The 53,967-nt window shown below is 59.7% G+C and carries 65 protein-coding genes, 1 pseudogene and 1 riboswitch (1 of these 67 only partly in view); of the genes and pseudogenes, 47 read left to right on the top strand and 19 right to left on the bottom strand.

Features of this window, described 5'->3' with window-relative positions; translation table 11 throughout:
- From rplC to rplQ, 26 genes are all read left to right on the top strand, one after another.
- On the top strand, positions 1–532 hold the 3' portion of the coding sequence (gene rplC / locus L904_RS08890; RefSeq protein WP_003507769.1) for a 50S ribosomal protein L3. 110 nt of this gene lie to the left of the window's left edge; only the last 532 of its 642 coding nucleotides appear in the window; its start codon lies beyond the left edge, outside the window; it ends in the stop codon at positions 530–532.
- A 12-nt stretch (positions 533–544) separates the two neighbouring features.
- Positions 545–1,165 carry a 50S ribosomal protein L4 gene (rplD, locus tag L904_RS08885; RefSeq protein ID WP_003495173.1) on the top strand — a complete coding sequence of 207 codons (621 nt, stop codon included), beginning with the start codon at positions 545–547 and terminating at the stop codon, positions 1,163–1,165.
- Positions 1,162–1,455 carry a 50S ribosomal protein L23 gene (locus tag L904_RS08880; RefSeq protein ID WP_003521003.1) on the top strand — a complete coding sequence of 98 codons (294 nt, stop codon included), beginning with the start codon at positions 1,162–1,164 and terminating at the stop codon, positions 1,453–1,455. The genes rplD and L904_RS08880 overlap by 4 nt, the downstream gene beginning before the upstream one ends.
- 43 nt (positions 1,456–1,498) lie before the next feature.
- The gene (gene rplB / locus L904_RS08875) at positions 1,499–2,335 is read left to right on the top strand and encodes a 50S ribosomal protein L2 (protein WP_003521004.1); all 837 of its coding nucleotides are present in this window, start codon (positions 1,499–1,501) and stop codon (positions 2,333–2,335) included.
- A gap of 15 nt (positions 2,336–2,350) precedes the next feature.
- Positions 2,351–2,629: a 30S ribosomal protein S19 gene (gene rpsS / locus L904_RS08870; RefSeq protein WP_003507772.1), complete on the top strand. Its 279-nt coding sequence runs from the start codon at positions 2,351–2,353 to the stop codon at positions 2,627–2,629.
- A 2-nt stretch (positions 2,630–2,631) separates the two neighbouring features.
- Positions 2,632–3,021 carry a 50S ribosomal protein L22 gene (gene rplV / locus L904_RS08865; RefSeq protein ID WP_003521005.1) on the top strand — a complete coding sequence of 130 codons (390 nt, stop codon included), beginning with the start codon at positions 2,632–2,634 and terminating at the stop codon, positions 3,019–3,021.
- Positions 3,021–3,752: a 30S ribosomal protein S3 gene (gene rpsC / locus L904_RS08860; protein WP_003495188.1), complete on the top strand. Its 732-nt coding sequence runs from the start codon at positions 3,021–3,023 to the stop codon at positions 3,750–3,752. The genes rplV and rpsC overlap by 1 nt, the downstream gene beginning before the upstream one ends.
- Before the next feature lie 38 nt (positions 3,753–3,790).
- Positions 3,791–4,204, top strand: coding sequence for a 50S ribosomal protein L16 (gene rplP / locus L904_RS08855; protein ID WP_003495190.1), 414 nt, complete (start codon positions 3,791–3,793; stop codon positions 4,202–4,204).
- 12 nt (positions 4,205–4,216) lie between these two features.
- Positions 4,217–4,417: a 50S ribosomal protein L29 gene (gene rpmC, locus L904_RS08850; RefSeq protein ID WP_003495193.1), complete on the top strand. Its 201-nt coding sequence runs from the start codon at positions 4,217–4,219 to the stop codon at positions 4,415–4,417.
- Between the two features lie 11 nt (positions 4,418–4,428).
- Positions 4,429–4,665, top strand: coding sequence for a 30S ribosomal protein S17 (gene rpsQ / locus L904_RS08845; protein ID WP_003495195.1), 237 nt, complete (start codon positions 4,429–4,431; stop codon positions 4,663–4,665).
- Positions 4,666–4,899: 234 nt separating this feature from the next.
- On the top strand, positions 4,900–5,268 hold the full coding sequence (gene rplN, locus L904_RS08840; RefSeq protein WP_003495199.1) for a 50S ribosomal protein L14: 369 nt from the start codon (positions 4,900–4,902) through the stop codon (positions 5,266–5,268).
- A 12-nt stretch (positions 5,269–5,280) separates the two neighbouring features.
- Complete coding sequence (gene rplX, locus L904_RS08835) at positions 5,281–5,589, top strand: 50S ribosomal protein L24 (RefSeq protein WP_003521006.1); 309 nt, start codon at positions 5,281–5,283, stop codon at positions 5,587–5,589.
- The gene (gene rplE, locus L904_RS08830) at positions 5,582–6,136 is read left to right on the top strand and encodes a 50S ribosomal protein L5 (RefSeq protein WP_003495201.1); all 555 of its coding nucleotides are present in this window, start codon (positions 5,582–5,584) and stop codon (positions 6,134–6,136) included. Before rplX ends, rplE begins: the two co-directional genes overlap by 8 nt.
- A 33-nt stretch (positions 6,137–6,169) precedes the next feature.
- Complete coding sequence (rpsN, locus tag L904_RS08825) at positions 6,170–6,475, top strand: 30S ribosomal protein S14 (protein WP_003507785.1); 306 nt, start codon at positions 6,170–6,172, stop codon at positions 6,473–6,475.
- A gap of 12 nt (positions 6,476–6,487) precedes the next feature.
- Positions 6,488–6,886 carry a 30S ribosomal protein S8 gene (rpsH, locus tag L904_RS08820; RefSeq protein ID WP_003521007.1) on the top strand — a complete coding sequence of 133 codons (399 nt, stop codon included), beginning with the start codon at positions 6,488–6,490 and terminating at the stop codon, positions 6,884–6,886.
- A 43-nt stretch (positions 6,887–6,929) separates the two neighbouring features.
- A complete protein-coding gene (gene rplF, locus L904_RS08815) occupies positions 6,930–7,463 on the top strand; it encodes a 50S ribosomal protein L6 (RefSeq protein WP_003495204.1) in 534 nt (177 codons plus the stop codon).
- A gap of 12 nt (positions 7,464–7,475) precedes the next feature.
- Positions 7,476–7,838, top strand: a complete 363-nt coding sequence (rplR, locus tag L904_RS08810) for a 50S ribosomal protein L18 (protein ID WP_003521008.1) — start codon at positions 7,476–7,478, stop codon at positions 7,836–7,838.
- 119 nt (positions 7,839–7,957) lie between these two features.
- Positions 7,958–8,527, top strand: a complete 570-nt coding sequence (gene rpsE, locus L904_RS08805; protein ID WP_004442585.1) for a 30S ribosomal protein S5 — start codon at positions 7,958–7,960, stop codon at positions 8,525–8,527.
- An 11-nt stretch (positions 8,528–8,538) separates the two neighbouring features.
- On the top strand, positions 8,539–8,745 hold the full coding sequence (gene rpmD, locus L904_RS08800; protein ID WP_020812287.1) for a 50S ribosomal protein L30: 207 nt from the start codon (positions 8,539–8,541) through the stop codon (positions 8,743–8,745).
- Between the two features lie 16 nt (positions 8,746–8,761).
- Positions 8,762–9,241 (top strand): 50S ribosomal protein L15, encoded by a 480-nt coding sequence (rplO, locus tag L904_RS08795; RefSeq protein ID WP_003521009.1) that lies wholly within the window; start codon positions 8,762–8,764, stop codon positions 9,239–9,241.
- Between the two features lie 328 nt (positions 9,242–9,569).
- Positions 9,570–10,910 (top strand): preprotein translocase subunit SecY, encoded by a 1,341-nt coding sequence (gene secY / locus L904_RS08790; RefSeq protein WP_003521010.1) that lies wholly within the window; start codon positions 9,570–9,572, stop codon positions 10,908–10,910.
- Positions 10,907–11,497: an adenylate kinase gene (locus L904_RS08785; protein ID WP_003521011.1), complete on the top strand. Its 591-nt coding sequence runs from the start codon at positions 10,907–10,909 to the stop codon at positions 11,495–11,497. Before secY ends, L904_RS08785 begins: the two co-directional genes overlap by 4 nt.
- 302 nt (positions 11,498–11,799) lie before the next feature.
- Positions 11,800–12,168, top strand: a complete 369-nt coding sequence (gene rpsM, locus L904_RS08780; protein WP_035263425.1) for a 30S ribosomal protein S13 — start codon at positions 11,800–11,802, stop codon at positions 12,166–12,168.
- 137 nt (positions 12,169–12,305) lie between these two features.
- The gene (gene rpsK / locus L904_RS08775; RefSeq protein ID WP_003521013.1) at positions 12,306–12,695 is read left to right on the top strand and encodes a 30S ribosomal protein S11; all 390 of its coding nucleotides are present in this window, start codon (positions 12,306–12,308) and stop codon (positions 12,693–12,695) included.
- A 195-nt stretch (positions 12,696–12,890) separates the two neighbouring features.
- On the top strand, positions 12,891–13,901 hold the full coding sequence (locus tag L904_RS08770; RefSeq protein ID WP_003495228.1) for a DNA-directed RNA polymerase subunit alpha: 1,011 nt from the start codon (positions 12,891–12,893) through the stop codon (positions 13,899–13,901).
- Between the two features lie 118 nt (positions 13,902–14,019).
- Positions 14,020–14,445: a 50S ribosomal protein L17 gene (gene rplQ / locus L904_RS08765; protein WP_003521014.1), complete on the top strand. Its 426-nt coding sequence runs from the start codon at positions 14,020–14,022 to the stop codon at positions 14,443–14,445.
- Between the two features lie 157 nt (positions 14,446–14,602).
- Here the strand turns inward: rplQ and L904_RS08760 are convergent, their stop codons facing one another.
- On the bottom strand, positions 14,603–15,121 hold the full coding sequence (locus L904_RS08760; RefSeq protein ID WP_020809725.1) for a hypothetical protein: 519 nt from the start codon (positions 15,119–15,121) through the stop codon (positions 14,603–14,605).
- Positions 15,122–15,126: 5 nt separating this feature from the next.
- On the bottom strand, positions 15,127–15,999 hold the full coding sequence (locus L904_RS08755) for a DUF817 domain-containing protein (RefSeq protein WP_020809724.1): 873 nt from the start codon (positions 15,997–15,999) through the stop codon (positions 15,127–15,129).
- A 55-nt stretch (positions 16,000–16,054) separates the two neighbouring features.
- Between L904_RS08755 and L904_RS08750 the strand changes: the two genes are divergently transcribed.
- Entirely contained in the window at positions 16,055–16,483 is a 429-nt protein-coding gene (locus L904_RS08750; protein ID WP_020809723.1) for a DUF2809 domain-containing protein, read from the top strand.
- Here the strand turns inward: L904_RS08750 and msrQ are convergent.
- Together msrQ and msrP are read right to left on the bottom strand one after the other, a co-directional pair.
- Positions 16,437–17,084 (bottom strand): protein-methionine-sulfoxide reductase heme-binding subunit MsrQ, encoded by a 648-nt coding sequence (gene msrQ / locus L904_RS08745; protein ID WP_020809722.1) that lies wholly within the window; start codon positions 17,082–17,084, stop codon positions 16,437–16,439. The genes L904_RS08750 and msrQ overlap by 47 nt on opposite strands.
- A 2-nt stretch (positions 17,085–17,086) precedes the next feature.
- Positions 17,087–18,028 carry a protein-methionine-sulfoxide reductase catalytic subunit MsrP gene (msrP, locus tag L904_RS08740; RefSeq protein ID WP_020809721.1) on the bottom strand — a complete coding sequence of 314 codons (942 nt, stop codon included), beginning with the start codon at positions 18,026–18,028 and terminating at the stop codon, positions 17,087–17,089.
- A gap of 312 nt (positions 18,029–18,340) precedes the next feature.
- Here msrP and ilvD point away from each other — a divergent pair, with 312 nt between their 5' ends.
- A complete protein-coding gene (gene ilvD, locus L904_RS08735; protein ID WP_003521018.1) occupies positions 18,341–20,176 on the top strand; it encodes a dihydroxy-acid dehydratase in 1,836 nt (611 codons plus the stop codon).
- A 59-nt stretch (positions 20,177–20,235) separates the two neighbouring features.
- Here ilvD and L904_RS08730 read toward each other — a convergent pair whose 3' ends face one another.
- Positions 20,236–20,778 (bottom strand): GNAT family N-acetyltransferase, encoded by a 543-nt coding sequence (locus L904_RS08730; RefSeq protein ID WP_183044092.1) that lies wholly within the window; start codon positions 20,776–20,778, stop codon positions 20,236–20,238.
- 158 nt (positions 20,779–20,936) lie between these two features.
- Here L904_RS08730 and L904_RS08725 point away from each other — a divergent pair.
- A pseudogene (locus L904_RS08725) lies at positions 20,937–21,937 on the top strand (serine hydrolase domain-containing protein).
- 21 nt (positions 21,938–21,958) lie between these two features.
- Here L904_RS08725 and L904_RS08720 read toward each other — a convergent pair.
- The 3 genes from L904_RS08720 to L904_RS08710 are packed head-to-tail and all read right to left on the bottom strand — an operon-like array spanning position 21,959 to position 23,273.
- The gene (locus L904_RS08720) at positions 21,959–22,393 is read right to left on the bottom strand and encodes a hypothetical protein (protein ID WP_020809718.1); all 435 of its coding nucleotides are present in this window, start codon (positions 22,391–22,393) and stop codon (positions 21,959–21,961) included.
- Positions 22,394–22,418: 25 nt separating this feature from the next.
- Positions 22,419–22,874, bottom strand: coding sequence for a MarR family winged helix-turn-helix transcriptional regulator (locus tag L904_RS08715; protein WP_020809717.1), 456 nt, complete (start codon positions 22,872–22,874; stop codon positions 22,419–22,421).
- Between the two features lie 48 nt (positions 22,875–22,922).
- Entirely contained in the window at positions 22,923–23,273 is a 351-nt protein-coding gene (locus L904_RS08710; protein WP_003520387.1) for a lysozyme inhibitor LprI family protein, read from the bottom strand.
- A gap of 173 nt (positions 23,274–23,446) precedes the next feature.
- Here L904_RS08710 and L904_RS08705 point away from each other — a divergent pair, with 173 nt between their 5' ends.
- Together L904_RS08705 and L904_RS08700 are read left to right on the top strand one after the other, a co-directional pair.
- Positions 23,447–24,853 carry a DegQ family serine endoprotease gene (locus tag L904_RS08705; RefSeq protein ID WP_020809716.1) on the top strand — a complete coding sequence of 469 codons (1,407 nt, stop codon included), beginning with the start codon at positions 23,447–23,449 and terminating at the stop codon, positions 24,851–24,853.
- Complete coding sequence (locus L904_RS08700; RefSeq protein ID WP_020809715.1) at positions 24,850–26,166, top strand: replication-associated recombination protein A; 1,317 nt, start codon at positions 24,850–24,852, stop codon at positions 26,164–26,166. Before L904_RS08705 ends, L904_RS08700 begins: the two co-directional genes overlap by 4 nt.
- Positions 26,167–26,279: 113 nt before the next feature.
- Here L904_RS08700 and L904_RS08695 read toward each other — a convergent pair whose 3' ends face one another.
- Positions 26,280–26,594, bottom strand: coding sequence for a DUF1883 domain-containing protein (locus L904_RS08695; RefSeq protein WP_003520391.1), 315 nt, complete (start codon positions 26,592–26,594; stop codon positions 26,280–26,282).
- 241 nt (positions 26,595–26,835) lie between these two features.
- On the opposite strand from L904_RS08695, the gene L904_RS08690 reads away from it, so the two are divergent.
- From L904_RS08690 to L904_RS08670, 5 genes are all read left to right on the top strand, one after another.
- Positions 26,836–28,650 (top strand): methyl-accepting chemotaxis protein, encoded by a 1,815-nt coding sequence (locus L904_RS08690; RefSeq protein ID WP_059760437.1) that lies wholly within the window; start codon positions 26,836–26,838, stop codon positions 28,648–28,650.
- Between the two features lie 237 nt (positions 28,651–28,887).
- Positions 28,888–30,186, top strand: coding sequence for an extensin family protein (locus L904_RS08685; RefSeq protein ID WP_035261316.1), 1,299 nt, complete (start codon positions 28,888–28,890; stop codon positions 30,184–30,186).
- 485 nt (positions 30,187–30,671) lie between these two features.
- Positions 30,672–31,493 carry a sulfite exporter TauE/SafE family protein gene (locus L904_RS08680; RefSeq protein WP_035261319.1) on the top strand — a complete coding sequence of 274 codons (822 nt, stop codon included), beginning with the start codon at positions 30,672–30,674 and terminating at the stop codon, positions 31,491–31,493.
- Positions 31,494–31,597: 104 nt separating this feature from the next.
- The gene (locus L904_RS08675) at positions 31,598–32,524 is read left to right on the top strand and encodes an ABC transporter ATP-binding protein (protein WP_035261323.1); all 927 of its coding nucleotides are present in this window, start codon (positions 31,598–31,600) and stop codon (positions 32,522–32,524) included.
- Complete coding sequence (locus L904_RS08670) at positions 32,521–33,282, top strand: ABC transporter permease (RefSeq protein ID WP_003520396.1); 762 nt, start codon at positions 32,521–32,523, stop codon at positions 33,280–33,282. Before L904_RS08675 ends, L904_RS08670 begins: the two co-directional genes overlap by 4 nt.
- Before the next feature lie 172 nt (positions 33,283–33,454).
- Here L904_RS08670 and L904_RS08665 read toward each other — a convergent pair whose 3' ends face one another.
- From L904_RS08665 to L904_RS08645, 5 genes are all read right to left on the bottom strand, one after another.
- Positions 33,455–34,240, bottom strand: coding sequence for an SDR family oxidoreductase (locus L904_RS08665; protein WP_035261326.1), 786 nt, complete (start codon positions 34,238–34,240; stop codon positions 33,455–33,457).
- Between the two features lie 24 nt (positions 34,241–34,264).
- A complete protein-coding gene (locus L904_RS08660) occupies positions 34,265–35,224 on the bottom strand; it encodes a sugar-binding transcriptional regulator (protein WP_035261328.1) in 960 nt (319 codons plus the stop codon).
- A gap of 20 nt (positions 35,225–35,244) precedes the next feature.
- Positions 35,245–36,714, bottom strand: coding sequence for an FGGY family carbohydrate kinase (locus tag L904_RS08655; protein WP_035261330.1), 1,470 nt, complete (start codon positions 36,712–36,714; stop codon positions 35,245–35,247).
- Positions 36,715–36,830: 116 nt separating this feature from the next.
- Positions 36,831–37,787, bottom strand: coding sequence for a transketolase family protein (locus tag L904_RS08650; protein ID WP_035261333.1), 957 nt, complete (start codon positions 37,785–37,787; stop codon positions 36,831–36,833).
- Positions 37,787–38,596, bottom strand: coding sequence for a transketolase (locus tag L904_RS08645; protein ID WP_035261335.1), 810 nt, complete (start codon positions 38,594–38,596; stop codon positions 37,787–37,789). The genes L904_RS08650 and L904_RS08645 overlap by 1 nt, the downstream gene beginning before the upstream one ends.
- Positions 38,597–39,036: 440 nt before the next feature.
- Between L904_RS08645 and L904_RS08640 the strand changes: the two genes are divergently transcribed.
- The 4 genes from L904_RS08640 to L904_RS08625 all read left to right on the top strand — a co-directional run bounded on the left by L904_RS08640 (position 39,037) and on the right by L904_RS08625 (position 43,481).
- Positions 39,037–40,017, top strand: a complete 981-nt coding sequence (locus tag L904_RS08640; protein WP_035261338.1) for an ABC transporter permease — start codon at positions 39,037–39,039, stop codon at positions 40,015–40,017.
- A gap of 134 nt (positions 40,018–40,151) precedes the next feature.
- A complete protein-coding gene (locus tag L904_RS08635; protein WP_035262239.1) occupies positions 40,152–41,081 on the top strand; it encodes a sugar ABC transporter substrate-binding protein in 930 nt (309 codons plus the stop codon).
- Between the two features lie 118 nt (positions 41,082–41,199).
- Complete coding sequence (locus L904_RS08630; RefSeq protein ID WP_035262235.1) at positions 41,200–42,678, top strand: sugar ABC transporter ATP-binding protein; 1,479 nt, start codon at positions 41,200–41,202, stop codon at positions 42,676–42,678.
- A gap of 14 nt (positions 42,679–42,692) precedes the next feature.
- Positions 42,693–43,481 carry an SDR family oxidoreductase gene (locus tag L904_RS08625; RefSeq protein WP_035262232.1) on the top strand — a complete coding sequence of 263 codons (789 nt, stop codon included), beginning with the start codon at positions 42,693–42,695 and terminating at the stop codon, positions 43,479–43,481.
- Positions 43,482–43,755: 274 nt separating this feature from the next.
- Here the strand turns inward: L904_RS08625 and ribB are convergent, their stop codons facing one another.
- Entirely contained in the window at positions 43,756–44,397 is a 642-nt protein-coding gene (gene ribB, locus L904_RS08620) for a 3,4-dihydroxy-2-butanone-4-phosphate synthase (RefSeq protein WP_035262229.1), read from the bottom strand.
- A gap of 120 nt (positions 44,398–44,517) precedes the next feature.
- Positions 44,518–44,668: riboswitch (FMN riboswitch) on the bottom strand.
- Between the two features lie 291 nt (positions 44,669–44,959).
- On the opposite strand from ribB, the gene L904_RS08615 reads away from it, so the two are divergent.
- On the top strand, positions 44,960–45,562 hold the full coding sequence (locus L904_RS08615) for a hypothetical protein (protein WP_125146930.1): 603 nt from the start codon (positions 44,960–44,962) through the stop codon (positions 45,560–45,562).
- Between the two features lie 267 nt (positions 45,563–45,829).
- Here L904_RS08615 and L904_RS08610 read toward each other — a convergent pair whose 3' ends face one another.
- Genes L904_RS08610 through L904_RS08600 form a run of 3 tightly spaced genes read right to left on the bottom strand, consistent with a single transcriptional unit; the run spans position 45,830 to position 47,530 of the window.
- Positions 45,830–46,537 carry a TIGR02281 family clan AA aspartic protease gene (locus L904_RS08610; RefSeq protein WP_035262223.1) on the bottom strand — a complete coding sequence of 236 codons (708 nt, stop codon included), beginning with the start codon at positions 46,535–46,537 and terminating at the stop codon, positions 45,830–45,832.
- Entirely contained in the window at positions 46,534–46,725 is a 192-nt protein-coding gene (locus L904_RS08605; protein WP_035262220.1) for a DUF1289 domain-containing protein, read from the bottom strand. Before L904_RS08605 ends, L904_RS08610 begins: the two co-directional genes overlap by 4 nt.
- Positions 46,726–46,744: 19 nt before the next feature.
- On the bottom strand, positions 46,745–47,530 hold the full coding sequence (locus L904_RS08600) for an adenosylcobinamide-GDP ribazoletransferase (RefSeq protein WP_035262243.1): 786 nt from the start codon (positions 47,528–47,530) through the stop codon (positions 46,745–46,747).
- 152 nt (positions 47,531–47,682) lie between these two features.
- On the opposite strand from L904_RS08600, the gene cobT reads away from it, so the two are divergent.
- Both cobT and L904_RS08590 read left to right on the top strand, forming a co-directional pair.
- Complete coding sequence (cobT, locus tag L904_RS08595; protein WP_003522166.1) at positions 47,683–48,717, top strand: nicotinate-nucleotide--dimethylbenzimidazole phosphoribosyltransferase; 1,035 nt, start codon at positions 47,683–47,685, stop codon at positions 48,715–48,717.
- A gap of 8 nt (positions 48,718–48,725) precedes the next feature.
- Positions 48,726–49,130, top strand: a complete 405-nt coding sequence (locus L904_RS08590; protein ID WP_020012886.1) for a diacylglycerol kinase — start codon at positions 48,726–48,728, stop codon at positions 49,128–49,130.
- A gap of 60 nt (positions 49,131–49,190) precedes the next feature.
- Here the strand turns inward: L904_RS08590 and pdhS2 are convergent, their stop codons facing one another.
- Positions 49,191–50,726, bottom strand: a complete 1,536-nt coding sequence (gene pdhS2 / locus L904_RS08585) for a two-component system sensor histidine kinase PdhS2 (protein ID WP_035262217.1) — start codon at positions 50,724–50,726, stop codon at positions 49,191–49,193.
- Between the two features lie 108 nt (positions 50,727–50,834).
- Here pdhS2 and L904_RS08580 point away from each other — a divergent pair, with 108 nt between their 5' ends.
- The 4 genes from L904_RS08580 (at position 50,835) to L904_RS08565 (ending at position 53,875) form a co-directional block, all read left to right on the top strand.
- Positions 50,835–51,428, top strand: coding sequence for a thermonuclease family protein (locus L904_RS08580; RefSeq protein WP_035262213.1), 594 nt, complete (start codon positions 50,835–50,837; stop codon positions 51,426–51,428).
- Complete coding sequence (locus L904_RS08575) at positions 51,421–52,065, top strand: uracil-DNA glycosylase family protein (protein WP_197416745.1); 645 nt, start codon at positions 51,421–51,423, stop codon at positions 52,063–52,065. Before L904_RS08580 ends, L904_RS08575 begins: the two co-directional genes overlap by 8 nt.
- Before the next feature lie 70 nt (positions 52,066–52,135).
- Positions 52,136–52,624: an Lrp/AsnC family transcriptional regulator gene (locus tag L904_RS08570; protein ID WP_003507846.1), complete on the top strand. Its 489-nt coding sequence runs from the start codon at positions 52,136–52,138 to the stop codon at positions 52,622–52,624.
- A 285-nt stretch (positions 52,625–52,909) separates the two neighbouring features.
- Positions 52,910–53,875 (top strand): aliphatic sulfonate ABC transporter substrate-binding protein, encoded by a 966-nt coding sequence (locus tag L904_RS08565; RefSeq protein ID WP_020811575.1) that lies wholly within the window; start codon positions 52,910–52,912, stop codon positions 53,873–53,875.
- Positions 53,876–53,967: the final 92 nt, after the last annotated feature.

Raw genomic sequence — 53,967 nt, 5'->3', positions numbered from 1 at the left:
CCAGCGCACGGAAGACAAGAATGGCTATACCGCAGTTCAGCTCGGTGCCGGCCAGTCCAAGGTCAAGAACACGACGAAGGCGCTTCGCGGTCATTTTGCCGCTGCCAATGTCGAACCGAAAGCCAAGCTCGTCGAGTTCCGGGTTTCCCCCGAGAACCTGATCGACATCGGTGCAACACTGACCGCAAATCATTTTCAGTCCGGCCAGCTGGTCGACGTCACTGGAACCACGATCGGTAAAGGTTTTGCCGGTGCTATGAAGCGTCACAACTTCGGTGGTGGCCGCGCTTCGCACGGTAACTCCGTATCGCACCGTGCACACGGTTCGACCGGTAACAACCAGGATCCGGGCCGCGTCTGGAAGGGCAAGCGCATGGCTGGTCATATGGGCCAGACGCGCGTTACGACCCAGAACCTCGAAGTCGTTTCGACCGATGAAGACCGTGGCCTCATCCTCGTGAAGGGTGCAGTTCCCGGCTCGAAGGGTTCCTGGATCATCGTCCGCGACGCCGTCAAGTCGGCTGCGAAGTAAGGGAGCCTTATCATGGAATTGAACGTCAAGACCCTCGAGGGAAAAGACGCCGGCAAGGTTTCTCTGTCGGATGAGATCTTCGGCCTCGACCCCCGCCAGGACATCCTGGCCCGCATGGTTCGCTGGCAGCTTGCAAAGAAGCAGCAGGGAACCCACAAGTCCAAGAACCGGTCGGAAGTTTCCCGCACCGGCGCGAAGATGTACAAGCAGAAGGGTACGGGCCGCGCTCGTCACCATTCGGCTCGCGCACCGCAGTTCCGCGGCGGCGGCAAGGCCCACGGCCCGGTCGTTCGCAGCCATGCACACGATCTTCCCAAGAAGGTTCGTGCGCTCGCTCTGCGTCACGCCCTGTCTGCAAAGCTGAAGGCTGAAGAACTGATCATCGTCGATCAGCTCGTCGCGTCCGAAGCAAAGACCAAGGCTCTGCTGGGCAGCTTCGCTTCGCTTGGCCTGACCAACGCTCTCGTTATCGGCGGCGCCGAACTTGATGGCAACTTCAAGCTCGCCGCTCAGAACATCCCGAACGTGGACGTTCTGCCGGTTCAGGGCATCAATGTTTACGACATCCTGCGCCGTGGCAAGCTGGTGCTTTCCAAGGCTGCTGTAGAGGCTCTGGAGGAGCGGTTCAAATGACGGATCTTCGCCACTACGATGTGATCGTATCTCCTTCGATCACGGAAAAGTCGACGCTGGTATCCGAACAGAACCAGGTCGTATTCAACGTCGCCAAGAATGCTTCCAAGCCTGAAATCAAGGCTGCCGTGGAAGCTCTCTTCGGCGTCAAAGTCACGGCTGTGAACACGCTTATCCGCAAGGGTAAGACCCGTCGTTTCCGTGGATTCGCCGGTAAGCTGAAGGACGTCAAGAAAGCCGTCGTCACGCTCGCCGAAGGTCAATCCATCGACGTGTCCACCGGACTCTAAAGGTTAGGCCCAAGCGGGCAAAGACCCAAAAGGGAACAAGAAAATGGCATTGAAAAGTTTCAATCCGACCACGCCGAGCCAGCGCCAGCTGGTTATCGTGGACCGCGCTTCGCTCTACAAGGGCAAGCCGGTAAAGGCTCTCACCCAGGGCCTCAGCTCCAAGGGTGGCCGTAACAACCAGGGCCGGATCACCGTCCGTTTCCAGGGTGGCGGTCACAAGCGGACCTACCGTCTGGTTGACTTCAAGCGTCGCAAGTTCGACGTAGAAGGCACCGTTGAGCGTCTGGAATACGACCCCAACCGCACCGCGTTCATCGCGCTGGTTACGTATACCGACGGCGAACAGGCTTACATTCTCGCGCCACAGCGTCTCGCTGCCGGTGACAAGGTGATCGCCTCCGACAAGGCAGTGGACGTGAAGCCCGGCAACACCATGCCGCTTCAGTACATTCCGGTCGGTTCGATCATCCACAACGTCGAGATGAAGCCGGGCAAGGGCGGTCAGATCGCTCGCTCCGCCGGTACGTATGTCCAGCTCGTCGGCCGCGATGCCGGCATGGCCATCCTGCGTCTCAACTCGGGCGAACAGCGTCTGGTGCACGGCTCCTGCCTCGCATCGATCGGTGCTGTTTCGAACTCGGACCACGCCAACATCAACGACGGCAAGGCCGGTCGTTCCCGTTGGCGCGGCAAGCGTCCGCACGTTCGCGGCGTCGTCATGAACCCGGTCGACCACCCGCACGGTGGTGGTGAAGGTCGCACGTCGGGTGGTCGCCACCCGGTTACTCCGTGGGGCAAGCCCACGAAGGGCAAGCGCACCCGTTCGAACAAGTCGACCGACAAGTTCATCATGCGCTCGCGCCATCAGCGTAAGAAGTAAGAGAGGTAGTCACTAATGGCTCGTTCAGTATGGAAAGGTCCGTTTGTTGACGGCTATCTTCTCACCAAGGCTGAGAAGGTGCGCGAGAGCGGACGTAACGAAGTAATCAAGATCTGGAGCCGTCGCTCCACGATCCTGCCGCAGTTCGTTGGTCTGACCTTCGGCGTCTACAACGGCAGCAAGCATGTGCCCGTCTCCGTCAACGAAGACATGGTCGGACACAAGTTCGGTGAATTCTCTCCGACCCGTACCTACTACGGTCACGGCGCGGACAAGAAGGCAAAGAGGAAGTAATCATGGCGAAGGCTAAGACCGAACGCCGGCTGAAGGACAACGAGGCTCAGGCCGTTGCCCGTACGCTCCGCGTCAGCCCCCAGAAACTGAACCTGGTTGCCGCTCTTATCCGTGGCAAGAAGGTTGATCGCGCTCTCGCCGAGCTCGAATTCTCCCGCAAGCGCATTGCAGGCACCGTCAAGAAGACGCTGGAATCTGCAATTGCCAATGCGGAAAACAACCACGACCTCGACGTCGACGCTCTCGTCGTCGCCGAGGCCTATGTTGGCAAGTCCATCACCATGAAGCGTTTCCACGCTCGTGGCCGTGGTCGTGCTTCCCGCATCGAAAAGCCGTTCGCTCACCTCACGATCGTTGTTCGTGAAGTCGAGGAAAAAGGGGAGGCCGCATAATGGGTCAGAAAATCAATCCGATCGGCTTCCGCCTCGGCATCAACCGTACCTGGGATAGCCGCTGGTACGCTGACACCGCAGAATACGGCAAGCTGCTGCATGAAGACCTGAAGATCCGGGCTTACCTGATCAAGGAACTCAAGCAGGCCGGTATCGCCAAGGTCGTCATCGAGCGTCCGCACAAGAAGTGCCGCGTTACGATCCACTCGGCTCGTCCGGGTCTGATCATCGGCAAGAAGGGTGCGGACATCGAGAAGCTTCGCAAGAAGCTTTCCGAAATGACCAACTCCGAAACGCACCTCAACATCGTTGAAGTGCGCAAGCCGGAAATCGACGCGACGCTGGTTGCCCAGTCGATCGCTCAGCAGCTCGAGCGCCGCGTGGCTTTCCGCCGTGCGATGAAGCGTGCTGTTCAGTCCGCAATGCGTCTTGGCGCCGAAGGCATCAAGATCACCTGCGGCGGCCGTCTCGGCGGTGCAGAAATCGCTCGTACCGAATGGTACCGCGAAGGTCGCGTTCCGCTGCACACGCTGCGTGCGGACATCGACTACGGCACGGCTGAAGCTGAAACCGCATTCGGCATTTGCGGCATCAAGGTCTGGATCTTCAAGGGCGAAATCCTTGAGCACGATCCGATGGCTTCTGAGCGTCGCGGTCTCGAAGGCGACGCACAGGGCCCTGCAAGCCGTGAGCGTGGCGATCGTCCTGATCGTCGTCGCGAAAACGCTTGATTGACGCTGGCGAAAGATAAGCTCGGAGAAGTAAGAAAATGTTGCAGCCAAAGCGTACTAAGTACCGTAAGCAGTTCAAGGGACGCATCAAGGGCGTCGCCAAGGGCGGCTTTGACCTGGCATTCGGTGAATTCGGCTTGAAGTCGCAGGAACCGAACCGCGTGAATGCACGCGAGATCGAAGCGGCCCGCCGCGCGATCACGCGTTACATGAAGCGCGCAGGTCGCGTGTGGATCCGCGTATTCCCCGACGTTCCGGTAACGGCAAAGCCGACCGAAGTTCGTATGGGTAAGGGCAAGGGTTCGGTCGATTACTGGGCATGCAAGGTCAAGCCCGGTCGTATGATGTTCGAGATCGACGGTGTGTCCGAGGAGATCGCCCGTGAGGCGCTTCGTCTCGGCGCTGCCAAGCTCTCGGTCAAGACGCGCTTCGTACAGCGCATCGCAGAGTAAGGAGCAAGGCACATGAAAGCCGATGAAGTTCGCGGCCTCAGCGCCGACCAGCTCAAGGACAAGCTCGCCGATCTGAAGAAGGAGCAGTTCAACCTGCGCTTCCAGAAGGCAACTGGTCAGCTGGAGAAGTCCTCGCGCATCAACGAAGTCCGCAAGGATATCGCCCGCGTTAAAACCATTGCCCGCCAGAAGGCGGCAGAAGCCAAGGCCTAAGGAAGAATAATATGCCGAAACGCATTCTGCAGGGCGTCGTAGTGTCCGACAAGAACGAGAAGACTGTCGTAGTCCGGGTTGAGCGCCGATTCGCTCACCCGCTGCTTCAGAAGACCGTTCGTCGTTCGAAGAAGTACAAGGCACACGACGAAAACAATCAGTATAAGGTCGGCGATGTCGTTTCCATCGAGGAATGCGCACCGATCTCCAAGGACAAGCGCTGGACGGTCGTTTCCGCCCAGGCTTAATTTCATCAGAATCGCGCCAGGTGTCTTGCACTTGGCGCGAATTCCTGTATGAAGCACCGCAAGGACGCTCGTGAATCGAGCGTCTTTTGCTTTGATGCGCACGGAAGGTCCTTCGGGAAACCACCCTGTCACGACATTTCCGCGCAAAAAAAGAGATATTCATAAGCTGGGGCAGGGGGCTTACTCGGGAGAGTTTGCCCAACCGTTCCGGTAACAACAAGAAGGCGACCTGACATGATTCAGATGCAAACAAACCTCGACGTGGCGGATAATTCCGGCGCACGTCGTGTCATGTGCATCAAGGTGCTGGGCGGCTCGAAGCGCAAATATGCTTCTGTTGGCGACATTATTGTCGTTTCCATCAAGGAAGCTATTCCGCGCGGCCGCGTCAAGAAGGGCGACGTGATGAAGGCGGTTGTCGTGCGCACCGCCAAGGACATCCGCCGCGCTGACGGCAGCGTCATCCGTTTCGATAACAACGCAGCCGTTCTTATCGACAACAAGAAAGAGCCCATCGGCACCCGTATCTTCGGACCGGTTCCGCGCGAACTTCGCGCCAAGAACCACATGAAGATCATCTCGCTGGCTCCGGAAGTACTGTAAGGAGCGAATGCGATGCAGAAGATTCGTAAAGGCGACAAGGTTGTCGTATTGACCGGTAAGGACAAGGGCCGTACCGGCGAAGTAATCCAGGTTTTGCCGAAGGAAGATCGGGCCGTTGTGCGTGGCGTTAACATGGTGAAGCGTCACCAGCGCCAGACCCAGGCCCAGGAAGCCGGCATCATCAACAAGGAAGCATCCTTGCACATCTCCAACATCGCCATCGTCGACAAGGATGGCAAGCCGACCCGCGTTGGCTTCTCGGTTGTGGATGGCAAGAAGGTCCGCGTGGCCAAGCGTTCGGGAGAAGTGATCGATGGCTGATAAGTACGAGCCGCGTCTCAAGACGGAATACGTTTCCCGTATCCGTGGCGCCATGCAGGAGAAGTTCTCCTACGCCAACGTGATGATGATCCCGAAGCTTGAAAAGATCGTGATCAACATGGGTGTTGGCGAGGCGACTGCCGACTCCAAGAAGCCCACCATCGCTGCCGGTGACCTGGCTGCGATCGCCGGCCAGAAGCCGGTGGTTACCCGCGCTCGTAACTCGATCGCAGGTTTCAAGGTTCGCGAAGGCATGCCGATCGGTGCGAAGGTTACCCTTCGTGGCGCCCGCATGTACGAATTCCTTGATCGTCTGGTCAACATCGCGCTTCCGCGCGTTCGCGACTTCCGGGGCCTGAACCCGAAGAGCTTTGACGGCCGTGGCAACTTCGCCATGGGCATCAAGGAACACATTGTGTTCCCTGAGATCAACTACGATAAGGTTGATCAGATGTGGGGCATGGACATCATCGTTTGCACGACGGCGACGTCGGACGACGAAGCTCGGGCTCTGCTGACAGAGTTCAACTTCCCGTTCCGTCACTAACCGTAACGACGAGCGTAGAAAAGGAACTCCGATATGGCGAAAACAAGCGCAGTTGAAAAGAACAAGCGCCGCCGCAAGTCGGTCGCCCAGCAGGCCGCCAAGCGCGCCGCACTGAAGGCGATCGTGATGAACCAGTCCCTTCCGATCGAAGACCGGTTCAAGGCCACTCTGAAGCTCGCTTCGCTGCCGCGTGACGGCTCGAAGACGCGTATCCGCAACCGCTGCGAAGTAACGGGCCGTCCGCGCGCGTTCTATCGCAAGCTCAAGATGTCGCGTATCGCGCTTCGTGAGCTGGGCAATTCCGGCAAGGTGCCGGGCATTGTCAAGTCGAGCTGGTAAGGAGACGGGCACATGACCATGACTGATCCTTTGGGTGATATGCTCACCCGCATCCGCAATGGTGCTGCTCGCCGCAAGTCTTCGGTAAGCACGCCGGCTTCCAGCCTCCGCGCACGCGTTCTCGACGTGCTGCAGGCTGAAGGCTACATTCGCGGTTATTCCAAGGTCGATTTCGAAAACGGCAAGTCCGAATTCACGATCGAGCTGAAGTACTACGAAGGCGCGTCCGTGATCCGTGAGATCGGCCGCGTTTCCAAGCCGGGCCGCCGGGTTTATGTCTCGGTAAAGTCCATTCCGCAGGTCGCGAACGGCCTCGGCATCACCATCCTTTCGACCCCGAAGGGTGTGATGGCCGATCACCAGGCTCGCGAACAGAACGTTGGTGGCGAGGTTCTTTGCTCGGTCTTCTAAGACCCGAGCAAGGATCTCCATAACGAACAGACAGGATTGAATAATGTCTCGTATCGGTAAAAAGCCCGTTCCGGTTCCAGCAGGTGTGACGGCCAATGTCGACGGCCAGAAGGTTACTGCTAAGGGCCCGAAGGGTGAACTGTTTTTCGTCGCAAACGACGACATTCAGCTGAAGCTCGAAGATAACGGCGTTTCCGTAACGCCGGCTAACGGCACCAAGGAAGCTCGTTCGAAGTGGGGCATGTCCCGCACGATGATCGAGAACATCTTCAAGGGTGTTAAGGACGGCTATGAGCGCAAGCTCGAAATCAACGGCGTCGGTTACCGTGCCGCCATGCAGGGCAAGAACCTGCAGCTGGCTCTCGGCTTCTCCCACGACGTTGTTTACGAGCCGCCGGTCGGCATCACCATTGCCGTCCCGAAGCCCACGGAAATCATCGTTTCCGGCATCAACAAGCAGCAGGTTGGCCAGGTAGCCGCGGAAATCCGCGAATACCGCGGTCCCGAGCCCTACAAGGGCAAGGGCGTGAAGTACGCTGAAGAGCGTATTGTCCGCAAAGAAGGCAAGAAGAAGTAAGGATCACGCGAAATGGCTAGCAGGAAAGAAGCACTTGCACGTCGCGCGAGCCGTGTGCGCCGCCAGATCAAGGCGGTTGCCAACGGCCGCCCGCGCCTGTCGGTTCATCGCTCGTCGAAGAACATCTACGCCCAGATCATCGATGACGTTGCTGGCAAGACGCTTGCGTCTGCCTCCACGCTCGAAGCCGATCTGCGCGGCTCGCTCAAGACCGGCGCCGACGTTGCAGCGGCAACTGTCGTAGGCAAGCTGGTTGCCGAGCGTGGCGTCAAGGCTGGCGTCAAGGATGTCGTATTCGACCGTGGCGCGTTCATCTACCACGGCCGCATCAAGGCCCTGGCAGACGCTGCCCGCGAAGGCGGCCTGAACTTCTGATTTTTTTCCGCCCGGACAACGATCCGGGCGGAATTTCACCGGACCATGCGGATCTCTTCATCGGGACCGCTGGTCTTTTCGTTTGCCGTTCCACCCGCAAAAGAAAAAGGACAAGGACAATGGCACAGGATAAAAGAGGTTCCCGCGAAGAGCGTCAGAACCGCGAAGAGCGCGATAGCGAATTCGTCGACAAGCTGGTCGCGATCAACCGCGTTGCAAAGGTTGTTAAGGGTGGCCGTCGCTTCGGCTTCGCCGCTCTCGTCGTCGTTGGCGACCAGAAGGGCCGCGTTGGCTTCGGTCACGGCAAGGCTCGTGAAGTTCCGGAAGCGATCCGCAAGGCAACCGAAAGCGCAAAGCGCGATCTGATCTTCGTTCCGCTGCGCGATGGCCGCACGCTGCACCACGACGTCAATGGCCGTCACGGCGCAGGCAAGGTTCTGCTGCGTTCGGCCAAGGCCGGTACCGGTATCATCGCCGGTGGTCCGATGCGCGCCGTTTTCGAAACGCTCGGCGTTCATGACGTTGTTGCCAAGTCGACCGGTTCTTCGAACCCGTACAACATGGTTCGCGCTACGTTCGACGCTCTGAAGCATCAGGTTCATCCGAAGGACATCGCTGCACAGCGCGGTCTGAAGTATGCGACCCTTCAGGCTCGTCGTGCCGCTTCCGGCAACGCTTCTGAAGAATAAGGAGCTGGATCATGGCCAAGAAGACTACTGAAGCCAAGAAGACTGTTACGGTCGAACAGATCGGCAGCCCCATTCGCCGCCCGGCAATCCAGCGCCAGACGCTGATCGGCCTGGGTCTCAACAAGATGCATCGTCAGCGCACCCTGGAAGACACTCCGGCGGTTCGCGGCATGATCCGTGCGGTCCAGCATCTCGTTCGCGTCGTTGACGAGAAGTGAGACGGAGTAACCTATCATGAAACTCAATGAAATCAGAGACAACGAAGGCGCCTCCAAGGACCGTATCCGCGTAGGTCGCGGTATCGGTTCCGGCAAGGGCAAGACCGGTGGTCGCGGTGTGAAGGGCCAGAAGGCTCGTTCGGGCGTCGCCATCAACGGTTTCGAAGGCGGTCAGATGCCCATCTACCGTCGTCTGCCGAAGCGCGGTTTCAACAACATCTTCGCTTCCGAATATGTTGTCGTATCGCTCGGCCGCATTCAGACCGCCATCGACGCCAAGAAGCTTGACGCTTCCGCAACGATCGATGCCGCTGCTCTCAAGGCTGCCGGCGTTATCCGCCGCGCCAAGGACGGCGTACGCATTCTCGCCGACGGCGAGCTGAAGGCCAAGGTCGCTTTCGAAGTTGCCGGCGCTTCCAAGCCCGCAATCGAAAAGATCGAAAAGGCTGGCGGTTCGATCAAGCTTCTCGCAGTTGCAGCAGAAGCCGCCGAGTAATATATAGACTTCAGACGCCCGGGGCTCGTCGCTCCGGGCGTTTGCGCTCCCTGGCCTATGGTGCTTTCGATCTAAATCGATTTATAGAGCATCAGGGCAATCTCTTCGCGGTGTGCTTCCACGGCCCCGCTTGCGGCAGAAAGTGCTGCAGGGAGAGCCTCACAGTTCTTGAACTTCCGTAGGGGAGGGGATAGGACATAAAAAACAGGGTGAGGCATGATGGCGGCTGAGAGCCGCGTTTGTCCGAAGCCCGGTTTTGACCAGTATCTTTTAGACCTTTCCGCATCGGCCGGTTGCGCTGGCTGGCAAGGGTCATTCGGAGAAATTTATGGCTTCAGCAGCGGAACAACTGGCTTCGAACCTGAATTTTTCGACCTTCGCTAAGGCGGAGGATCTGAAAAAGCGTCTCTGGTTTACTCTTGCCGCACTTCTCGTCTACCGTCTCGGCACCCACATTCCGCTTCCGGGCCTGAACCCCGAAGCCTATGCGCAGGCCTTCCGTGGCCAGGCCAACGGTATTCTCGGTCTTTTCAACATGTTTGCGGGTGGCGCCGTCGAGCGCATGGCGATCTTCGCGCTCGGCATCATGCCTTACATCTCCGCTTCGATCATCGTGCAGCTCATGACCTCGGTCGTGCCCTCGCTCGAAGCGTTGAAGAAGGAAGGCGAAGCCGGCCGCAAGATCATCAACCAGTATACGCGCTACGGCACGGTGCTGCTCGGCACGCTGCAGGCCTATGGCATTGCGGTAGGCCTCGAAAGCGGTAACGGCCTCGTGGTCGATCCGGGCTGGTTCTTCCGCATTTCCACGGTCATCACGCTGCTCGGCGGCACGATGTTCCTGATGTGGCTGGGTGAGCAGATCACCTCGCGCGGTATCGGCAACGGTATTTCGCTGATCATCTTCGCGGGCATCGCCGCAGGCCTGCCCAAGGCGCTGGCCGGCACGCTGGAACTCGGCCGTACCGGTGCGCTTTCCACCCCGCTCATCCTGACGGTGGTTGTGGTCGCCATCGGCGTCATCGCGCTCATCGTCTTCGTGGAGCGCGCCCAGCGCCGCCTGTTGATCCAATATCCGAAGCGACAGGTCGGCAATCGCATGTTCCAGGGCGATACCTCGCATCTGCCGCTGAAGCTCAACACGGCCGGCGTCATTCCCGCGATCTTCGCATCGTCGCTGCTGCTCCTGCCGGCAACGGCTGCGGGTTTTGCCGGCAACACCAACCTGCCGGGCTGGGCAACCTCGATCATCGCGTCGCTGCAGCACGGGCAGCCGCTGTTCATGGCGCTCTACGGCCTGCTGATCGCGTTCTTCGCGTTTTTCTATACGGCGATCGTCTTCAATCCGAAGGACACCGCAGATAACCTCAAGAAGCATGGTGGCTTCATTCCGGGCATCCGTCCGGGCGAGCGCACCGCGGAGTACATCGATTACGTCCTGACCCGCATCACCGTGGTCGGCGCGATTTATCTTGTCTTCGTCTGTATCCTTCCTGAGACACTTATCGCACGCACGGGCATTCCATTAGCCCTTGGTGGTACTTCGCTTTTGATCGTTGTCAGTGTAACTCTTGACACGGTTGCGCAGATCCAGGGTCACCTGATCGCGCAGCAATATGAAGGGCTGATCAAGAAGTCGAAGTTGCGTGGAGGAAAGAGGGGACGATGAGACTGATATTTTTGGGTCCGCCGGGTGCGGGCAAGGGAACCCAGGCCAAGCGGCTGACGGACAAGTACGGGATCCCGCAGCTTTCCACCGGTGACATGCTTCGCGCTGCGGTCAGCGCGGGCACCGAAATCGGCAAACGCGCCAAGGCCGTCATGGACGCCGGCGGGCTTGTTTCCGACGATATCGTCAATCAGATCGTTTCCGAGCGCATCGAAGCACCGGACTGTGCCAAGGGCTTTATTCTCGACGGCTATCCGCGCACCGTTCCGCAGGCCAAGGCGCTTGCAGAGAACATGCGCAAGAAGAATCTGGTCCTTGATGCCGTCATCGAACTCAAGGTGGACGAAGAGGCGCTGATTCGCCGAATCGAAAACCGCGTGGCTGAAACCATTGCCGCCGGCGGTACGGTTCGCTCGGATGACAATCCGGAAGCGTTCCGCAAGCGCCTGACGGAATATCGCGAGAAGACCGCGCCGCTGTCCGCCTATTACAGCGAACAGGGCGAGCTCGTGACGCTGGATGGCATGGCTGACGTCGATGCCGTCACCGAGGCTATCGAGCGCGTTCTCGAGAAAGCCTCCGCCTGATCGACGGAGCGGATGGGCGAAGCTGTTGCGCTCTTGCCCATATCTCGCTTGCGCATGGCGGCAGATCCTTTGGATCGTAAAAGAATCTTGGCGGAGCCGGTTGCTTTTTTGCGCTGATTCCGTTAAACACCGCGCCAACTCGCGACATCCCAAGCGACTGGCGCGGATTTCCCTAAGGGAAGGGAGATCCGGGTTCGGTCGTTTTGACTTGTCACGGACACCAATTTGAACTGGCGGTCTTGTCGGCCGCTCGAATGGAATCACCACTTGCCGGATGGCAACTGGAACCAAGGAGAAGAGACGTGGCACGTATCGCTGGCGTCAACATCCCGACCGCGAAGCGCGTTGTTATTGCGCTGACCTACATTCACGGGATCGGTCCGAAATTCGCGCAGGAAATCATGGACAAGGTCGGTCTTCCGGCTGAGAAGCGCGTTCATCAGCTGACGGATGCTGAAGTTCTTCAGATCCGCGAAGCTATCGACCGCGACTACCAGGTCGAAGGCGACCTGCGTCGTGAGACCTCGATGAACATCAAGCGTCTGATGGACCTCGGTTGCTACCGCGGCCTGCGTCACCGTCGTGGCCTTCCGGTCCGCGGTCAGCGCACGCACACCAACGCCCGCACCCGCAAGGGTCCGGCGAAGGCTATCGCTGGTAAGAAGAAGTAATTTTCCGGTTCTCCGGAAAGGGGAGGCTGGTGCAGTCCGCGCCAGCCTTTCTGAGTTTGGCGTGAAGCTCCGATGGGGTTGATCGCCGGTGTAGCCGCTGGTGTTACGGCGGTGAAGAGATCAATGAAAGGTATAAAATGGCCAAGGAAGCCGCACGTATTCGCCGTCGCGAACGTAAGAACATCACGTCGGGCGTCGCGCACGTCAACTCGACCTTCAACAACACGATGATCACCATCACCGACGCACAGGGCAATGCTATTGCCTGGTCGTCCGCTGGTGCCAAGGGCTTCAAGGGTTCGCGTAAGTCGACCCCGTTCGCTGCCCAGATCGCTGCTGAAGATTGCGCGAAGAAGGCTCAGGAACACGGCATGAAGTCGCTTGAAGTTGAAGTTTGCGGTCCGGGTTCCGGCCGTGAATCGGCACTTCGCGCCCTGCAGGCTGCCGGTTTCATGATCACTTCCATTCGCGACGTGACGCCGATCCCGCACAACGGTTGCCGTCCGCGCAAGAAGCGCCGCGTCTGACGCGACCGTGGTTCGGAAATTCCGCCTTACCTCAGGTCTGGCGGAATTTTCGTGTATCTGGCGTGTGCGCGTCGATTTCGATCGGCGGACTTGCGCTCAAGAACCCACCAATGAACCGCTGAATTAGGTTCCTCTCGGTGTTTTCATGCTCGGTCCGTCACGATTGGATGGTGGCGGCGAACGGAAGGTTTAAAGATGATTCAGAAGAACTGGCAGGAACTTATCAAGCCGAACAAGGTCGAGTTCACCTCGTCCAGCCGCACTAAGGCAACGCTGGTTGCCGAGCCGCTGGAGCGTGGTTTCGGTCTTACCCTCGGCAACGCGCTGCGTCGCGTTCTGTTGTCTTCTCTGCGTGGCGCCGCTGTGACGGCCGTGCAGATCGACGGTGTCCTGCACGAATTCTCCTCCATCCCCGGCGTTCGGGAAGATGTGACGGATATCGTGCTCAACATCAAGGAAATCGCCATCAAGATGGACGGCGATGATTCCAAGCGCATGGTCGTGCGCAAGCAGGGTCCGGGCGCCGTGACCGCTGGTGACATCCAGACGGTTGGCGATATCGAGATCCTGAACCCCGACCACGTGATCTGCACGCTGGACGATGGCGCTGAAATCCGCATGGAATTCACCGTCAACAACGGCAAGGGTTACGTACCGGCTGAGCGCAACCGCGCGGAAGATGCCCCGATCGGTCTCATTCCGGTGGACAGCCTCTATTCTCCGGTCAAGAAAGTGTCCTACAAGGTGGAAAACACCCGTGAAGGCCAGGTTCTCGACTATGACAAGCTGATCATGACGATCGAGACCAACGGTTCGGTTTCCGGCGAAGACGCCGTTGCCTTCGCCGCTCGCATTCTTCAGGACCAGCTCGGCGTCTTCGTCAACTTCGACGAGCCGCAGAAGGAAGCAGAAGAAGAATCGGTTACCGAACTTGCGTTCAACCCGGCGCTTCTCAAGAAGGTCGACGAGCTCGAATTGTCCGTTCGTTCGGCAAACTGCCTGAAGAACGACAACATCGTTTATATCGGCGACCTGATCCAGAAGACCGAAGCCGAAATGCTTCGCACGCCGAACTTCGGTCGCAAGTCGCTGAACGAAATCAAGGAAGTTCTCGCTTCCATGGGTCTGCACCTCGGCATGGAAGTGCCGGCATGGCCGCCTGAGAACATCGAAGATCTCGCAAAGCGTTACGAAGACCAGTACTAACAAACAAGAAGGCAGACCTCAAAGACTGCCTTTCCCCGTCAAACAGCAGATAAGTCATCTGCATGTGCCAGGAAACGGCAGGCCTTAGAGAAGGAACCTGCGTAGAAGGAGAATAGCAATGCGCCACGGTAATTCAGGCCGCAAGCTCAATAGAACCGCCAGCCACCGCAAGGCAATGTTTGCCAACATGGCTGCTTCGCTCATCACCCATGAGCAGATCGTAACCACGCTTCCGAAGGCGAAGGAAATTCGCCCGATCGTTGAGAAGCTCGTCACCCTCGGCAAGCGCGGCGACCTGCACGCTCGTCGTCAGGCGATCTCGCAGATCAAGGATCAGGACGCCGTTCGCAAGCTGTTCGACGCGATCGCAGCCCGCTACGCAAACCGCAATGGCGGCTACCTGCGTATCATGAAGGCGGGCTTCCGCCAGGGCGACAATGCCGCTCTCGCCGTCATCGAATTCGTCGAGCGCGACGTTGACGCCAAGGGCGCAGCCGACAAGGCTCGCGTTGCCGCTGAAGCTGCTGCTGCCGAAGCTGCATAAGGTTTGACGCCGTTCAGGCGTCATGAGTTTAAAAAGCCGGGCGAGAGATCGTCCGGCTTTTTTGCGTTCAGATCTTAGCCGACACAATGATTAAGGTTTTGCCGTCGCGGCGAAAGGTTGGGGAGGGGATAGTTAAATCCATACCCCAGGGATGCTACTACTCGTATCCACCAACCATCATTAAACCCTCGTCAGGCGCGATTAGGGTTATCGAGTTTGTTGGCTGGACTTGAAAATAGCCACCTTTCGCTGATATCCGCTCAAAGAGCGCCTGCAGCTTCTGGTCTTGGATGCAATCCAAGCTACTTGCAAAATCAGCGATCCAGCGATCCATGGCGTAATTCGCCCCCAGTACCGACGTCTCAGCCCAAGGCGCGGATGTTGCTTTGTTTAGAGAAAGCAATCCGTTCCGACGGACCTCATCCATGAAAACGGAGTCGAGGTTGTAAATGGCGACAGCGCATTCAAACCATCTGGTATTGTAATAGACCGTCTCACCAGCGGGGATTCCGTCCGGGATATCGCTGCGCAAACGATCAGGTGAATCTACACCACAACCGGCCAAAGCGATTATTAGGAATGCGAATATAGGGCCGCCAGCTTTATTGTTGGATTTGAGGCCTACGCGCTTAGTTGTAAAACTTGTGAAACTAGAAAATGCCTTGGAGTAATTCATCTTTCTCACTCCGGAACGTAAATACGACCCTTGATGTGCTTGAGGTGTGCGACAATCGTGAAAGTCATGATGACCAGCAGCGACCATGAACTCCATTTGCCGATATGCACGACGGACCAGGCGCCGAGTTGATCGGGGTATTTCCAGATGCCGAAGAAGGTGGAGATGTTTTCCGCCAGCCAGACGAAAAAGCCGATCAGGATGAAGGCGAGGAGCAACGGCATCTTTCGGTCCCGGTCATAGGGACGAAAGATCACCGTTGCGCGGGAATAGAGGCCGATGGCGCAGGCGGCGATGTACCAGCGGTAATCGCCGATGAAGTGGTGGGTGAAGAAGTTGGCGTAAATGGCGATGCCGATGAGGGTCGCCATCCAGTAGGTGGGATAGTGGCGAATGCGTACATCCAGCAGCCGCCATGCCTGAATGATGTAGCTGCCGACGGCGGCGTACATGAAACCGGAAAACAGCGGCACGCCGAGGACTTTGCTATAGGCGAAATCCGGATAGGACCATGACTGGATGGCGCTCGATGTCTTGAACACTTCCAGTGCGAAGCCGACGATGTGGAACAGCAGGATGGCCTTGGCCTCGTCAAGCGTTTCGAGCCTGCTCCAGATCATGAAGAACTGGATGGCGAGCGCAATGATCAGCAGCACGTCATAGCGGGGAATGCCGAGCACGCCGCCATGCGGTACCACGAAGATGGAGACGAAGAACAAGCCCGCAAACATGCAGGCCCGGGCTTCCTTGATGCCGAAATACAGAAACTCGACGATAAAACGCCTGATGCCCTTGAGTTCGCCCCAAGGATAGGTATCGCAGAGCAGATTGTCCAGGACGGAGAGGCGGCTTGCGGCCGGGCTTGTTGATGTGCTCATTTCCGTCCCCGATCTCACTTCGTCACCTTTCATACGAAAACCCGAAGGAAGCCGTATGGGCCTGCCGCGCGTATCCCCTTCTAATTTCGCCCGCATCCGGCTTCTAGCGGCGGCGATGGCGGTGATCGTCTGCGGCCTTTGCCTGCGCAGGTTCGGTTACGACGTGGGACTGTCGTTCGTGGCGGTAAAATATGGCGGATCCGTGCTCTGGGGAGCGATGATCTATCTGCTGCTGGCAGCCTTCTTTTCATCCCGTTGGCATGGTTATGAGGTTCACGTCGCCATTCTTGCCGTCGTTCTCGTGGAGCTCATCCGGCTTGTTCATTTCCAGGCGCTGGATGCGTTTCGTGCTACGACGGCCGGTGCTTTGCTGCTCGGCCGTGTTTTTTCGCTGTGGAATATAGTCTGTTATATCGCAGGGATCGGGGCCGCCGCCATCATGGCCGGACGGGTCTTGCGCGTTTGGCTCTCTTCATCGACATGATCGAGGGCCGTACCAGCCGATAACCGAGCAATACTACCATCGTGCTGATATAAAACACCGGCTCCAGCGTGGTCGACTTTCGCGCCAGCACGAAATGCAGCACGCCGACGATGAGCACGAGATAGACGAGTTTGTGCAGCGTGTTCCAGCGGCTGCCGAGTTTGCGGATCGACCAGCGGTTGGAGGTGAGCGCCAGCGGTATGAGCATGAGAAGGCCGGCCATGCCGAGCATGATATAGGGGCGCTTCAGAATATCGCCGGCGATGGAACCGAGGATCAGGCCGCGATCCAGCACCAGATAGACGGTGAAATGCGCCAGCACGTAATAAAAGGCGATCAGCCCCAGCGCGCGGCGATAGGCGATGAGGTTGATGTTGAAGAGATCGCGCAGCGGCGTCACCAGAAGCCCGAGGCACAGGAAGCGCAGCGCCCAGATGCCGAGCAGGTGCTCGAAATCCTTGACCGGGTTGAAGCCGAGGCCGCCGGTTGCGGCGAGATAGAAATACCAGAGGCCCGGACAGAGGCCGATCACATAAAGCGACCAGATGGCCGCCGGCTGGTAACGCTTCGGCAGCGAGGGAAGAGGCAGGGCGAAGGCCATGGTCAATAATTCGCTTTCAGGTCCATGCCGGCATAGAGGCTCGCCACCTCGTCATAACCGTTGAACATCAGGGTAGGGCGGTTCTGGGTGCCAAAGAAGCCGCCTTCGCCGATGCGCTGTTCCGTCGCCTGGCTCCAGCGCGGATGGTCGACATTCGGGTTGACGTTGGAATAGAAGCCATATTCGCGGGCGTTGGAATTTTTCCACGTCGTTTCCGGCTGTTTCTCGACCAGCGAGATGCGGACGATGGATTTGATGCCCTTGAAACCGTATTTCCAGGGCACGACGAGGCGGATCGGCGCACCGTTCTGGTTCGGCAGCGTCTCTCCATAAAGGCCAACGGCGAGAATGGTGAGCGGATGGCGTGCTTCATCGAGGCGAAGCCCCTCGACATAGGGCCAGGAGAGAGGCTGGAAGAGGCCGCTTTGCCCCGGCATTTCGTCCGGCCGCACCACGGTTTCGAAAGCGACATATTTCGCGCTGCCAAGCGGCTCCACCTTGTCGAGAAGGGTGGCGAGCGGGAAGCCGATCCACGGAATGACCATCGACCAGCCCTCGACGCAGCGCATGCGGTAAGTGCGCTCTTCGAGAGGATATTTCATCAGCTCTTCAATGCCAAATTCCTGCGGTTTGGAGACGAGGCCATCCACCTTCACCGTCCATGGGGTAGGCTTGAACTTGCCGGAGTTTTCCTTCGGGTCAGATTTTCCAACACCGAATTCGTAGAAATTATTATAGCTGGTGACAGCATCGAGCGGGGTGAGCTTCTCGTCCAGCTTGTAGGCGCCGGGTTTTGCGGAAAGCGGCGCGGCAACAGCCTCGCGCCCGGCCAGTCCGATTGCCGCCAGCCCTGCCGCCGTGCCGAGGAAGCCACGTCTGGACAGGTAGATATTCTTCGGCGTGATTTCATTTGCCGAGATGAGGGGCGGGCGATAGGCGGGCATTGGAACCTCCACAAAAGCCGGGTACATCGGCGATAAATCGATTATGATAGCCAATACGGCCGCTGCACAGATATGTTTCAGCGCTCTGCGGAAAAACAACGGTGGGGCGGCGGAAATCGCGCATTTGTGATGAAGGCGCGGCCCGATAGCACGATGAAGAGAAAGCGTACCGTACCGAACCGTACTGTTTTGCCCCAAGGTGACAGTGACAGGGCTTGCGGTTTGCGCTAGAAAAACCGCAAAATAGGGCAGAGGCCGTTTTGACCGCGTTGCGGAAGACGCGTCTTAGCCCAAGAGATTGAGGAAAACACCATGCCAGCCTATCGCTCCAGAACGACAACCCACGGCCGCAACATGGCGGGCGCGCGCGGCCTTTGGCGCGCCACCGGCATGAAGGACAGCGATTTCGGCAAGCCGATCATCGCGGTGGTCAATTCCTTCACGCAGTTCGTGCCGGGCCATGTGCATCTGAAGGATCTCGGTCAGCTCGTTGCCCGCGAAATCGAGGCGGCCGGCGGTGTCGCCAAGGAATTCAACACCATCGCGGTCGATGACGGTATCGCCATGGGCCATGACGGCATGCTCTATTCGCTGCCGTCGCGCGAGATCATCGCGGATTCGGTGGAATATATGGTCAACGCCCATTGCGCCGATGCGATGGTGTGCATTTCCAACTGCGACAAGATCACCCCCGGCATGCTGAATGCGGCGATGCGCCTCAACATCCCCGCGGTCTTCGTTTCCGGCGGTCCGATGGAGGCCGGCAAGGTCGTCCTGCACGGCAAGACGGTTGCGCTCGATCTGGTCGACGCCATGGTTGCAGCTGCAGACGACAAGATTTCCGACGAGGATGTGAAGGTTATCGAGCGTTCGGCCTGCCCGACCTGCGGTTCCTGTTCCGGCATGTTCACGGCCAATTCCATGAACTGTCTGACCGAGGCGCTGGGTCTCTCGCTGCCCGGCAACGGTTCGACGCTCGCCACCCATTCCGATCGCAAGCGGCTGTTCGTCGAAGCCGGTCACCTGATCGTCGATCTGGCGCGCCGTTATTACGAGCAGGAGGACGAAACCGTCCTGCCGCGCACCATCGCCAACAAGGCGGCGTTTGAAAACGCCATGTCGCTGGATATCGCCATGGGCGGTTCCACCAACACGGTGCTGCATATTCTGGCGGCGGCGCATGAGGGAGGCGTCGATTTCGGCATGGAAGACATCGACCGTCTTTCCCGCAAGGTTCCCTGCCTTTCCAAGGTCGCGCCGGCCAAGCAGGACGTGCACATGGAAGACGTTCACCGCGCCGGCGGCATCATGCGCATTCTCGGCGAGCTGGAACGCGGTGGGCTCATCAATCGCGATACCTATACCGTTCATGAGGCGACGCTGGGCGACGCCATCGACCGCTGGGACATCACCCGCACCAACAGCGAGACAGTGCGCCAGTTCTTCAAGGCCGCCCCCGGCGGCGTGCCGACGCAGGTGGCCTTCAGCCAGTCCTCGCGCTGGGACGATCTGGATACGGACGGCGAAAACGGCGTCATCCGCTCGGTCGAGAAGCCTTTCTCCAAGGATGGCGGTCTGGCCGTGCTTTACGGCAACATCGCACTCGACGGCTGCATCGTGAAGACGGCGGGCGTCGATGAATCCATCCTGAAATTCACCGGCCCGGCAGTGGTTTACGAAAGTCAGGATGCGGCGGTGAAGGGCATTCTCGGCAACGAGGTCAAGGCGGGCGACGTCGTCGTCATCCGTTACGAAGGGCCGAAGGGCGGGCCGGGCATGCAGGAAATGCTCTATCCGACCAGTTACCTGAAATCCAAGGGCCTCGGCAAAGCCTGCGCGCTGATTACCGACGGCCGTTTCTCCGGCGGCACCTCCGGCCTTTCCATCGGTCACGCCTCGCCGGAAGCGGCGCAGGGCGGCGCCATCGGCCTCGTGCGCCAGGGCGATCTCATCGAGATTGATATTCCGAACCGTACGATCAACCTGAAGGTCACCGATGCGGAGCTGGCTTCGCGCCGCGCCGAGCAGGAAGAGCTTGGCTGGAAGCCGGAAGCACCACGCAAGCGCAATGTTACGACGGCGCTGAAGGCCTATGCGGCCTTTGCCTCGAGCGCTGACAAGGGCGCAGTGCGGATTTTGCCGGAGTAATTTCCGGATTTCCGTGATGATAAAGCCGCCGTTGATAGACGGCGGCTTTTTTGTGCCGATCACTCTTTATCGAGCCGATAAGGTCGAAGCGGCACGATTTTTCCCCGTTGCCGGCAAAAGGCATTTGCACGGCCGGTCGCAACAAAGCCCAGCTTGTCCATCAGACGGTGCGACGCCCTGTTGTCGAACAGGGGATTGGCATGCAGGGTTCTGATGTTCAGGTGCTGAAAGGCATAATCGATGACGAGGCGTCCGGCTTCTTCTCCATAGCCCTTTCCCCAAACACGGCGATCAAGCCAAAGGCCGAATTCGCCTGAAAGCCCGATGAGACCGACCAGACTGCCATCATCCACAGCCCATACCGGTAGCCGACGCTCAGCAATGCGCCTGATGAGGCGCCGTGCATCATCGGGTTCGAAAGGATAGGCCGTGCGCAGCAGATTGCGCAAAATGAGCGGGTCGTTCGTCAGCCGGGCGAGTGGCGGCGAGTCCGTCATTTTAAAAGGCCGGAGGAGAAGGCGCGATGATTTCAGTTGCGGCATCGTTTCCCGTCTTTGCATTTGCGGCAGGGCAATAGTCCTCAAGATCAGAACCTGATTCAAGCGCTTTGCATCTCGATTCCGGAATGCAGGCCAACGCCCTGTTTTCATACAGATTTCGCGAGACCATCGAATTGGGGTGTGGAAAGAAATAAGGTCACATTGGAGTGATTGGCGGCGTTTCCTCTTTTCATCGCCGTATGGCTTCCTAGCTCAGTGACATGAAAAGACGAACCGCACTCGCCCTTATCGCTTCCCTGCCTTTCGCCCCGCTTGCCCGCGCGCAAAGCACCGGCAACGGCATCCGTTTCGATCCGTTGCTGCGGGAGGCGGATGCGCTTTCCAGCCTCAAGGCGGTCATCGTCAGCATCGATGGCGAAGAGGTCGCGAGCCGCGCCTATCACGGGGCCGGTTTGAACGGCTCCACCAATATCAAGTCGGCCTCGAAATCGATCATCTCGGCGCTGGTGGGCATGGCCATCGATCGCAAGATCTCGAAGGCGCCGACCAGCCGATCGCGACTGTTCTGCGCGGCGATTTTCCGCAAGATCCCGATCCCCGGCTGGAACGGATCACCGTCGGCAACCTGCTGTCGATGCAATCCGGCCTGGAACGCATGTCCGGCCCCAATTACGGCCGCTGGGTTGCCAGCCGCAACTGGGTGCGGATGGCGCTGGGTTCCGGTTTCGCCGGGGAACCGGGCGGCGGCATGCTTTATTCCACCGGCTCCACCCATCTGCTCTCAGCTATCCTGACAAAAGCTTCCGGCCGTTCGACGCTGTCGCTTGCGCGCGACTGGCTCCGTCCGCTTGAAGGATTTTCCATCGGCGGCTGGGAGCGCGATCCGCAGGGCATCTATCTCGGTGGCAACCAGATGGCGATGACGGCGCGGTCTTTGCTGGCCTTCGGAGAGCTTTATCGCCTGGGTGGTGTGACACCTGGCGGCGAGCGGTTGATTTCGCAGGGCTGGATCGAGCAATCGTGGCGGCAGCGCACCAATTCCGTCTTTAACGGCGACGGTTACGGCTATTGCTGGTTCATCAAGGAGATGGCAGGAGAGACGGTCTATTACGCCTGGGGTTATGGCGGGCAGATGCTCTATATCGTACCCGCCAGACGGCTATCGGTCGTGATGACCTCTCGCGAGGATGCGCCTTCCGCCCGAACCGGTTATCGCGACCAGTTGCATGGCCTTATGGAGACCATCATCCGGGCGGTATAACCTCAAGCGCAAAACGCCGAACTAGGCGGCCAGACGGCGTTTTAGCTGAAGGCCATTGCGGAAGCTTTTTGCGAGAAGGGTGATATTGAGCGCCCCGGCGCAAAGCTCCAGCGCCTGAACGGCGTAGAAGACCCCGCCGTAATCGTTTGAGAGGGCGAAATGCCGAAGCACAAGCGCGCAGGGGACAAGGATCAGCAACCCGTTCAGTGCGATGAGCGGCATACGTTTCTTCTTGGCTGCGACCAGCGGATGTTTCCATTTCGCGCCCATGCGAAAGCCGCTGAAACCCGTGACCGCAAGCGCGGGCGCAAGCACCAGAAACCCCCAGGGAATGGCGAGTTTGACGGTACGGATCGCTTCGCTGGAACCGGAGATTTCGGTGAGCGCGGTGGATAACCAAAAGGCGAGTATGATCGCCAGCGCCAGCGTGCCGGCGACGGGATGAAGGGTTCTCATCGATATAGTCCTTTAGAAGATCGGTTCAGCCTTGCGGCGGATCGGCATCCAGCCCGGCGAAAAGCTGGTTCAGGCAGTCTATGGCGTTACTCAGTTGCTCCGCCTGCATATCCGTGGCTAAACGGCCGGCGAGTTCATTCCATTGCTGCATGGTGGCGGCATAGGCATTCTCGCCTTTTTCGGTAAGGCGAATGAGCTTGGCCCGCTTGTGGTGCGGATTGTTTTCGAAGCAGACAATGTCCTGTCGTTCCATCTCATCGATGAGGCGTTGTACACCCTGCCGGGTCTGGCCCATGTTCCGTGCGATCTGCGCCACGGTCAAAGGCTGGCCGGCAAGCGCCACCGCTCCCAGAACCTGCCAGCGTGCACTGGACAGGCCGAAGGGTGCAGACAGGGCGTCGCCCGCGGCGATCAACGCGCCATTGGTTCGAAAGATGGCCACCGCCAGGGCGGAAAGAATGTGTGCGTTGTCCGTTTTCATGACAACACATTGCCATTTTGACAATATGTTGTCAATATCGGATTTGCGTTACAGCGGCCGGTTGATGCTCTGGAACGCCTCTCCGAGACGTTTCATGCGTTCCTCGTAAGCGCTGGTAAGGCAGGCGACATCCGCCGCGCATTCCTGGCGTTTCTTCAGCCATTGGCTCTGCTCGTCGCGCAGCGTGTCGCGTGCGCCCATGGCCATCAGCTGGGTGAGGATGTCGAAGGTGGTGGCCATCTTCACATCCTGATCGTTCAGCGTGCGGTTGTCGCAGATCGCCTTTTCATCCGCGGCCAGATCGGTCTTGGCGCAATCGAAGCTCGCCGCGCTGGCCAGAGAAATGAAGGAGGGGGCAAGCAGGATGCCGCAGGCAAGGAGGATCGGTTTCAGATGCATGGTCGTCTCTTTTTAAGGACAGTCAGGTGCCGGTGAAACCGAAAAGGGGCGCTGTTGGTTCCAATGTCGCCCGCCGATCCATGCCTGGAAAAGGACGGCCATCATCTTGCCGCTCTTTGCTTTACAGGCTTTGGCGTTATAACTCCATCATACTGATGACGATGAGGAATCACATGCGAAGCGTGTTGAAGTATCTGTCCACCGGCTTTCTCGCCGCGCTCATTCTCCTGCCTGTGGGTGCTGCGGCGCAGGATAACAGGACCGTGCCGTCGAGCCACACGGAAATGCAGCTTTCCTTCGCGCCGCTGGTCAAGCGCACCGCGGGCGCGGTGGTGAATGTCTATGCCGAACGCGTCGTGCAGCGGCGTCTGTCGCCCTTTGCCGGTGATCCTTTCTTCGAACAGTTCTTCGGCCAGCAGATGCCGAACCGCACGGAAAAGCAGTCGTCGCTCGGTTCCGGCGTGATCGTGACCGCCAGCGGCCTCGTGGTGACCAACAATCACGTCATCGACGGTGCTGATGACATCAAGGTGGCGCTGGCGGATGGGCGTGAATTTTCCTCCAAGGTGCTGCTGAAGGATGACCGCGTCGACCTCGCCATTCTGCAGATCGATGCGAAGGAGCAGTTCCCGGTGCTGTCGCTCGGCAATTCCGATGCGATTGAAGTGGGTGATCTGGTGCTGGCCATCGGCAATCCCTTCGGTGTCGGCCAGACGGTGACGAGCGGCATCGTCTCGGGTCTGGCGCGCAACCAGGTGACGCAGGGCGATTTCGGCTTCTTCATCCAGACCGACGCTTCCATCAATCCCGGCAATTCCGGCGGCGCCTTGATGAATATGGCGGGTGAACTGATCGGCATCAATACGGCCATCTTCTCCAAGGGCGGCGGCTCGAACGGTATCGGTTTCGCCATTCCCGCCAATCTGGTCCGGGTTTTCGTCGCTGCCGCCGAGCGTGGGGATGCAAGCTTCGAGCGGCCCTATATCGGTGCGACCTTCGATCCGGTGACATCGGATGTCGCCGAGGCGCTTGGCCTGCATCGCGCCCGCGGCGCTCTGGTCGTCAGCGTCGTCAAGGGTGGGCCGGCCGAAAAGGCGGGCATCGAACCCGGACAGGTGGTTACCGCCGTCAATGGCTTCGAGGTGGAGCATCCGGATGCGCTGGGTTATCGCCTGACGACCGCCGGCATCGGCAAATCCGCCGAACTGACCGTCATGGACAAGGGGAAAGAGAAAAAGGTGACCATCGCGCTCGATACCGCGCCGGAAACCGCACCGCGCGATGAACGGCTGATCGAAGGACGCAATCCCTTCGCCGGTGCGACTGTTGCCAATCTTTCGCCGAAGCTTGCCGATGAATTGCGCATGCCCTCGCAGGTGACGGGCGTTGTCATTACCGATGTGAAGCGCGGCTCGCCGGCCTATCGTGTCGGTTTCCAGCCGAAGGACGTGATCCTGTCGCTGAACGGCGCGGATATCGGCACCACCGCCGCTGTCGAGAAGGCGCTGGACGACAATCCCGGCTTCTGGCGGGTGGAAATCCTGCGTGACGGGCAGCGCATCCGGCAGTTCCTGCGATGAGCGACGATCTCTTCGCCCCGCAAGTGCCTGTCGAGGTCGCCAACCGGCGGCCTCTTGCCGATCGTCTGCGTCCGAAGACGCTGGCGGAGGTGAGCGGGCAGTCGCATCTGACGGGCGAGGAGGGCGTTCTGCGCCGCATGATCGATAGCGGCTCACTGGGATCGATGATCTTCTGGGGCCCGCCCGGCACCGGCAAGACAACGGTTGCCCGCCTGCTTTCCGGCGAGGCGGGGCTGGCTTTCGAGCAGATATCGGCGATCTTTTCCGGTGTCGCCGATCTCAAGAAGGTTTTCGAAGCGGCGCGCACACGGCGGATGAATGGCCGGCAGACGCTGCTTTTCGTGGACGAGATTCACCGCTTCAACCGCGCCCAGCAGGACAGCTTCCTGCCGGTGATGGAAGACGGCACCATTATTCTGGTGGGCGCCACCACCGAAAACCCGTCCTTTGAACTCAATGCCGCTCTGTTGTCGCGCGCGCGTGTCCTGACGTTCGGCTCGCATGACGAGGACAGTCTCAGCGAACTTCTGAAGCGCGCCGAGGAGGCGGAGGGCAAGCCCCTGCCGCTGACGGAAGAGGCGCGGGCCAGCCTGATCCGCATGGCCGATGGCGATGGCCGCGCCGTGCTGACCCTTGCCGAGGAAGTCTGGCGTGCGGCGAGGAAGGATGAGACCTTCGATACCGAAGGGCTGACGCGCATCGTGCAGCGCCGTGCGCCCGTCTACGACAAGAGCCAGGACGGCCATTACAATCTCATTTCCGCGCTGCATAAATCCGTGCGCGGCTCGGACCCGGATGCCGCGCTTTATTATCTCGCCCGCATGTTCGATGCCGGCGAAGACCCGCTCTATATCGGCCGGCGGCTGGTGCGCATGGCGGTGGAGGATATCGGCCTTGCCGATCCGCAGGCGCTCGCCGTCTGCAATGCCGCCAAGGATGCCTATGATTATCTCGGCTCACCGGAGGGGGAGCTGGCGCTGGCGCAGGCCTGCGTCTATCTCGCGACCGCGCCGAAATCGAACGCCGTCTATACGGCCTTCAAGTCGGCGATGCGGGCGGCCAAGGAAAACGGCTCGCTGGTGCCGCCGAAACATATTCTGAACGCGCCGACCAAGCTCATGAAGGGCGAAGGTTATGGCGACGGTTACCGTTACGACCATGACGAGCCGGATGCCTTTTCCGGGCAGGATTATTTCCCGGAGAAAATGGGGCGCACGACCTTTTACGATCCGCCTGATCGGGGTTTCGAAAGGGAAATCCGCAAGCGTCTGGACTGGTGGGCGAAGCTGCGTCGCGAGCGTGGATCGCGCTAGGATTTTACGCGGTTGCGCCGAAAGCCGTATCGCGGTCGATCTTAATAAAAAGATTCAGGCCGCTGGCAAAAAGAGTCGCGAAACCGCGACAACTCGCTGTTTTTTAAGGAAGATCAGGATGCCTTGCGATGCGGTGCCGCCTGCGGCTGCGCCGGCAGCATCTTGACCGAGGATTCTGCCAGGCCGCTATGGCCTTCCGCATCGATCACCAGATGCCAGTGCAATGTCTCGGGAATGGCGATGCGTATCGGCGATTTTTTCGCGACGCCGCCGAGATATTTGAAATCGAGCAGCTCGGTGAAACGCTGGAAATTCGCGCCCGTCATCAGCCGGACATTGTTGACGGCTGACAGGGATATTTCAAGGGTAGTTCCTGCCCGCAATTCCTTCAGGTCATAATGCGTATAGCGAAAATTCGGCCGGGCCATCGCGCCCTCCCTGTAAAGTAATTTCGGTCAAAGAGGATAGGGGCCGCACGGTTAACGGTGTCTTTAAATGCCGCCGGCCGGTTTGAAAATTCACGCTTGCTGTGCCTGTCTGGCATGGTGGCGCCAAGGAGTATGAGAATATAAGAATAATACCAACGTATAATATGTGTATTTAATAATAATAAATTTTTTGCCTTTAACATCGGCTGGTCGAAGTGCATCAGCGACGTTGAGGGGGAACATGAAAAACGTAACAATATCTACGCGCCTTTATGCGCTCGTCGCATTGTTTCTGGCAATACTGGCCGCGGCCCTGACATTCAGCCTGTTTGAAAGCTACCACGAAATGGAGCGGGAACGGAAAGCCGGGCTTGCGGCAATGAACGAAACCGCTGTTGCCATTCTCGATCAATATTACCGGCTGGAGCAGGGCGGAAGCCTGACGCGGGAGGCGGCGCAACAGCAGGCCAAGACGACCATTGCGGCAATGCGCTACGGCAATGGCAGCGGCTATTTCTGGATCAACGACATGCATCCCAAAATGGTGATGCATCCGATCAAACCCGAAATGAACGGCACGGACCTTACCGCCAACAAGGACCCGAACGGCAAGGCGCTGTTCGTCGAGTTCGTGAATACGGTCAAGGCAGGCGGCAAGGGCTTTGTCGATTATTACTGGCCGAAGCCCGGTGCGCCGGAGCCGGTCGAGAAATTTTCCCACGTCGCCGGTTTCGCCCCCTGGGGCTGGATTGTCGGCACCGGTGTTTATGTAGACGATCTTGAAGCGGTTTTCTGGCGCGACGTCTATTTTAATGGTGGTCTTTGCATCGCCGCTGGTCTTCTGGTTGTCGGCGTGGCCGCAGCCGTCGTGCGCAGCGTGACGCGGCCGATCGATCTTATCCGCCAGAGTATGCGGCGGATTGCCGACGGTGACGGCGCGGCAGATATACAGTTCGCCGACCGTCGCAATGAAATCGGCGCGATTGCCAAGACGCTGCTGGTGCTGCGCGACAGCGTCAATGAACGCAGCGCGCTGCAGGCCCGCGAGGCGGATCAGCAGCGGGCACTTGAGCAGGAACGGCACGGTAACGAGATGGTTCTGCGCTCCGCTTCCGAGCGGCAGGCCCATGCCATGGAGCGACTTGGCAATGCGCTTGAGGCGCTTGCCAATGGCGATCTGACCGTTTCGCTTGCGGATATCGGCGCGGATTATGAAAAGCTGCGCATGGACTTCAACCGTGCCGTCGGCGCCTTGCACGGCGCGATCGAGGCGATTGCCAGAACCGGCCATGTGGTCAATGACAGCGCCTCCGACATCAGCGGTGCGACCGGCAATCTTTCCCGCCGGACCGAACAGCAGGCAGCGGCGCTGGAGGAGACGGCGGCGGCTCTGGACGAGATCACCGCCACGGTGCGCACCGCTTCCGAGCGTGCCAACGAGGCCCGGCAGATGGTGCAGGACACGAAAACCAGCGCCGGCCGCTCGGGCGAGATCGTGCGCAATGCTGTCGACGCCATGGGCCGCATCGAGGAGTCTTCGAAGCGCATCGGCCAGATCATCTCGGTCATCGACGAAATCGCCTTCCAGACCAATCTTCTGGCGCTGAATGCCGGTGTGGAAGCGGCGCGTGCGGGCGAGGCCGGGCGTGGTTTTGCCGTGGTGGCGCAGGAGGTTCGCGAACTGGCCCAACGCTCCGCCAATGCGGCCAAGGAAATCAAGACCCTCATCAACCGTTCGGCCGAAGAAGTCGGCGGCGGTGTCGCACTCGTACGCTCGACGGGCGATGCGCTGGAGGAGATCGTGGCGCTGGTCAATCGTGTCGATGGCCATGTCAACTCCATCGCCACGGCGGCGCGCGAGCAGGCGACCGGCCTGCAGGAGATCAACACCTCCGTCAACCACATGGACCAGATGACACAGCAAAACGCCGCCATGGTGGAAGAAACGACGGCGGCAAGCCAGACGCTCGCCGAGGAAAGCCGCCAGCTGCGCTCGCTGCTGTCGCGTTTCGAGCTTGGACATGGTGCCGGGCGCGAAGTTTCGCGGGCCGCGTGATTTCAGGTTTTTCAGGAAAGTTAAAGGGCGCGGCTTTGGCCGCGCCCTTTGTTATGGGCAGGTCTTTATCCGCCCGCGTGGTCATCGGACGCGATTGTCGCGGTCTTGTGTGGATGGGACTGCGCCAAACACATCATTCGTTATTTCCCGCAACCAATAAGCTTTCGTTTACCTCATTTCTTTAAAATTTATCCTGTATTGCCGCGAATAGCGGCCGCTGAAGGTACAGGTTCTCGTATGGCGTATGTTTCCCTTCCGCGTCGTCTTGTGACGTTGCTGATGATTTCCACGGTCATGGTGTCGTGTTCGGCGGAGGGCCTCGTGCCACCGGCGGAGGTGGACGGCACCACACGCGTCAGCGCCATCCGCTCCTCGCGGCAGCAGGGTTACAGCGCGCCGGCGGGTGCGGTGTATCAGGCCGAGCAGGCCGGGCAGGGCACCGATTATCCGGCAGCCGTTTCACAGCCGATGCCGGAGCCTTACGCCTCGCAGGATCCCCTGCTGCAATCGCCGCAGGGCGGACAGGGTTATTCAACGCTCGATTCCCAGCATCAGGCGCGCATGGCGGCCAGCGGCCATAGCAATATGCCGGCGCAGACAATGCAGGGCCAGACGATGCAGGGGCAGACCATGCCCGCGCAGCAGATGACCAGCAACCAGATCGCCGAAGGCGAAGGCGGCGTGAACATGGATTCCATGCTGGGCGTGGAACCGGTTCGCGGACTTGCCGAAGAACAGGATGCGGATATTGCCGAAGGTGCTTCGGCGCAGCCGGTGGTGGATGGTATCGGCACGGACAATCCCGTGGCCGTTCCTCCGGCCCGCCAGCCGCAACGGGCCAGCCAATCGCGGCTCATCCCGCCGCCGCCGCTTGGCGCCTCCTCCCGTCGTCAGCCGGTGGAAGAGGTGGCGATGGTGATGCCGAACGATCCAATGGCGGGTGGCGGGCTGCAAAGCAACCGCTCGATGCCGCCCGGCGTCATGCCATCTTCCGAAGTTGCCTGCCGTTCCGAGTTGCGCCGCCTCGGCGTCGCTTTCCGGGATGTTGCGCGCATTGCCGACGGTCCGACCTGCGGTATCGATTATCCGATCGAGCTCAGCGGTCTCGCCAGCGGCGTCGCCATCCGGCCGGCGGTGAAGCTCAATTGCCAGGTCACGCTTGCCTTCGCAAAATGGGTGAAGTTCGAGCTCGTGCCATCCTCGCGCTTCCGCTATCTCTCCGGCGTCGGTCGCATCACGCCGATGGGCGGTTATTCCTGCCGCAAGATGAATTCACGCTCCAGCAATCCGTGGTCCGAACATGCACGGGGCAACGCCATCGATATCGGCACCATCACGCTGAAGAACGGCAAGGAAATCGACGTGCGCAGCAAGAGCTTCTTCGCCTTCCGCGAAAAAGCGCTGCTGAAGGCGGTGAGGTCCGACAGCTGCAAATATTTCTCCACCGTTCTCGGACCGGGCAGCGATCCCAATCACTGGAACCATTTTCACTTCGACCTGCGCACCCGCAAGTCAGGTTACAGGCATTGCGATTAAGTCGCGCCGGTGTAGGTTGAAAGCGTCTCCTCCGTCATGCTCGGGCCTGTCCCGAGCATCTGCAACGTCGGTATTGGCGATACGTCGGCAGATCCTCGGCACAAGGCCGAGGATGACGTCGAATACGGAGTGCGGCTTGTCATCGGGCTGCCGCCGATGACATAGGTGGCGGATTTTTGGGTCAGGCCGGAATGACGAAGGTTGAGGATGTTTCGCCGCCCGCTAGCTCGATAATCGCCCGTCACAGCCCACAAAAAAAGACCGGCCCGAAGGCCGGTTGAAGAAGACAGCCTTATCGGGGGGATATCGGCGTCTTTGCAAGGGCATGCAATGGGAAACGATCCCATGGAGTGGTCCATCCGGCGCGGATGTGCGGCAAAAGACATCGCGCCGTACTGACCTGCGGCCAACATGGCTTGCCGCGCTCTTCTGATACGCTATGAGGGTCACATGTTTGTGACAACGGCCCTCGGGAGCCTGCCTTTATGCCCCCTGTTTCAGAGCTGATGGTCTTTGCTGCGGCGCTTGCGGCAGCGGGTGTGGTCGCCGGTCTTCTGGCGGGGCTGTTCGGCATCGGCGGCGGTGCGGTGCTGGTGCCTGTCTTCTATCAGGTCTTCGGGCTGCTGGATGTGCCGGAGGCGGTGCGCATGCATCTTTCGCTCGGCACGTCGCTCGCCATTATCGTGCCCACTTCCATCCGCTCGTTCCTGACGCATCGTCAGAAGGGCGCGGTCGATATCGATCTGCTGAAGGGCTGGATCGTCGCCGTGCCGCTCGGCACCATCCTCGCATCCGTGGTTGCCGCCCATGCCTCGAGTGTTGCGCTGCGGCTGATCTTCGCCTTCATCGCGCTGGCGCTTGCCTTTCGGATGATCTTCAACCGGGCAAGCTGGCATCTGGGTTCCGACCTGCCGCAAAACCCGGGTCGTTTTCTGGTGGGCACCGGCATCGGGCTTTTTTCGGGCCTGATGGGCGTGGGCGGCGGGGTGATGAACAACACCTTCATGACGCTTTACGGGCGCACCATTCATCAGGCGGTCGCCACGTCTTCCGGCGTCGGCGTGCTGATTTCGCTGCCGGGTCTATTGGGTTATATCTGGGCCGGCTGGGGCGATGCGGGCCTGCCGCCGTTTTCCACCGGCTTCATCAACTGGATCGCCGTGGTGCTGCTGATCCCCATCACGCTTGTCGTCGCGCCCTATGGCGCGCGACTGGCGCATGCGCTCAGCAAGAAGCAGCTGGAGCGCGCCTTCGGACTGTTTCTGGTCTTCGTTGCGGCGCAGTTTTTCTATAGCGTTTACGGCTGATTTTCCCTCTCCGCCGAACGCAGTGTTCAGCCCGTCGGACTGGCATTTGCGCCTTTCCCGGCCTATATGGCGTGCATCTTACTCGGTTTTTCGAAAGATTCGCCATGAATGCCATTGTTTCGATACGGAATCTGACAAAATCCTACGCAAACGGCTTTCAGGCGCTCAAAGGTGTCAGCCTCGATATCAAAGAGGGGGAAATCCTCGCTCTTCTCGGTCCGAACGGTGCTGGCAAGACGACGCTGATCTCGATTGTCTGCGGTCTCGTCAATCCGGGTGAAGGTTCGGTGCTTGTTGGCGGGCACGATGTGGTGAAGGATTTTCGCCAGACCCGCGCCCTGATCGGCCTCGTGCCGCAGGAATTGACCACAGACCAGTTCGAGACGGTGTGGAACACCGTCAGCTTCTCGCGCGGCCTGCACGGGCAAAAGAAGAACCCGGAGCTGATCGAGCGCATCCTGAAATCCCTGTCGCTCTGGAACAAGAAGGACAATATGCTGCGGGAGCTTTCCGGCGGCATGAAACGGCGTGTGCTGATCGCCAAGGCGCTGGCGCATGAGCCGAAGGTTCTGTTCCTTGACGAGCCGACGGCCGGCGTGGATGTGGCGCTGCGCCGCGACATGTGGAACGTCGTTTCCGAGTTGCGCGCCAAGGGCGTCACCATCATCCTCACCACGCATTACATCGAAGAGGCGGAAGAAATCGCCGACCGTGTGGGTGTCATCAATGGCGGCGAATTGCTGCTGGTGGAGGAAAAGACGGCGTTGATGAAGAAACTCGGCCGCAAGCAGCTTTTCCTGGAACTTGCCCAGCCCGTTGAGCAATTGCCCGACAGTCTTGCGCCCTTCGGGCTGGCGCTTTCCGATGACCGCTGCACCGTTACCTATGAAATTGAGGACAATGGCGAGCAGGGTCGCATTGCCGATGTTCTGAGCGCTCTTTTCGCCGCCAACATCCATTTCAAGGATATTTCAACGCGGCAGAGTTCGCTTGAGGATATCTTCGTTTCGCTGGTGGGAGGCCAGAAATGAATTTCGAAGCCATCAAGGCCATCTATCTGTTCGAAATGGCCCGTACGCGCCGTACACTGCTGCAAAGCGTGGTCTCCCCGGTCATTTCCACCTCGCTCTATTTCATTGTATTCGGAACCGCGATCGGTTCGCGGATTCAGGAGGTTGGCGGTGTTTCCTACGGCGCGTTCATAACGCCCGGCCTCATCATGTTGACGCTTCTGACGCAATGTATCGGCAACGGCTCCTTCGGCATCTATTTCCCGAAATTCACCGGTACGGTCTATGAAATCCTCTCCGCTCCGGTGGCGATGACGGAAATTCTGGCCGGTTATGTCGGGGCGGCGGCGACCAAGGGGCTGATGATCGGCACGATCATCCTGATAACGGCTTCCTTCTTCGTGGATATCACCATCGCCCACCCGTTCATGATGATCCTGTTCTTTGTGCTGACGGCGGTGAGCTTCAGTCTTTTCGGCTTTATCATCGGCATCTGGGCGACGAATTTCGAGCAGCTGAACCTCATCCCCATGCTGGTGGTGCCGCCGCTGACCTTCCTCGGCGGCAGCTTCTATTCCATCGACATGCTGCCGCCCTTCTGGCAGACGGTCAGCCACTTCAATCCGGTGCTTTATCTCATCAGCGGTTTCCGCTGGAGTTTTTACGAGATCGCCGACGTCAATCCTGCCATCAGCCTTGCGATGATCACGCTGTTTCTGGCGCTCTGCCTCGGTGTTGTCGGGTGGATGTTCAAGACGGGGTATAGGCTGCGCAACTGACGGTACGGCCTACCTCCCTCATTCCTGTGCTCGTCACAGGAATCCAGCCGACGCGCGTCTGCGCGGCGGGAAGAGTCTCTCCAGCCCAAGGACTTGGGCTGGCTGGATCTCTGTGACAAGCGCAGAGATGAGGGAGATTGGGGCAGCGTGTTGCCCAGTTCCCAAACGAGCCTCAAGACATAATCAACCCACCATCGACATTGATCGTCTGGCCGGTGATGTATGCCGCATCGTCGGAAGCCAGAAACGTCACCAGTGCGGCCACTTCGGCGGGCGTTCCGGCGCGGCGCATGGGGATGTTGCGCACCCATTCGGCCATCAGTTCGCCGGGCTTGTAGTCGCCCAGCATCTGGCCCCAGACGCGGTCGTTATAGTCCCACATTTCGGTGTGGATGATGCCGGGGCAAATGGCGTTGACGGTAATACCTTCCGGCGCGAGTTCCTTGGCAAGGCTTTGCGTCAGGCCGACGACGCCGAACTTCGAGGCGGCGTAATGCGGGGTATAGATGAAACCCTGCCGCGCCTGACCGGAGGCGGTGTTGACGAGGCGGCCCTTGGTGCCGCTTTCGCGAAAGCGGCGGATCGCCTCCTGGCAGCAGAGGAACGCGCCCTTGGTATTGACGTCGAGGTTGAAATCCCACTGTTCCTGCGTCAGCTCTTCGATCTTCGAAATGGTTATGACGCCGGCATTCTGGACGGAAATGGAAAGCGGGCCGATCGCCTCTTCGGCGGCGCCATAGGCCTCGCGCACCGCTGCCGCATCCCGAACGTCGAGGATGAGGCCATGGGTGACGGTGCCGGTTTCGTCCGCGAGTTTTTTCGCAGCGTCCTGCGTGTCCTTGTCGACAGAGGCGATGGCGACTTTCGCGCCTTCCTCGGCAAAACGGCGGGCGATGCCGTAACCGATGCCCTTGTTGCCTCCGGTCACGAATACGGATTGACCTTCAAAGCGCCTCATGTCTCCTCCTTTATGGGATTTTGGCTATGTTTCCTTGCCGACCAGTCGTTCGGCGGTGAATTTATCCGTGACGAGCACGTCGATCACACCGGTTCTGAGCGCACCGGCAATCGCCTCGGTTTTTTTCGAGCCGCCGGCGAGCGCAATGACACGGTCGACATTGGAGAGGTTTTCCAGCGGCAGGCCGATGACCCGGTCATCGAGCGGCGTCTTCACCGGCTTGCCTTGCTTGTCGAAGAACCGGAGCGATATGTCGCCCACCGCACCCGCCTGTGCGAGATCGGCGAGTTCCTTGGCGGAAAAGATGTTGCCGGAGCGGGCGAGAAGCTCCGACGGCTCGACCGCACCGATGCCGACGACGGCGAGCGTGATCGACCCGAAGAGATCGATGGTTTCGCGCACGAAGGGATCGGCGAGCATCAAAAGCTTCGCCTCGCGGGACGTGGCGACGCCCGGCACCGGCAGCAGTTTCGGTTCGGCTTCCGTCAGCCGCGCCAGACGCGTGGTGATCTGGGTCGCATGCGTCTGTACCGATGGGTCGCCCATGCCGCCCAGCGTCTGGACGATATAGCGCGCCTTGGCGCCTTTAAGCGGGTGGATGTTTTCCACCATCTTGAAGATCGTCTGGCTCCAGCTGGAGACGCCGATGATCTCGTTCTGCGACAGCGTCACTTCGAGAAAATGCGCCGCTGCCTCGCCAATGCGGGCCATGATCGCGCCATCGCGATCCTCGCTGCAATCGACAACGATGGCTTCCGGCAGGTCGAAACGTTCGCGTAGCTGCGCTTCCAGATCGCTATAGGTGCCGGGCGGCGGAATGATGCTGGTGCGGACGATGCCTTCCGCCTCGGCGCGTTTCAACATGCGCGAGACGGTGGCTTGCGAAAGATTGAGATGCTGGGCGATTTCCGCCTGCCGCTTGTGCTCGCTGAAATACATCTGCGCCACGCGGGAAATCATTCGAAGTTCGTTTAGCCTGCCCATAAGCCCTCCAGGGTGAATTTTTATTCACCATTACCCGAGGTTACAGGCAAGGTCGAGCGGGCAATCGCGTCGCGCCAGATGCTAAGCCGCTGCCGGCTTTCGCTGTTGGCGGGCGCGATGGTGTTGCCCTGGCTTGCAAGGGCGGCGATGGCCGTAAGATCGCTCCAGAAACCGAGGGCGAGGCCGGCGAGATAGGCCGCACCCAGCGCGGAGGCTTCCGGCGCATCGCGCTGGATGACGGGGTGTTCCAGCATATCGGCGACGCATTGCATCAGGAAACGGTTCTGGCTCGGCCCGCCATCCACGAACAACCGCCCGAAGCCGGCGGGCGACTGCGCGCGCATGGCGGCAAAGACGTCATGGACCTGAAAGGCGATGGAATCGGTGACGGCGCGGGCCATCTGGGCGCGGCTGGTGCTGAAATTGATCTGGGAGAAAAGCGCACGCGCATTCGTATCCCAATAGGGTGCGCCGAGACCGACGAAGGCCGGCACGAAGCCGGGGCCGTTTGGCTCGGCGGTGGCGGCCAGCTCGACGAGGGCGGCGACATCGGGCAGGCCGAGAATCTCCGTCATCCAGGGCAGGGAGGCGGCGGAAACGAGAATATTGCCCTCGAAGGCGAAGGTGGGTTTGCCGCCGAGCCGCCATGCGACGGTGGTGGTGACGCCACGTTCGGGCGCGATGAAATGCGGCAGGGTCGTCATGACAGAGGAGCCGGTGCCGAAGGTTACCTTGCCATCACCCGGATTGAAGGCGCCATGGCCGAAGAGGGCGGCGTGGCTGTCGCCGATGGCGGCGAGGATAGGCGTGCCGTCCTTGATGCCGGGAACGCCTGATGTGACGCCAAAATCGCCGCTGCTGTCGCGCAGATCGGGCAGGGTGTCGATATCGATGCCGAAAAGGTCGCAAAGCTCCTCGCTCCAGACCTGCCGGTTGAGATCGAGCACCTGGCTGCGGGCGGCATTGGAGGCGTCGCAGGCATGGACCTTGCCGCCGGTGAAGCAATGGATGAGCCAGCTATCGATGGTGCCGAGGCGGAGCCTGCGGCCCTTCGGCGCGCGCTCCAGCAGCCAGCGCATTTTTGCGCCGGGAAACATCGGGTCGATCGGCAGGCCGGTCAGCGCCATGACGTGCTCGGAATGGCCCTTCTCGATCAGTTCGGCGCAATCCTGCGCCGTGCGGCGGCATTGCCAGCTGAGCACCGGGCCGAGCGGCTCGCCGGTTTCGCCGTCCCAGATGGTGACGGATTCGCGCTGGTTGGAGATGGCGATGGCCGCGACATCGACGTCGGAGGGCGCGGCGGCAAGGCAGGCGGAGATCGCTTCGCAGACCGAAGCCCAGATGCGATTCGGATCCTGTTCCACCCAGCCGGGCTGCGGATAGGCGATGCCGACCGGTGACGAGCCGCGCGCCAGCAACTCTCCGCTTTCCGAGACGAGAATGGCCTTGGAATTGGTGGTGCCCTGATCGATGGACAGAATTGCGCGCATCACGTGAGTCTTTCGTCGGCAGTTTTTCGTTTCGGCCTTGCGGCGATTAAACGACGATATTGCAGAAAGGGTGTCGCCGCGCATCCGAAGACACGCGACGACTCTGGGAGGAGACCTTATTTTCTCTTGATCAGCGCTTCGGCCGCATCCGCAATGGCGGCCGGCGCCATGCCGAATTCATCCAGCAGCCATTCGGCCGAACCGGTGTGGGCAAAGACACCGGGAACGCCGAGACGTTTCATCGGCACGGGGGCCTGCTCGACCACGACTTCGGCAATGGCCGAACCAAGGCCGCCGAAGATCGAATGTTCTTCAGCCGTCAGGATCGCGCCGGTTTCCTTCGCTGCGGCGACGATCGCCGCCTCATCGATGGGACGTACGGTCGCCATGTTCAGCACACGCGCCTTGACGCCACGGCTCGCCAGAATATCGGCGGCCTTGACGATGCGGTGGGTCAGCGTGCCATTGGCGATCAAAGTCAGGTCGGAACCTTCACGCAGCAGGTTGGCGCGGCCGAGTTCGAAGACGTGGCCTTCCGGCAGAAGATCCGGCACGCCGACGCGTGACAGGCGCAGGAAGCAGGGGCCAGCATAGTCCGCCGCCCATTTGACGGCGGCGGCCGTTTCGATGCGGTCGCAGGGCGCGATGACCGGCAGGTTCGGCAGAACGCGGGTCCAGGCGAAATCTTCGATGGAGTGGTGCGTCGGGCCGAGTTCGCCATAGGCCATGCCCGAGGATATGCCGATCAGCTTCACATTGGCGTTGGAATAGGCGAGGTCGGCCTTGATCTGCTCCAGCGCGCGGCCGGTGAGGAAGCAGGATGCGCCGCAGACGAAGGGCAACTGGCCGCCATTGGCGAGACCGGCGCCGACGCCGACCATATTCTGTTCGGCAATGCCGACATTGACGAGACGTTCCGGGAATTTCGACTTGAAGCCGCCGAGTTTCGAGGAGCCGACCGAATCGTTGCAGACGGCGACGACCTTGTCATTGCCGGCGGCCAGCGCTTCCAGCGTTTCGGCGAAGGCGTCGCGGCAGTCATAAAGCTTGGCGGCGGTTACGGGCGCGTTCATCACAATGCCTCCGAAAGTTCTTTGACGGCAATTTCATATTGTTCCCTGCTTGGAACCTTATGGTGCCAGTCGACGCGGTCCTGCATGAAGGAAATGCCGTGACCCTTGTTGGTGTGGGCGACGATGCAATGCGGACGATTGCCGCGATGCTCCAGCGCCGGCACGACTTCCGCCATGGTGTTGCCGTTGATTTCGCTGACTTCCCAACCGAAAGCCTCCAGCTTGGGGCGAAGCGGTGCGACATCGTTGGTTTCCGAAAGCGCCGCACCCTGCTGGAAGCGATTGTGGTCGACGATCAGCGTCAGGTTGTTCAGGCCGAATTGGGCGGCGGACATGATGGCTTCCCAGTTGGAGCCTTCCTGCATCTCGCCGTCGCCGGTCATGACATAGGTGTGGTAGTCGGCACCGGAAAGCTTGGCCGCCTTGGCCATGCCGACGGCAACCGGCAGTCCGTGACCGAGCGGGCCGGTATTGGTTTCCACGCCCGGCACCTTGTTACAGTTCGGATGGCCGTTGAGGCGCGAATTCGGCTGCAGGAAGGTCGAGATTTCCTCTTCCGGGATGAAACCGCGCTTGGCCAGCGTCACATACAGCGCGCAGGCCGTATGGCCCTTGGAAAGCACGAAGCGGTCGCGGGCAGGGTTCTTCGGATCATCCGGCCAGATGCGCAGGACGCGGAAATAAAGGGCCGTCATGATGTCGATAGCCGACATTTCGCCGCCGACATGGCCCGCACCCGCTTCAAAAACAGCCTGTACGTCGCGAAGGCGAATCTGGCGCGCAATGCGCTCTAGCTCCTGGGACTGCATGGAATCCTCTTCAAAACATGCGTGTGAATATTTATACAGCTATTTATATAATTGCAGAGATGGCGTTTCTGTCAAGCCGGAATTGTGAATTGTGTTGTTTCGGCCCAAGCCGCTCCGTTCCGGAGTCGCAGAATTTTTCATGGGGAAGGGTATTCGCGGCGTCCTTATCCCTGTGCTTGTCACAGGGATCCAGTCAGCCCAAGTCCTTGGGCTGAAAGGGCTCTTCCCGCCGCGCAGACGCGCGTCGGCTGGATTCCTGTGACGAGCACAGGAATGAGGTGGGGAGGCGCAAGTCTCCAGCTATCCCATCTTGCGCAAGGCCTGCCTCGCCATCCAAGCCTATTGACAAGCTTCTCGAAACTGGCTTATGCATGTTTCACCGATGATGAATAATTATTCTAATCGGTTTAAAAAATGCAAGACAGTCATCGGGAGGAGCCATGTCCGCGCTTGAACGCAATGAGGGGGTCACGCACACCAGGAGCCCGCTTGCCTGGTTGAGCGGTGCGACCGGACCTCTTTTGGGCCTGCTGCTGCTCTGCGTGTTTCTGACCTTCGCCAGCGAGAATTTCCTGTCGCTGCGCAATGGGCTCAACATTCTCGACCAGATCACTGTTCTCGGCATCATGGCCGTCGGCATGACCTTCGTGATCCTTCTCGGCGGCATCGATCTGTCTGTCGGCTCGGTTTTGGCGCTGTCGATGATGATCATGGGCTGGACGGCCAATGTGGCGGGCATGCCGATGGGCATAGCCATCGTGCTGGCGCTGATCGCGTCCGCCGCCTGCGGCCTCGTGGTCGGTATTCTGGTTACGGCTTTTCGGGTGCCGGCCTTCATCGCCACGCTGGCGATGATGTCGGTGGCGCGCGGTCTCGCCAACATGATCACCGATGGACAGCAGATCGTCGGTTTCCCTGACTGGTTCATGATGCTGGCAATCGACCGCCATTTCGGCGTGCTGACAGCGACCGTGCTTTTGATGCTCGTCGTGGTTCTGGTTTCCTGGCTGTTCCTGCGCTTCCGTTCGGAAGGCCGCACGGTCTATGCGGTCGGCGGTAATCCCGAAGTGGCGCGTCTTGCCGGTATCAATGTGCCGCTGGTGACGATCTGCGTTTATGTCGCCTGCGCGGTTCTTGCTGGTCTCGCCGGCATCGTTCTTGCGGCGCGTCTCGACTCGGTGCAGCCCTCCAGCGGTTTCGGTTACGAGCTGGATACGATTGCGGCCGTTGTCATCGGCGGAACCTCGCTTTCGGGCGGTGCGGGCGGCATCGGCGGAACGCTGATCGGCGTGCTGATCATCGGCGTGCTGCGCAACGGCCTCAACCTGCTCAACGTCTCTCCCTTTTTGCAGCAGGTCATCATCGGTGTCGTCATCGTGCTGGCCGTTGGCGCTGAAACATTGCGCCGCCGCAGAAGCTGAATTTGCCTGCGGACGGTGCTGAGCCGTCCGCGCAATAAACGACCCTCCTTATTGGGGAGGCGTGAAATAAACGGCCGGAGGGGAGGAGGTTCGATCTGCCCGAAGGTCAACAATCAACAAATGGAGGAATAATCATGAAATTTTCACGCATTCTGCTGACATCCGCCGCCCTTCTCGCCCTGTCGCTCGGCTCTGCCAATGCCGCCGAAGTCAAGAAGATCGGCCTTGCCGTCGCCAATCTGCAGGCGAACTTCTTCAACCAGATCAAGCAGGCCGTCGAAGCCGAAGCCAAGACGCGCGGCATTGCCGTCGTCACCGTCGACGCCAAGGGCGACGGCCCGACGCAGGTGAACCAGATCCAGGATCTGCTGACCCAGAATATCGATGCGCTGATCTATATTCCGGCCGGCGCCGCCGCCGCGACCGTTCCGGTGAAGCTTGCCAAGGCCGCCGGCGTTCCGGTCATCAACATCGACCGCAATGCCGATGGCGCGCCGGGCGATACCTTCCTCGCCACCGATTCCGTCGCTTCCGCCAAGGCGGTTTGCGATTACATCATCAAGCAGGCCGGCGGTTCGGGCAAGATGGTCATCATCCACGGCCAGAAGGGCACGACGCCGGAAGTGGACCGCACCAAGGGCTGCATGGAATCGGTGAAGGCCAATTCCGGCGTGAAGATCGTTGCCGAACAGTGGTCCAACATGTGGAGCCAGGATGAAGGCTTCCAGATCATGCAGAACATGCTGCAGGCCAATCCTGACGTCTCCATCGTCTTTGCGCAGGCCGACGGTCTGGCGCTTGGCGCGGCGCAGGCGATCAAGGTCGCCAATCCCTCGCAGAAGATCGTCGTTGGCGGCTTCGATGGCGATACGGCGGCGCTTGAGGCGCTGAAGAACGGCGTCTTCGACGTGACCGCAACACAGCAGACCCAGAAAATGGGCCGCACGGCTGTCGAGATGGCCGTCAAGATCGTCGGTGGTGAAAAGGTTCCGGCCGTGCAGCTTTCCGATGCGACGCTGACCACCAAGGAAAATGTCGAAGGCTTCATCGCCAACCATCCCTGATGCATCCGCCCCGCGCGTCCGCTGGGATGCGCGGGGCTCTCATTGGTTTGTCTTTATGCAATTTGGACACAAGGCTGTGGCGTATCACCGCCGCGATCGTGTCCTGGGAGGTCCCGTCATGCGCGAGCCGGTTCTTTCGCTCCGTGGCATCAGCAAACGTTACGGTCCGCTCGAGGTCCTGAAGAACGTCGATCTCGATGTTTATCCCGGAGAAGTGGTGGCCTTGCTGGGTGAAAACGGCGCGGGCAAATCCACGCTGTCAGGCATCATCGCCGGTTCGCGCGAGCCGTCCGAAGGCACGATGACATGGCTCGGGCAGCCCTATGCACCGTCTTCGCCACGAGAGGCGATCGACAAGGGCATCGTGCTCATCCATCAGGAATTGAAGCTTCTACCGGAGCTTTCCATCGCCGAAAACGTGTTCATTGGCCGCTGGCCGATGAAGAACGGCGTTGTCGACCGCGCCGAGATGGTGCGCAGAGCCCAGCAGCAATTGGCGCGCCTCAACCTTCACATTCCCGCAACCCGCAAGGTGGCCGGCCTTTCGACCGCCAATCAGCAGCTGATCGAAATCGCCAAGGCGCTGGCGCTGGACGCCAAACTTCTGATCCTCGACGAGCCGACGGCGGCACTTGGCGGCGCAGAAACGCAGGCGCTGTTCGAGCAGGTGCGCAAGCTGCGCGCCGAGGGCGTGGGCATCATCTATATTTCCCACCGCATGGAGGAGATCAAACAGATCACCGACCGCATCGTCGTGTTGCGCGATGGCGAGCGGGTGCATGAATTTGCCGATAGCGCGACGCCGGTACGCACCATTGTCGAAAGCATGGTCGGCCGCTCGCTGGAACGCCTGTTTCCGACGCTGCCGGAGCCGCAGGACAAGATGGTGCTGGAAGTGAAAGGGCTGACCGGCGCGGACAATGCCTTCCGCGACATCAGCTTCGGCGTCCGCGCCGGTGAAATTCTCGGCATTGCCGGTCTGATCGGTGCGGGACGCACCGAACTGGTGCGGGCCATTTCCGGCGCCGATCCGACGAGTTCGGGTGAGGTGCTTCTGGATGGCAAGGTGCTGACGTTGAAAAGCCCGGCGGATGCGATTGCCAAGGGCATCGTCATGGTGCCGGAAGACCGCAAATTGCAGGGGCTGGTGGTGGAGCACGAGATCGGCGAAAACCTGATCTATGCCAATCTTGACCGCGTCGGCACCGGCTGGATTACGCCACGCATCAAGCGCGCCTTTACCAAGGAGGCTATTGCCAAATTCGGGGTGAAGGGCCGCAGCGAACAGCCGGCGTCCGATCTTTCCGGTGGCAACCAGCAGAAGGTGGTCATTGCCAAATGGCTTGCCCGCAATCCGCGCGTGGTGGTGCTGGACGAGCCGACGCGCGGCATCGATGTCGGCGCGCGGGCGGGCATTTACGATATCATTGTCGATCTGGCGAAAAGCGGCGTGGCCGTCATCGTCGTCAGCTCCGATCTCGAGGAGGTGCTGGGCGTTTCGAACCGCATCCTCGTGCTCGCGCAGGGAAAACAGGCCGGCATCCTCAACCGCGACGAAGCGAACGACGTCTCGGTCATGGAACTGGCAACTATCTGAAGAAGGAAACAGAGATGTCCACCATCACGCTCAACGCGCCGAAACTGTTCGATCTTTCCGGCCAGGTGGCGCTCGTCACCGGCGCCGGCTCCGGTATCGGCCAGCGGATCGCCATGGGGCTCGCACAATCCGGCGCCAATGTCGCGCTGCTCGACCGCCGCACCGATGACGGTCTGGCGCAGACGGCGGATTTCATCGCCAAGGCCGGGCGCAAGTCGATCCAGATCGCCGCTGATGTGACCAGCAAAGAGGCGCTGACCGATGCGGTTGCCCGCACGGAGGCCGAGCTTGGCGCGCTATCGCTCGCCGTCAATGCGGCCGGCATCGCCAATGCCAATCCTGCCGAGGAGATGGAGGAAAGCCAGTTCCAGACGATGATGGATATCAACCTGAAGGGCGTTTTCCTATCCTGCCAGGCGGAAGCCAATGCCATGCTGAAGAACGGGCGCGGCGCAATCGTCAACATCGCCTCCATGTCCGGCGTCATCGTCAATCGCGGGCTGATGCAGTGCCACTACAATGCCTCGAAGGCGGGTGTCATCCACATGTCGAAATCCATGGCGATGGAGTGGGTGGGTCGCGGTATTCGAGTCAACACCATCTCGCCGGGTTACACGGCGACGCCGATGAATACGCGGCCGGAGATGGTGCACCAGACGAAGCTCTTTGAAGAACAGACGCCGATGCAGCGCATGGCGGGCGTGGATGAAATGGTCGGCCCGGCGATATTCCTGCTCTCCGATGCGGCGAGCTTCGTGACGGGCGTTGATTTGCTGGTGGATGGCGGTTTCTGCTGCTGGTAGGGTTCCCGACGCGGTAGCGCTGAGGTGGACGATAGGGCGCGCCAGACCTATGGGCCGGGTTGACGCGGCTTTTTCCCTCCGTCACCCCGGACTTGATCCGGGGTCCAGTGCGATCAAGTCTTTGATCGCAAAAGACTCTTCTCACGGCGCAGACGCGCCGTGGCTGGATGCCGGATCAAGTCCGGCATGACGGAAGAGGAGAAGCCAGATGGTTTCACAAGCATCACGCCCGGCTTGCGCCGGGCGTTTTCGTATTCACACCACGAGCAGCAGCTCACGCAACCTGCTTCTGCACAACATCCTCGACAACCTCGCCCTTGAGGTAAGCAACAAGGTCCTTGATCGTCACGACCAGCAGGCCGTGGCGTTCGGCGAAGACTTCGAGCTGGGGCAGGCGGGCCATGGTGCCGTCGTCATTGGCGACTTCGCAGATGGTGCCGCAGGGGAATTTTCCGGCGAGGCGGCAGAGGTCCACGGCTGCTTCGGTGTGGCCGGTGCGGCCGAGAACGCCCTGCGGGTTGGCGCGCAGCGGGAAGATGTGGCCGGGGCGGGCGAAATCTTCCGGGCGCGATTCTTCCGATACCAGCGCGCGCACGGTCTTTGCCCGGTCGGCGGCGGAAATGCCTGTCGTGGTGCCCGGAATATAGTCCACCGAGACGGTGAAGGCTGTCTTGAGGGATTCGGTATTGCGCGACACCATCAGCGGAATATCGAGCGCATCGAGACGCTCGCCCGGCATGGCGACGCAGATCAGCCCGCGCGCATGGTTCATCATGAAGGCGATCTGCTGTGGGGTGATGCTGTCGGAGGCGGCGATGATATCGCCTTCATTTTCGCGGTCTTCGTCGTCAACCACAATCACCATCTCACCACGGGAAATGGCTTTGATCGCGTCTTCAATTTTAGCAATGGTCATTTTCTTTTAAGCCTTTCAAGGGTTATGCCGTTTTGCGGCATTTTCGCGCTTCGAGAAGCGCCAAATATCCCTTGGGCGAACAATGCAATGCGACGCCCGCTCACGCGCAGGCGTCCTATGCCTTGTCCTCTTCCATCCGGACTATACCGTCGGCTCCGGCCTCTCACCGGATCTGCTGACCTTCCGGCTTTGGAGACCGGAAGCGCTCGCGGGCTCCGGGAAAAATCCCGATACCGCCGGTGGGGAATTGCACCCCGCCCTGAGAACGGAACCAACATAAATTATCAAATGGGAAGGAATCAAGGGGCAATGGTTCGTTGGGCGGGGGCCGGGCAGAAAGAAATCTCTCGGAAAGGCGTTTCTACGAGCATTTTAGTTCCGCCCGTTTTAGGTCGAGTTCCTACCGTGTTTTTCCATTGAGACCGATTTGATATTGGCGGCGCAAATCGTGGCCCGCTCGCCATCTGAAGTATCGTATTTATGTTGTTAATATTGGAATCTTATGATTTTTATATTGTCGTTATTACAATGTGTATTTTTTTATATTTAAGGGAATTGTTGCATGTCAGCGACGCAGCAAATATCTGAAAGCCCGCAATTGCTCGCCGCGTTGGTCGCGGCTTCCACAGCCTTCACGCTGTGGATACTTGGACAATTTGTAGCGGTGGGCGTAGGATTCTGGAAAAAATCGCGAGAAAAAGAGAAATTTATTCGATCCCTGTATGCGGAAATCGACTTTAATACAGCCGATATGGCGATCTTCCTTGCCGCACCTATTTCCTATGTGACTTTCAGGGAGCGCATCAAGGAAAACAAAGATTTCGTCCCGCATATTACAGATGCACGTCACACACATTTCTATCTGAAGAATATCGATTCCATATCGGCCACTGGAAGAGAGTATATTGGAGATGTGGTCTATTTCTATGGTGTTTTGGATAAAATCCGCGCCAAGATAGATGGAATATACCGTAAGAGTTTCACCAATATTTCACTCGAGGGTCGGGAAAGTGCCATTCGTAGCCTCTACGAGCATGCGGAAGAGGCAAAGAAAACCGGCGAGAAGCTTTTGCAGACAATGGAAGGAAAATACAGGGGATACAAACTAAAGCGAAAAATCCGTTCGCCGGGCATCTCAAAAAACCAAAAAGCGCCGAAACCATAGTTCGACGCTTCGCTTCTCACAGTGGAAAGACGTTTAGATCAAAGTAGGATAGGATCAGGACCGATCATGTTGAGAACCCCTGCGTTGAATATGTAATCTTGTCTCATGGTCAGTGCGGCATGTCAATGATTTGCCGAAGTGGCGGTATTTTTCGAGATAAGCCACTGCTTCAGCGGGTCAACGTTGACCAACCCTTTCCTCGTTACTTCACGTATATTGTGATGGGGGCGTTTGATCGCAAGATAAGACGCCTTCTCCGGGAGGAGCTTACCGGTCCCGTAAGCGCAATTCATCGGTCTGCATCTGCAGCGAACCGAGCGTCGACAGGAAGCTCATGCCGAGCAGGCTTTGGCCCAATTGGCCATCCTGGGCGACGAGGGCGGGGATGTTGCGTCGCATGATCGGGCCAATGCTGATTTCCGACAGGGTGACGGGGGCTGCCGCCGTGCGGCCATTCGCGGTCATCACCGGTACGGTATAGCGGAGATTTGCGGTGTCGATGCCGATTGCGGTCGCATCCGCATTGGCGAGCACCACGGAACTTGCACCGGTATCGACCAGCATGTGGATCGTCTTGCCCTCGACGCTCACATTTGCCTCGAAATGGCCGCTCATCGATTTATGCAGGACGATTTCCTGTTCGCCGCCAGCTGTCGTCACCACCACGGCGCGGCCGGGCATCAGGCCGCCCAGCAGCCGGTCGCCGAAGGATTGCAGGTCGTAGCGATAGAGATAGAGCGAGACGAGGCCGAGAATGATGACGAGCCAGACGGCGAGCTGGCGGATGACGGTGCCGAAACTGCCGCGTCTTCCCGCCAGAATGCCGGCCGATAATAGGCCCGCAATGGGCAGAAGATAAAGCACGTGGGCGAATCGATCGTTATCGATGCCGAGCGTTCGGCCGCCGTCGTGATTGATGAGAAGCAGGCCAAGGCCGACGGCCAGCAGGAGGAGAACGATGGTCAGCCTGTTCATGCGGTATGCGTCTCCTTGGCGGTCTCGGGCAGGTTTGCCAGTCTTTGCGGCAGCAACCGCATGATTTCGCGGCGCTTCTCGTCGCTATACCCCGCCCAGCCGCCGATTTCATCCAGCGTCCGCCCGCAGCCGATGCAGAGGCTGCTGGTTTCATCGAGGCGGCAGATATGAATGCAGGGTGTTTCCATGATGATTTATATCAGGCTGTCACGCCGCAAGGGCAAGGGCGATGAGAATCACGATCTCCGTGATCTGCTGGCACGCACCGATGGTGTCGCCGGTATGGCCGCCGATCTTCCTGTCGCAGAGCCTGCCGAAAAGCACGGCCGCCAGAAAGGCTGCCGCCAGCACGAGTGCAATCGACAGAAGCGGTAGCGCGTGCAGCGTGAAGAGTGTGAAAAGCAGCAGCCCGATCACCAGCGCGATGTTGCGCTCGCTTGAGCCTGGCTGGCCGGCGCCGGCGGCGATGCCGGAGGTTTTTGCGGCGGGCAGGGATTGCCAGTGCCACACCATCAGGGCGCGGCTCAGGACAAGCGCGGCGATCAGGGTGGCGGCGGCGGTCTTTGCCGGCAGCGTCTCAATGAGCGAGGCGAGTGCGGTGGCGCGAAGCGCAAAGGACAGGATCATGGCAATCGTGCCATAGCTGCCGATGCGGCTGTCCTTCATGATCTCAAGCATGCGCGCCTTCTCCTTGCCGCTGCCGAAACCATCGGCCATGTCGGCCAGGCCGTCTTCGTGCAGGGCCCCCGTGATGAGCACGATCAGGCCGATGACGAGCCAGCCGGTGAGCTGCGGAGAGGCGTCGAAGGCTGCGAAAACTACAATAAGGAAAGCGGCGGGCAGGGCGATCAGCAGGCCGGCGGCGGGAAAGGCGCGGGCGGTGCGGCGCATCGACACGCCGTCGGCATCATCGAAAAACCGCGAGGGAACGGGCAGGCGGCTCAGAAAGGCGAGGGAATGCATGACATCTGTTATAAAATCCCCGGCCTTCATGCTCTCTCCGTTGCAGTCGCTGCATTTCCGGTTGTTCCGCGGCGCATCCGCGATTATGAGAGGCGCAACAAAGACCGATTTGCCGGAAAACACAAGTTCCGGACGCATGAGCCGATGCGACAGCCAACCCGACGACGAGAAAGACAGATATCATGAGCATGAGCGGATTGCCCTTCGACGATTTCCGCGCGCTGCTGCGCGAGCTTCCCGGCCCGGATACGCACGCGCTTGTGGCGGCCAAGGAGCGCAATGCGCAGTTGACCAAGCCTGCCGGTTCGCTCGGACGTCTCGAAGAAATCGCCATGTGGCTAGCCGCATGGTCGGGCCGTTCTCCGGCTGTCACCCGTCCGCTGGTGGCGATCTTCGCCGGCAATCATGGCGTTACCCGGCACGGCGTTACGCCCTATCCGACATCCGTGACCCAGCAGATGGTGGAAAATTTCGCGGCAGGCGGGGCGGCGATCAACCAGATCTGCGTTGCAAACGATCTTGGCCTGAAGATTTTCGATCTGGCGCTCGATTATCCGACCGGCGACATCACCTGCGAGCCGGCGCTTTCTGAGCGCGACTGCGCCGCCACCATGGCCTTCGGCATGGAAGCGATTGCCGGCGGCACCGATCTTCTCTGCGTCGGCGAAATGGGTATCGGCAACACCACCATTGCGGCGGCGATCAATCTCGCGCTTTATGGCGGCACGGCGGAAGAATGGACCGGTCCGGGCACCGGTTCGGAAGGCGAAGTCATGGCCCGCAAGATCGCGGCGGTGAAGGCAGCGGTGGAATTCCACAAGGATCATCTGTCCGATCCGCTGGAGATCATGCGCCGTCTCGGCGGACGTGAGATCGCCGCGATTGCCGGTGCCATCCTTGCTGCCCGCGTGCAGCGCATTCCCGTGCTGATCGACGGTTATGTGGCGACGGCCGCTGCCGCTCTCCTCAAGGCTGCCAATCCTGCGGCGCTCGACCATTGCCTGATCGGCCATGTCTCGGGTGAGCCGGGCCATCTGGCCGCCATCGAAAAGCTCGGCAAGACGCCGCTTCTGGCGCTTGGCATGCGTCTCGGCGAAGGCACGGGGGCAGCGCTTGCCGCCGGCATCGTCAAGGCCGCCGCCGCCTGCCATTCCGGCATGGCGACATTCGAAGCGGCGGGTGTGGACACCCGCATCAGTTCCCGCACCGACCATTGAGGCCGAAGATGGACGTGACGCCGCAAAAGAAGCAACCGGAACCCGCCTTTCGCAAGGAAAAAGGCTGGCGGCATCTTTTTGCCGCGGCGCGCTATTCCGTGCAGGGGCTTGGCCGGCTGTGGCAGGAAGCGGCGTTCCGGCATGAGGTTCTCGCCTTCGGCGTCGGGCTTGCCCTGCTTCTGGTCGTCGGTGCACCCTTTGCGCATCTTCTCGTCTTTACGGTGCTGATGCTGTTGCTGTTTTCGGTGGAAGCGCTGAATACCGCCATCGAAGAGCTGGTGGATCGCATTTCGCCGGAAATCTCCTCGGTCGGGCGGCACGCCAAGGACCTCGGCTCTTTTGCCGTCTTCTGCTTGTTGATGGCGAACGGATTTTTCGTGCTGTATTCGCTGGTAACGACGCTGTTCTTCTGAAGTTGTTAGCCTCAAGGCATTTCCGGACGGAAAACCGGGGCCACTTTTCCTGGAAGTGCCCTAAGCGAAGGACCGGCGGCGCGGCTGGATGGCGTGGGTTTCTTCCACTGCCGGCAGGCTTTGCAGCACACGTTTGGCCGGCAAGATGGCGATGCCTTCGGTGCCCTCGCGCAGTTTCGATTTCAGGATGAACTGGCCGTCATGCTTGGCGAGAATGGCCTGAACGATGGGCAGGCCAAGGCCGGTTCCCTGTTCGGCGCTCTTGATCGCGATCGATCCCTGACCGAAGGCGGACAGCACCACGGGAATTTCGTCCTCGGGAATGCCGGGACCGTTATCCCTGATCGAGACATATTGGCCGCCGCCCGCGGTCCATCCGGCTTTCACGAGGATTTCACCGCCCTGCGGCGTGAATTTCACGGCGTTGGACAGCAGGTTGAGGATGACCTGACGGATGGATTTCTCATCGGCCCAGACCTGCGGCAGGCTGTTTTCGAACTGCTGGGAAATTTTGATGTTCTTGGCGCGGGCGCGAAGCTGGATCATGCCGATGCAATCCTCGGCGATTTCCAGCATCGAGATCGCTTCTTCGTTGAGGTCGTAGCGGCCGGCTTCGATGCGCGACAGGTCGAGGATTTCGTTGATGAGATCAAGCAGATGCTGGCCGGAGCGATGGATATCGCCGGAATATTCCTTGTAGAGCGGATTGTTGAGCGGGCCGAGCACCTCTGATGACATGACCTCGGAGAAACCGAGAATGGCGTTGAGCGGCGTTCTGAGTTCATGCGACATGGAGGCGAGGAAGCGCGATTTCGCCAGATTGGCTTCTTCCGCGCGCCGCCGTGCCTCGTCCGAAACCGAGTTCGCGACTTCGAGTTCGGCGATCAGGTCGTCCTTTTCCGTCTGGGAGGAGAGGAGCTTGATGCTGGTCTGGTAAAGGCGGCTGGTGATGCGATGACAGAAGAGGATGGCCATGCCGAACATCAGTGCGAGACCGACATCGAAAGGATTGCGCGAAATGGCCGAGGTCATGCAGAGAGCCGCCAGCACCGGCAAAAAGGTCATGAAGGTCGCCCGCCGCAGCATGAAATTGGCCATGGCGGTGAGCGAAAGCGCGATCAGCAGCGTCGAGCCCTTGAAGAAAAGCACGAGCGTCGGGTCGTTGCGCACCGGTTCGGCCAGCGCAAACATCGCCCAGGCGCAGCCGATGAGGATCTGCATGCCGAGGAAAAGACTTTTCCAGTGCTGAAGATTGTCGGCCGTGATCTCCTGTTTTGCCGCCCGCTTGGCCAAGAGCAGGGAAAAGGCGTGGAAGCTCAGCGCAATCAGCGACCAGATGATCAGGCTGATGTCGCGGGTTATATAAAGGCCGATGATGGAGGCGAGCAGGATGAAAAGCGGCATGATCATCGCGCCCTGCAGGGTTTCGGCGATGTGCATGGTCAGCATTTCGCGTTCATAGGCGTCGCTTGCGCCGGCCCCCTGCTGCAGGCGTTCACGCGTCGTCTTCACCGTGTCGAAGACCGCCTTGTTGCGGTGCTTTTTCGACCGGTCGACGATGATCTTGTCGGTGGACGTGCTGACGCTTTTACTCATTGTTACAACGCAGGGTGACATGAACCCTTGCAGACTACGCGCAAAATCTTAAGAAGATGCTGCCGTGAAAGGATTTGTTTGCCATTTCTGACAAGGGTTTGTTGTTACATGAGACGAAATGGAGGCAAGGGCAGGCGGCTTTCGGCATTTCGCGATGGCGGGCTTTTTCTCGCCACGGTTTTTCTCGGCATTCTGATCGCGGCCAAGCTCGACCAGATCAACAGCGAAACCTATAGCGGCCGCTTCTTCGTGATCGATGGCGATACGCTGTCGAAGGGTGAGGAACGTTTCCGGCTGCTTGGCATCGATGCGCCGGAGCTTGCGCAGACATGTCTGCGCGGCAGCGAAAGCTGGCCATGCGGCGGGGAAGCGCGTCGTGTTCTGCAAAGGCTGGCCGGGGCTGAGGATTTTTCCTGTTCCGGCAGTTCCAGGGACCGTTACGGGCGGTTGCTGGTTTATTGTTCCGCCGGCGGCAGGGATGTCTCATCGGAAATGGTGTCGGCGGGTTTTGCCGTCGCATCCGGTTATTTCCAGTTCTCCAGCGAGCAGGCGGCGGCGCGCAGGCAGGCACGCGGCATCTGGGCGGGAGAATTCGAGAAACCGTCGCAATGGCGGCGGGAACACCGTGCCGCGGATCTGGAAACGCCGGCGGCGGGGTTGCTCACCATTGTCCGTCATCTTCTGGGGTGGGATCATGGTTGAGATAGCACCGGTGCGTGATGACGGGCTGGACGGGTTGCGCGGCGAAATCGCCCGTTGTCGTCTCTGTCGCGACAAGCCGCTCAGGGGAATGGCCGATCGCCTGCCGCACGAACCCCGGCCGGTGGTCGTCATGTCGACCAAAGCGCGCATCCTGATTGCCGGGCAGGCGCCGGGGCTTCGCGTGCATGAAACAGGGCTGCCGTTCAACGATGCCTCGGGTGACCGGCTGCGCCAATGGCTGAACGTCGACCGGCAGACATTCTACGATCCGGATCGTTTCGCCATCGTGCCCATGGGCTTCTGTTTTCCCGGTTATGACGACAAGGGCAGCGACCTGCCGCCCCGGCGCGAATGTGCGCCGCAATGGCGTGAGCGGGTAATAATGGCAATGCCGCAGGTGGAGCTGATCCTCGCCATTGGCCAATATGCACAGGCTTTTCATCTGGGTGAAAGGCGGCGCAAGACCATGACGGAAACGGTGCAGGACTGGCGCGGCTTTCTCCATGCCAATTCCGGCCCCGGCATTTTTCCCCTGCCGCATCCGAGCTGGCGCAATACCGGCTGGCTGAAAAAGAACCCATGGTTCACGGAGGAACTGCTGCCGGTTCTGCGACAACATGTGGAAATGCGGCTTTAGTGAAACAATTTTCTGTTTTTCTGCAAAAATTAGTGTATTGAAAGGAAATTAATTCAGGAGGATAGACGCATTGGATCGCCTAGACCGTAAGATTTTGCGCATTCTGCAAGAGGATTCCACGCTGGCCGTTGCCGATCTGGCGAAAAAGGTCGGCCTTTCCACGACGCCCTGTTGGCGGCGTATCCAGAAGATGGAGGAAGACGGCGTTATTCGCCGGCGCGTGGCGCTGCTCGATCCGGTCAAGGTCAACACCAAGGTCACGGTTTTCGTCTCCATCCGCACTGCCTCCCATTCCATCGAATGGCTGAAGCGTTTCTCCGAGGTGGTTTCCGAGTTTCCGGAAGTCGTCGAATTTTACCGCATGAGCGGCGATGTCGATTATCTGCTGCGCGTCGTGGTGCCTGATATTGCGGCCTATGACGCCTTCTACAAGCGCATGATCGCCAAGATCGAAATTCGCGACGTGTCCTCCGCCTTCGCGATGGAGCAGATCAAATATACGACCGAGCTGCCGCTCGACTACATGCTGCTGGACAATCCGAAATCCGGCGAGGAGTAATCCGCCGCCGGTCAGTTTTTCGACCAATGCCCTTTCCGGTTGCCGGGGAGGGCATTTTCATTTGCGGGTCGTTTTTCCCGTCGATCTGGCCCGCCAAGGGCCGATCCAACCGGAAGGTTCATCCGGTAGCCCTCGCCGGGGCACGACAATTCTATTCCGCCCATCGTGGCAAATTCGCACATTCAATTCTCCCGGGGCTGTCTGCGCGCAAACTGCGATTTTGATAAAATCTCTCGAATATCTACGCTTTTACTGTCGAAGGATGGAATAGCGAGGGATATCCATATGCTTACACGACGCGGAACATTGGGACTGATTGCAGGTGCGACCGGGGCGGTGTTTCTGCCGCATATCCGGCGGGCGAGTGCCGCAACCACCACATTGCGGATTGGCTGGCAGAAGAATGGCGTGATAGCGCTCGCCAAAAGCCAGGGCGCGCTCGAAGCGTTGCTGAAGGATCGCGGCATTGAGGTCAAATGGTCGGAATTCTCTTCCGGGCCGCCGCTTCTCGAGGCGCTGGGTGCCGGCGCGCTGGATATCGGGCCGACCGGCGACGTGCCGCCGCTTTTCGCGCAGGCCGCCGGTGGCAATCTGCGTTATGTGGGCACCTACAAGGCTGCGGCCGGCGGATCGGCCATCCTTGTGCAGAAGGATTCGCCGCTGAAGACGCTGGAAGACCTGAAAGGCAGGAAGGTCGCCTTCAAGCGCGGCTCCAGCGCCCATAATGTCACCGTCAAGGCGTTGCGAAAGGCTGGTTTGACCTTGAACGACATTACGCCGGTCGATCTCGCCCCGCCGGATGCGGCCGCCGCCTTCCGCAGCGGCAGCATCGATGCCTGGTCGATCTGGGATCCTTATTTCGCCGTGGCGGAAAAAGAGCCGACGACGCGGGTTCTTTCGACCGCCGAAGGCATCGTCGATCCGTGGAGCTATTTCCTTGCCAATGGCGATTTCGTGGAGACCAATCCCGATCTCGTGCCGCTGATCCTCAAGGAGCTGGCGAATGTGGGTGCGAAAGCGCAGGCCAATATCGATGCAACGGCAAAGTCGCTGGCGTCGATCACCGGCGTTCCCGAGGATGTCACCAAGGTCTCGCTGACGCGGCCGGGCGCCGATCTCGGACGGGTTTCGCTGGTTCCGGATGAGGCCATCGCCTATCAGCAGGCGCTTGCGGATGAGTTCCACGATCTGAAGATCGTGCCGAAGAAACTCAACGTGGCGGATATCGTCTGGCGGCCGAAGGCGAGCTGAGCGGGTCGGAAAGGTGAGTCTCTTCAACCCGCTGGCGGGTGTTGCTGAGAGGTTGATTCAGCAATGTTCCTTAAACGTAGGGTGAGCATGTC

It is taken from the genome of Agrobacterium sp. LY4, assembly GCF_001526585.1.
GTDB lineage: Bacteria > Pseudomonadota > Alphaproteobacteria > Rhizobiales > Rhizobiaceae > Agrobacterium > Agrobacterium leguminum.
Note: the sequence above shows the minus strand (reverse complement) of the source record. Positions and strands in the feature narration are given on the sequence as shown.

Coding starts and splice junctions, on each gene's coding strand:
- L904_RS08640 (WP_035261338.1), top strand. CDS start 39,037: ATGTCCGCGCTTGAACGCAATGAGGGGGTCACGCACACCAGGAGCCCG.
- L904_RS08615 (WP_125146930.1), top strand. CDS start 44,960: ATGTCAGCGACGCAGCAAATATCTGAAAGCCCGCAATTGCTCGCCGCG.
- L904_RS08720 (WP_020809718.1), bottom strand. CDS start 22,393: ATGAGAACCCTTCATCCCGTCGCCGGCACGCTGGCGCTGGCGATCATA.
- L904_RS08645 (WP_035261335.1), bottom strand. CDS start 38,596: ATGCAGTCCCAGGAGCTAGAGCGCATTGCGCGCCAGATTCGCCTTCGC.
- L904_RS08650 (WP_035261333.1), bottom strand. CDS start 37,787: ATGAACGCGCCCGTAACCGCCGCCAAGCTTTATGACTGCCGCGACGCC.
- L904_RS08770 (WP_003495228.1), top strand. CDS start 12,891: ATGATTCAGAAGAACTGGCAGGAACTTATCAAGCCGAACAAGGTCGAG.
- L904_RS08700 (WP_020809715.1), top strand. CDS start 24,850: ATGAGCGACGATCTCTTCGCCCCGCAAGTGCCTGTCGAGGTCGCCAAC.
- ribB (WP_035262229.1), bottom strand. CDS start 44,397: ATGACCATTGCTAAAATTGAAGACGCGATCAAAGCCATTTCCCGTGGT.
- L904_RS08600 (WP_035262243.1), bottom strand. CDS start 47,530: ATGAAGGCCGGGGATTTTATAACAGATGTCATGCATTCCCTCGCCTTT.
- L904_RS08750 (WP_020809723.1), top strand. CDS start 16,055: ATGGGCCTGCCGCGCGTATCCCCTTCTAATTTCGCCCGCATCCGGCTT.
- rpsC (WP_003495188.1), top strand. CDS start 3,021: ATGGGTCAGAAAATCAATCCGATCGGCTTCCGCCTCGGCATCAACCGT.
- L904_RS08690 (WP_059760437.1), top strand. CDS start 26,836: ATGAAAAACGTAACAATATCTACGCGCCTTTATGCGCTCGTCGCATTG.
- L904_RS08625 (WP_035262232.1), top strand. CDS start 42,693: ATGTCCACCATCACGCTCAACGCGCCGAAACTGTTCGATCTTTCCGGC.
- ilvD (WP_003521018.1), top strand. CDS start 18,341: ATGCCAGCCTATCGCTCCAGAACGACAACCCACGGCCGCAACATGGCG.
- L904_RS08665 (WP_035261326.1), bottom strand. CDS start 34,240: ATGAGGCGCTTTGAAGGTCAATCCGTATTCGTGACCGGAGGCAACAAG.
- L904_RS08680 (WP_035261319.1), top strand. CDS start 30,672: ATGCCCCCTGTTTCAGAGCTGATGGTCTTTGCTGCGGCGCTTGCGGCA.
- L904_RS08655 (WP_035261330.1), bottom strand. CDS start 36,714: ATGCGCGCAATTCTGTCCATCGATCAGGGCACCACCAATTCCAAGGCC.
- rpsQ (WP_003495195.1), top strand. CDS start 4,429: ATGCCGAAACGCATTCTGCAGGGCGTCGTAGTGTCCGACAAGAACGAG.
- L904_RS08715 (WP_020809717.1), bottom strand. CDS start 22,874: ATGAAAACGGACAACGCACACATTCTTTCCGCCCTGGCGGTGGCCATC.
- L904_RS08590 (WP_020012886.1), top strand. CDS start 48,726: ATGGACGTGACGCCGCAAAAGAAGCAACCGGAACCCGCCTTTCGCAAG.
- msrP (WP_020809721.1), bottom strand. CDS start 18,028: ATGCCCGCCTATCGCCCGCCCCTCATCTCGGCAAATGAAATCACGCCG.
- rplD (WP_003495173.1), top strand. CDS start 545: ATGGAATTGAACGTCAAGACCCTCGAGGGAAAAGACGCCGGCAAGGTT.
- L904_RS08755 (WP_020809724.1), bottom strand. CDS start 15,999: ATGAGCACATCAACAAGCCCGGCCGCAAGCCGCCTCTCCGTCCTGGAC.
- L904_RS08635 (WP_035262239.1), top strand. CDS start 40,152: ATGAAATTTTCACGCATTCTGCTGACATCCGCCGCCCTTCTCGCCCTG.
- rpsK (WP_003521013.1), top strand. CDS start 12,306: ATGGCCAAGGAAGCCGCACGTATTCGCCGTCGCGAACGTAAGAACATC.
- rplR (WP_003521008.1), top strand. CDS start 7,476: ATGGCTAGCAGGAAAGAAGCACTTGCACGTCGCGCGAGCCGTGTGCGC.
- L904_RS08760 (WP_020809725.1), bottom strand. CDS start 15,121: ATGAATTACTCCAAGGCATTTTCTAGTTTCACAAGTTTTACAACTAAG.
- L904_RS08610 (WP_035262223.1), bottom strand. CDS start 46,537: ATGAACAGGCTGACCATCGTTCTCCTCCTGCTGGCCGTCGGCCTTGGC.
- L904_RS08695 (WP_003520391.1), bottom strand. CDS start 26,594: ATGGCCCGGCCGAATTTTCGCTATACGCATTATGACCTGAAGGAATTG.
- secY (WP_003521010.1), top strand. CDS start 9,570: ATGGCTTCAGCAGCGGAACAACTGGCTTCGAACCTGAATTTTTCGACC.
- L904_RS08710 (WP_003520387.1), bottom strand. CDS start 23,273: ATGCATCTGAAACCGATCCTCCTTGCCTGCGGCATCCTGCTTGCCCCC.
- L904_RS08675 (WP_035261323.1), top strand. CDS start 31,598: ATGAATGCCATTGTTTCGATACGGAATCTGACAAAATCCTACGCAAAC.
- rpsS (WP_003507772.1), top strand. CDS start 2,351: ATGGCTCGTTCAGTATGGAAAGGTCCGTTTGTTGACGGCTATCTTCTC.
- rpsE (WP_004442585.1), top strand. CDS start 7,958: ATGGCACAGGATAAAAGAGGTTCCCGCGAAGAGCGTCAGAACCGCGAA.
- L904_RS08630 (WP_035262235.1), top strand. CDS start 41,200: ATGCGCGAGCCGGTTCTTTCGCTCCGTGGCATCAGCAAACGTTACGGT.
- rplX (WP_003521006.1), top strand. CDS start 5,281: ATGCAGAAGATTCGTAAAGGCGACAAGGTTGTCGTATTGACCGGTAAG.
- rplN (WP_003495199.1), top strand. CDS start 4,900: ATGATTCAGATGCAAACAAACCTCGACGTGGCGGATAATTCCGGCGCA.
- L904_RS08575 (WP_197416745.1), top strand. CDS start 51,421: ATGGTTGAGATAGCACCGGTGCGTGATGACGGGCTGGACGGGTTGCGC.
- L904_RS08660 (WP_035261328.1), bottom strand. CDS start 35,224: ATGGGCAGGCTAAACGAACTTCGAATGATTTCCCGCGTGGCGCAGATG.
- rplB (WP_003521004.1), top strand. CDS start 1,499: ATGGCATTGAAAAGTTTCAATCCGACCACGCCGAGCCAGCGCCAGCTG.
- rpmD (WP_020812287.1), top strand. CDS start 8,539: ATGGCCAAGAAGACTACTGAAGCCAAGAAGACTGTTACGGTCGAACAG.
- L904_RS08565 (WP_020811575.1), top strand. CDS start 52,910: ATGCTTACACGACGCGGAACATTGGGACTGATTGCAGGTGCGACCGGG.
- L904_RS08880 (WP_003521003.1), top strand. CDS start 1,162: ATGACGGATCTTCGCCACTACGATGTGATCGTATCTCCTTCGATCACG.
- msrQ (WP_020809722.1), bottom strand. CDS start 17,084: ATGGCCTTCGCCCTGCCTCTTCCCTCGCTGCCGAAGCGTTACCAGCCG.
- L904_RS08605 (WP_035262220.1), bottom strand. CDS start 46,725: ATGGAAACACCCTGCATTCATATCTGCCGCCTCGATGAAACCAGCAGC.
- L904_RS08580 (WP_035262213.1), top strand. CDS start 50,835: ATGAGACGAAATGGAGGCAAGGGCAGGCGGCTTTCGGCATTTCGCGAT.
- rplE (WP_003495201.1), top strand. CDS start 5,582: ATGGCTGATAAGTACGAGCCGCGTCTCAAGACGGAATACGTTTCCCGT.
- L904_RS08785 (WP_003521011.1), top strand. CDS start 10,907: ATGAGACTGATATTTTTGGGTCCGCCGGGTGCGGGCAAGGGAACCCAG.
- rplQ (WP_003521014.1), top strand. CDS start 14,020: ATGCGCCACGGTAATTCAGGCCGCAAGCTCAATAGAACCGCCAGCCAC.
- rplP (WP_003495190.1), top strand. CDS start 3,791: ATGTTGCAGCCAAAGCGTACTAAGTACCGTAAGCAGTTCAAGGGACGC.
- rplV (WP_003521005.1), top strand. CDS start 2,632: ATGGCGAAGGCTAAGACCGAACGCCGGCTGAAGGACAACGAGGCTCAG.
- cobT (WP_003522166.1), top strand. CDS start 47,683: ATGAGCATGAGCGGATTGCCCTTCGACGATTTCCGCGCGCTGCTGCGC.
- rpsH (WP_003521007.1), top strand. CDS start 6,488: ATGACCATGACTGATCCTTTGGGTGATATGCTCACCCGCATCCGCAAT.
- L904_RS08705 (WP_020809716.1), top strand. CDS start 23,447: ATGCGAAGCGTGTTGAAGTATCTGTCCACCGGCTTTCTCGCCGCGCTC.
- pdhS2 (WP_035262217.1), bottom strand. CDS start 50,726: ATGAGTAAAAGCGTCAGCACGTCCACCGACAAGATCATCGTCGACCGG.
- L904_RS08685 (WP_035261316.1), top strand. CDS start 28,888: ATGGCGTATGTTTCCCTTCCGCGTCGTCTTGTGACGTTGCTGATGATT.
- rpsN (WP_003507785.1), top strand. CDS start 6,170: ATGGCGAAAACAAGCGCAGTTGAAAAGAACAAGCGCCGCCGCAAGTCG.
- rplF (WP_003495204.1), top strand. CDS start 6,930: ATGTCTCGTATCGGTAAAAAGCCCGTTCCGGTTCCAGCAGGTGTGACG.
- rplO (WP_003521009.1), top strand. CDS start 8,762: ATGAAACTCAATGAAATCAGAGACAACGAAGGCGCCTCCAAGGACCGT.
- L904_RS08670 (WP_003520396.1), top strand. CDS start 32,521: ATGAATTTCGAAGCCATCAAGGCCATCTATCTGTTCGAAATGGCCCGT.
- rpmC (WP_003495193.1), top strand. CDS start 4,217: ATGAAAGCCGATGAAGTTCGCGGCCTCAGCGCCGACCAGCTCAAGGAC.